Here is a 55,317-nt window from a genome sequence, read left to right as displayed (position 1 = left end):
ACGGGACTGACCTTGCCGATTTCGGGCAGAGCCGCGCCGAGCGCGACCTCGTCGACGGCGATCCTGTCGTCACCGGGCGCATCGGCAGGCCCGAACCGCAGCCCGGCGCCGGTGACGCGGTCGGCGCGCTCCAGCGCTTCGACATTGCCGACAATCACGAAATCGCGGCGTTCTTCTCTTGGAAGGGCTGCCAAGGCCTTGACGATCACCTCGGGGCCGACGCCGGCCGGATCGCCGAGCGTCACGGCAACTTTCGCATTCCTGTCCATCGATCGAGTCCCTTCTAAAAAACCTTACCGCTTAAAAGGCAGCCGCGTAAATCGCGCGAATGTCGGCGCGAGAGAGATCTCGCGGATTGTTATCGAGCAGACGGCGAATGGCAAAGGCATCGTCGGCCATGGCGTCGAGATCGGTTTCCGGCACGCCGAGGCCGGAAAGCTTCATCTCGATGCCGAGTTCGGCGCAGAAAGCGTAAGCCGCATCGAAGACGGAGGTGATGTTCCCGGAGGTTTCACGCCCAAGCGCTTCCATCACCGCCTTGGTTTTCTCAGGCGCGGACGGTGTATTGAAGGCGAGAACATGCGGAAAAATCAGCGCATTGGCCGCGCCATGGGCCACATGCCAGCGCGTGCCGAGGGGATAGGCAAGCGCATGGCCACCGGCGGTGTTGACCGGGCCGAGGCAGAAACCGCCGTAAAGCGAGGCGAGCGACAGGCCGGCGCGCGCCTCGGCGTCATTGCCGTCCTTGACGGCGCGGGCGAGATATTTGCCGACGAGGCGCGTTCCCTCGATCGCATAGATGTCGACCATCGGATGGGCCTTGCGGTTGGTGAAGGCCTCGACGCAATGGGCCATGGCATCGACGCCGGTGGCGGCCGTCGTGCGGGCAGGGACGCTGAAGGTCAGGGCCGGATCGATGACGGCGATATCGGCCAGCATATGCAGGCTTTCCACCGCAAGCTTTGCCATCGTGGCGGGATCGGTGACGAGCGCGCGAATGCCGGCCTCGCTGCCGGTGCCCGATGTCGTCGGTACCTGGGCAAGCGCCACCTTGCGCGGCCCGTGCACCTTGTTCGGACCGACGACCTCGTGCAGCGTCTGGGCGGAGCCGGCAAGTACGGCGGCAAGTTTTGCCAGATCCATGGCGCTGCCGCCGCCGAAGCCGACGATCAGCTCGGCATTGGCGGCGTTTGCCGCCTCCAGGACTTTTTCGAGATTGGCCGTATCCGGTTCGGGCGTCACTTCGGCAAAGACCGTAACCTCGCCCTTCAGCTCCAGCACATCGACGCGCGAAGCGTTGAAGGCATCGGAGATGACGAGCGTGCGCCGATAGCCCTTTTCATCAGCCCATTTGCCGAGCTTTCCCGCCGTGCCGACGCCGAATTCGATCAGATGCGGCCGAACTATCGTGATTGGCGAACCCAAGCTGGCCATGAACCAGTCCTCCCTGCAAGATCTTGCGGCAATATCCTCGCCCCCTTTAATGTAAAGTTGTAAGATCAAAGTCAAGTCAGCATTCCTAGGGGCGGAATTTTTTATCTCTCGATGTGCGATCGGCCGCGCTTCAAGCCAGCACTGACGCACACGCATCTATAACAATATCAATATGTTATTGGAATTGCGCTGATGAAAACGGCATTTCAGGCACAGCTGGCCATCATCTTTGCCACGGCGGCGAATAATCCGACCCTGTTGTCAATTTCTCCCGTCAGCAAACCCACAGCCGTTGTCATCCGGCATCTTTCCGCATGCGGTCGGACGCAGGTTAGGATATTCCGGCTACCGCTTTGCTCAGGGCAGGGATTGCGGGGCGAGGCTGATATATTTGATGGCGCGCCGGTAGTAGGTGTAGGCGATATGGAGCGTGCCGTCGCCGCCCTGGACGATCGACGGATAGGAGAATTCGCGGTTCAGCGAATCCTTCGAATTGTTGCTGAGGCAGAAGCCGTCGCCGGTATCGAGATCGATGCGATGCGGAAAGCTCTTGCCGCCATCCCTTGATATCGCCAGGCTCAGCGGCGCGCGCGGAACACCCCAGACGGCCTTGCGTGCGCTGTTATCGGCAACGACGGAGGTCTCTCCAGCGTCGCCACCCTCGATTTCGTCATAGAGAGACTGGCGCCGCGCATCCGACGTGCCGGCATTCGAATGGTTGTAAACCATTGCGATTGCACCATCATTCAGGATCGTGGCCTGGATCGAGGAGTTGTTGTTCGGCAGTCCGGTGGGTTCGGGCGCACTCCAGGTCGCGCCGCCATCGGATGATCGGCTGGAGAGGATGTTTTCGGCGAAACGGTTGCGATAGAAGGCGATCATCTCGTCGCCGCCAAGCGGCAGGATGTTCATGTGCACCGCGCCAATACTGTCTGGAATATCGTGCATTTGCCAGGTCGCGCCGCCATCACGCGACATCAGCACGGCCGCCGTATCGGCATCGCCGCTCCAGCGCTGGCCGTTCAGGCCGAAGCAGCGGAAGACCGGAAGCAGCCAGTCGCCCCGACCGTTCACGACGATCTGCTGGCGAACGAAGGTGCCAGGGCTGTCACAGAGGATTTGGACCGGGCCGAAGGTCTGGCCGCCATCGTCTGAAATCCGGCATTTGACAACTGAACCGTCCTGATTTCCGGACGTCTGCGAGGTATAGAGCAGCCATATTTTTCCGTCTGCAGCGTTGAAAATCAACGGGTTCTGTTCGGATTTCTCCGGGTCGTCGCTCATCTTTTCCGGCACGGACCAGCGCTCGGAGCCAAGTGTCAGCCGCGACATGTAAATCGAAATATCACCCATGCCCTCCATCGTGCCGCCGAACCAGACGCAGGTCAGGGTGCCGTCGGGCAGAAAGGCGAGATTTGCGGCATGGTTCTGGATGCAGGGGGAGGGCAGATAGGCATCGGCGCGACCCTCGACGATGGGGTGAGGGGCGATAGCCCCGGTCATCAGGGCCGGAACGGCTTCCGGAGGCAGGCCGGTAAAACTCATGACGGATCTCCTCAAGGCAGCTTGGCATAGCTTTCGGCGAGCGCGGCATAATCGGCATCGCCGAGCGGCATCAGCGGCGCGCGCGTGCGCTTCCAGGCAGGATTGCCGGTCTTCAGCCCCACCATCGCCTTGATGGTCGGGATCTGGACGTAGGAATTGGAAAGCGTGCGATAGGCGTTGATGCGAGCCTGCGCCGCCTCGACATCGGCGGCGCGGGCCTCGTCATGGACATGATCGTAGACGGTACGCAGCGAATTCGCGACGAGATTGGATGTTGCGGTGATGCAGCCGGCACCGCCGGCCTTCAGCAGCGGCAGCAGCAGCGGATCGGCGCCCGCCAGCACCGAAAAACCGGGATATGCGGCGATGACCGCCTGCATGTTGTTGAAATCGCCGGCAGATTCCTTGATGCCGACGACCGTTTCCGGGAAGGCGGCAATCAGTCTCCCGATCAGCGGAATGGATAGCGGAACGCCTGAGACCTGCGGAATATGATAGAGGATGACCTGCAGGCGGGTGTCGGCGACCTTTTCCAGCACCTGCGAATAGGCGGCGAAGAGACCTTCGTCGGAGACGCCCTTGTAGTAGAATGGTGGCAGCATCACCACCTTGGTGACGCCAAGCGACAGCGCGTGCCGGGTGAGTTCCACGGTCTCGGGAATGGCGACGACGCCGGTGCCCGGCAAAAGTCTGTCGGCAGGAATGCCGGCCTTCAGTGCAGCTTCCAGAATGGCGCGGCGCTCGGCGCCGGAGAAGGAATTGGCCTCGCCCGTCGTGCCGAGCAGCGCCACGCCATGGCATCCCTCGGCCAGCAACTGCCGGCAATGATCGGTGAAAAGGGCGAAATCCGGCGTATTCTCTGCTGTCAGCGGCGTTGCGGAGGCGCTGAAAACGCCTGTAATCCTGTGATGGCTCATTTCGCCCTCCTCGGCGCGTCCTGTCTGGGGATCCGTGTTCGAACCGCCCGGTTGCGCATTCCAGTTGTCATTCGTCTGTCGCGATGGAGTGCAAAGAACTTTTCCATTGCCGATCTTTTGTCAAGAAGACAAAATGCTGTAACGCCGCTCTGAAAAGTTATCTATCTGTTATAACTTATATATTTTCAGAAGAAAATTTTGTTCGAATTGAAATTGCGATTTTTTGTTGACATATTTACAATAACGAGAGAACGATACGGAACGGATTGTGCTGCGCCTGGCAGGTGCAGGGAGAGCGCTGCCGAATTCACTCTGGGAGGAATGCCATGTCTGATCAATCGGATAAAACCAATATATCACGTCGTAACGCGCTGAAGCTCGGCCTTGCAGCCGGCGTCGGCCTCACCGTATTCGGGATGAATGCCCGCATCGTCATGGCCGATGAAGGCCAGGTCCTGAAGGTCGCAAATCCGGCCTTCGACCAGGACTGGTCGCCGCTGCGCGGCGGCGGCAGAACGTTCCGCTGGAATTCCATCTGGTGGGCATCGCCGATGTATTTCGACAGCCAAGGCAATATCAAGCCCTACGTCTTCACCAGCTGGGAATCGGCCGACAACACCGTTTGGACCTTCAAGCTCGACCCGAAGGCTGTCTTCTCCGACGGCAGTAAGATCACCTCGGCCGATGTCAAGGGGTCGTGGGAAGTCTCCTCGATGCCGAACACCAAGAACCAGCGCGCCGACCAGGTGCTGAGCAGGGTCAAGGGTTACGCCGAAATCGCCGCCGGCTCCGGCACCGAACTGACCGGTGTCGCGACACCCGACGAAGGAACGGTCGTCGTAACGCTGGCTGCTGCAGACCCAATCTTCTTCATGCGCCTGGCAAACCACATCGCGCCGATTACCAAGGCGTCGCAGTCGCGCGGCAGCGACGGCGAGGAGATTATCGACTGGTACAAGCCTGACAGTAAGCCGGTCTTCTCGGGTCCGTTCAAACTCACGAGCATCGACATCGACGCCGGCAAACTCGCTTTCGAGCCGAATGAGAACTTCTTCGGACCAAAGCCAAAGCTTGCCCGTATTGATATCACCTCGATCGAGGACAATGTCACCGCGACGTCGCTGATCAAGTCGGGCGAGTTCAACGCCCATACCGAGCTGATCACCTCGACCATCATCCAGGATCTCGGCCCGGAATTTTCCGCCGGCCCGCTGATCCCGACCAGCCAGCACTTCTGGTTCAACATCTCTCGTGCGCCGATGGACGATCCGAAGGTTCGTCAGGCACTGATCATGGCGGTCGATCGCGACGGCCTGTTCAAGGCTTCCTATCCCGACGGGCCGCATAAGAAGGCCGATCAGATCCTCAACTCGGTCCCAGGTGCGGAGAATTCCGGCTTCGAGCCCTATCCCTACGATCCGGAGGCTGCCAAGAAGCTGCTTGCGGAATCGACCTACGGCGGTCCGGAGCGCCTGCCGAAGATCCTCTTCGTCGGCATCTCGGGGCCGGCCATTCAGGCTGCCGCCCAGTTCATTGCCGAGCAGTGGCGCCAGAATCTCGGCATCACTGCCGTCGACATGAAGCCGCAGCAGGATTCCTATGCGGGTCCGGATCAGAACTCGGTCCAGATCTTCCGCGACGACGTCGGCACCCGCGTGCCGGATGCCGTCTCCTATCTGGCAGGCAGCATCGCCTCGACCTCGTCCAACGCGCAGAACAAGCTCGGTGGCTACAAGAACGACAAGGTCGACAGTGCCCTTGCCGAAGCCACGACCAAGGCTGCAGATGATCCGCAGCGCATCGCTCTCGCCCAGGAAGCCCAGAAGGCGTTCCGCGAGGATTGGGCCTTCATTCCATGGTATTCTCAGGCGATGTCGCGCTGGGCCACCAAGGATGTCAAAGGCCTGGAAAAGAACCTTGACTGGCAGGTCGTCGAACCGTGGAACATTTCCATCGGTTGATCGGCGGAAACCGTCCCTGTCGGTGATAAACCGCGCGAAGGCCGCAAGGCCTTCGCGCAAGTTTCAAGAAGAAGAGATGCGATCGCAGCCAAAAGCGGGAACGCATCGAACAACAGGTGGGAGGTGGCCTTGCTGCGCTACGTGCTAACCCGATTTGCCATCTGGATTCCGTCCGTTCTGGTGGTGATGCTGGCCGTTTACGCGCTGGCCTTCTATGGCGCCGGCGATCCGATCAAGCTGATCTTCCTGCGCGCACCGGGCGACGTCGCCTATAATCCGCAGCGCATCGAAGCCATTCGCGAAAGTGCTGGCCTCAACAAGCCCTTCATCGTCCAGTTCGGCCTTTACATCTGGAACCTGCTGCACGGCCAATTTGGCAACTCGCTGACATCGGGGCGCTCCGTCTGGGCGATGGTCTCAGCCGCCGCACCCGTCTCCTTCCAGCTTGCCCTCTGTTCCATCATTCTGACCGCCGTCGTTGCGATCCCGCTTGGCATGATCGCCGCGCTCAACCAGAATTCGTGCATCGATTATGCCATTCTGGGCTCCGCACTCTTCCTCTGGGCGATCCCGGCCTATGTCGCCGGTCCGCTGCTGATGGTCGGCCTCATCGTGCTGCTGCCGGGTGCAAGCGTTCCCTACGGCTGGGGCGGCATCCTCGATGTCCGTATCCTGCTGCCGCTGCTCGTCCTTTCCTTCCAGCCTATCGCACTGATCGTGCGTCAGACGCGTGCCGCCGTCATCGAGGTCCTGTCGGAGGATTTCGTCCGGACCGCCCGCGCCAAGGGCGTGCCCGAGATCATCGTGGCGTTGCGCCACATCCTGCGGCCGGTGCTGACGCCCGTCGTCACGCAGCTCGGCCTGATCATGATCACCATCGTCAACGGCGCGATCTTCGTCGAACTCGTCTTCGGCCTGCCGGGCCTCGGCCGGTTGACGGTGCAGGCGCTGATCAATTCCGATTATCCCGTCATTCTGGCGATCACGCTGATCGGATCGTTCCTGGTGATGGTGTCGAACCTCCTGGTGGATGTGCTCTATCCGCTGCTCGATCCGCGCGCCAATGATTCAAGAAGGAGCCGCTGACCATGTCCGCCATCCCTCTTTCCACCATCGAAACCGTTGAAGAACCGGTCAGCCTGTGGCGCGACGCCTGGTATCGATTAAAGCGCAACCGGCTCGCCATCTTCGGCCTCGTCATCGTCGTGATCCTCGCCTTTACCGCGATCTTCGGGCCTTACCTCACTCCCTATGATTATCTGAGCCAGGATCTCAACGCCCGCAACGTCCTGCCGTCGATGAGCCACCTCTTCGGAACCGACGATCTCGGCCGCGACGTCTTCAGCCGTGTGGTCTTCGGCACGCGCACCGCTTTCCTCGTCGCCGTCATCGTCACCGTCTTCGCCGTGCTGATCGGTCTCGTGCTCGGTGCCGTCGCCGGTTTCTTCGGCAATCCGTTCGATCGCGCCATCATGTGGCTGACCGACGTGACGATGTCGGTTCCCAACCTGCTGCTCGTCGTCGTCATCAACGCCTCGCTGAAATCGCCGATCAGCAAATGGATGGAGGCGCGTTACCTCGCGACCCTCAATCCCTTCTACCGCGAAACCATGTGGGTGGATTTCATTCTCGTCTTCGGGTCGATGGCGCTGATCTCCTGGCCGCCTTACGCCCGTCTCGTCCGCGCCCAGGTGCTTTCGATCCGCAGCCGGCCCTATATCACCGCGGCCCAGGCGCTCGGCCTGTCGAACTGGATCATCATCAAGCGTTACGTCATTCCGAATGCGCTGGGGCCTTTGATCGTCTCGGTCAGCGCCGGTCTCGGCACGGCGATGGTGCTGGAAAGTGCTTTCAGCTTCCTTGGCGTCGGGGTCAATCCGCCGACGCCGAGCTGGGGCAACATGATCTCGGACGGCTTGCGTGTCTGGCAGCATTATCCCCACCTTCTCGCCGCTCCGGCGGCCGTGCTCGGCCTTGCCTCGGTTGCCTTCAGCTTCCTTGGCGACGGTCTCAACGACGCGCTCAATCCGCGGGGCAGCAAATGATGGACACGAAAAGCACCGACCGCCTGCTCGATGTCAGGGGCCTCACCGTCGAAATCGATGGCCGCAACGGCCCCGCCATCGTCGTCGACGGCATCGATCTCCATGTCGACAGGGGCGAGACCCTTGGCGTCGTCGGTGAATCCGGCTGCGGCAAGAGCCTGACCATGCTGAGCCTGATGCGGCTCCTGCCGAACAAGATCAAAGTCACCAAGGGATCGGCGACATTCGACGGCCGCGACCTGCAGACGATGTCGAATAGGGAGCTGCGCAAGGTGCGCGGCGGCGATATCGGCTTCGTTTTCCAGGATCCGATGACCTCGCTCAATCCGGTGATGCGCGTCGGCGACCAGATCTGCGAGCCGCTGATCTATCACCGCGGAATGAAAAAGGCGGAGGCCCGCAGACGTGCCGTCGAGCTTCTGCGCCTTGTCGGTATTCCTGGCCCGGAAGAGCGCCTGCAGGCCTATCCGCACGAACTTTCCGGCGGCATGCGCCAGCGCGTGATGATCGCAATCGGCCTTGCCTGCAATCCGAAGCTTTTGATTGCCGACGAGCCGACGACGGCGCTCGACGTCACCATTCAGGCCCAGATCGTCGATCTGGTGAAGGATCTCAGGGCCAAGCTCGGCATGTCGGTCGTCTGGATCACCCACGACCTGGCGCTGATCGCCGGCCTCGTCGATCGCGTCGCCGTGCTTTATGCCGGCACGGTGGTCGAAGATGCGCCGGTCGACGAGCTCTATGCCCGCCCGAGCCATCCCTATACGCGCGGCCTGCTGTCATCGATCCCGAAGCTCTCGGACCCGCCGGCAAGCCGGCTGAGCTCGATCGGTGGCACGCCGCCGGAGCCTGGCCGCCGGCCGAAGGGCTGTCCGTTTGCGCCGCGTTGTCCGCTTGCCGAAAACATCTGCCACGAAAAGGTGCCGCAGCTCGAACCTTTGAGCGGCAGCAGCAATCACCGCGCCGCCTGTTTCGTCGTCCAGAGAATGCAGGAGGCCGCATGATGGGTGCTCAACCGCTGCTCAAGGTCGAAAACCTGGTCAAGCATTTCCACGTCAAGCTCGGCGCCTTCGGTGAGCGTTCGGCGACCGTCTATGCGCTCGACAATGTCAATCTCGACATCATGGAAGGCGAGACGCTGAGTCTCGTCGGCGAATCCGGCTGCGGCAAATCGACGACCGGTTTCACCATCCTCAACCTCTACAAGACGACCAGCGGCAAGGTCGTCTACAAGGGCCAGGATCTCGCGACGCTCGATGAAAAACAGATGCGGCCCTTCCGCCGCGACCTGCAGATCGTCTTCCAGGATCCGTATTCGACACTCAATCCGCGCATGACGGTGGGCGAGGCGATCGGCGAGCCGATCCTCTTCCACAAGCTCTGCACCAAGGCGGAACTGAAGGAGAGGGTGGCGACGCTGCTCACCGATGTCGGCCTGTCCACGCGGTTTGCCCAGCGCTACCCGCACGAGCTTTCCGGCGGCCAGCGCCAGCGCGTCGTCATTGCCCGCGCGCTCGCCTGCCAGCCGAAATTCATCGTCTGCGACGAGGCGATTTCGGCGCTGGACGTGTCGATCCAGGCACAGATCATCAACTTGCTGCTCGATCTGCAGGAAAAATACGGGCTGACCTATCTCTTCATCGCCCATGATCTCGCCGTCGTGCGCCACATCAGCACTCGCGTCGGCGTCATGTATCTCGGGCGGCTCGCCGAACTTGCCACCCGCGAGGAACTCTTCGACAATCCGCTGCATCCCTATACCAGGGCGCTGCTGTCGGCCGTTCCGGAGACCGATCCCGAGCATGAGCGCACACGTCAGCGCCAGATCCTGCAAGGTGACGTGCCGAGCCCGCTGAACCCGCCGTCGGGCTGCCGGTTCCACACGCGCTGCCCAATCGCCATGGATGTCTGCAGCAAGGTCATTCCCGCGTGGAAGGAGACGAAGCCCGGCCATCTCGTCGCCTGTCACGCCGTCAACACCGGACAGACCGCATGACGCTGAAGGCCGTTATCGTCGCCGATGATCTGACGGGTGCGCTCGATACCGGAACGCCCTTCGTCGAAGCCGGCCTTTCGGTTGCGGTCGCTGTCGACGTCGGGGCCGCGGAGGATGCGATCGCCACCGGCTGTGATGTCGTCGTCGTCAACACAGCTTCGCGTGCGCTCGGCGAGAGCGAGGCTGCCGAAAGGGTGCGCCTCGCGACCGAGGCGCTTTGCGGCCTTCAGCCCGCAGTCGTGATGAAGAAGATCGACTCCCGGCTGAAGGGCAATGTCGCGGCGGAAAGCCTGGCGCTGGCCGATGCGCTCGGCCTGGAGGCTATCTTGGTTGCGCCTGCTATTCCCGATCAGGAGCGCGTAACCTATAGAGGCTGTGTTGTCGGCCGCGGCGTCGACAAGCCACTGCCGATCGCCGATCTGTTCGAAGGCCGTGCGGGCAATGTTGCTGTTGCCGATGCGAAGGACGATAGTGATCTCGACCAGATCGTTGCCGATCATGACTGGCGGCTGACGCTTGCGGTCGGCGCACGGGGTCTGGGTGCAGCACTTGCCCGTCAGCTCGGCGAGACGGGGCGGCAATCGGTGCCGGAGTTTGCGGCGACCCGGCGTACCCTGTTCGCCTTTGGCTCGCGCGACCCGATTACCGCTACCCAGATGGACCGGCTCGAAGCCTCGGGCGTTTTGCGCATGGTGATGGACGCGCCGATCGGAGAAATCGAAGGCGGGGAGGGCATGGCGTTGCCGGCGCTGCTGCGTTGCACCGGCGATATGGCCGTCGATACGGCATTGGTCGCCCGCCGTTTTGCGGCAGGCGTCAGATCGGTCATCGACGATACGAGGCCTGACATGCTGATGGTCGGCGGCGGCGATACGGCGCTTGCCGTTTTCCAGGCGCTGGGGGTCAGAGTGCTGGCGCCGAAGGGCGAAATCGAAGCTGGCGTGCCGTGGTTCGATGTCACGGCAGCCGACGGGCGGCATTTTCGGTGCGCCGTGAAGTCGGGGGGCTTCGGCAATCCCGATAGTTTGCTAAGACTGGTTCTTTGGAATCGGGCGGCATAGTAAGATACCGCCGGGGAGAATGACGTGGCTGAAGTGAATGGCGAGTCTTTGAACGCGGAAGCCGGCCCGCCGGGCAAGCCCGAACGCGGCAAGGCCGTCAAGCTGGTCGATCGCGTCTTCGACCAGTTGCTCGAGCGTATTCGCGGCGGAAACTATCCGCCGGATTCACGCCTTCCCGGCGAGCATGAGCTTGCCTCGATGCTGGGTGTGTCGCGGCCGATCGTCCGCGATGCGCTGGCGCGCCTGCGCGATCAGGGCATGGTCTATGCACGGCAGGGCGCCGGCACCTTCGTCAGTGCGCATGGATCGCCGACGACGCAGCTTGCCTATTCGCCGGTCAAGACGATCGCCGACATCCAGCGCTGCTACGAGTTCCGCCTGACGATCGAGCCGGCGGCGGCCTATTTCGCCGCCAAGCGCCGCAATGAGCAGGCCATTCAGAAGATCGCCAGCGCGCTTGCGGATCTGCGTGAGGCGACCAGCCATCAGCTTCACCGCACAGACGCCGATTTTCTCTTCCACCGCGCGGTGACGGAGGCTGCCAACAATCATTATTACACGGCCTCGATCGATGCGCTGAAGGCCCATATCGCCGTTGGCATGCATCTCCACGGCCTCTCTTTGCTCGGCCCTCGCCAAGGGTTGGAACAGGTCTATGAAGAGCATAACGCCATCTACAAGGCGATCGCCGATGGCCGACCTGACGATGCACAAAGACTGATGAAGGCGCATCTCGAAGGCTCCCGGGACCGTCTGTTCGAGGGCAGGGTGCTCGACCTATCCTTCTGACGCGTATTCCCGGCAGCAAGCTCAGAAACGTCAGAGAGTCTCATCACGATGTTTTCGCGCCAGCCTCGGCAATGCGGATAAGCGCGCTTTTGATCACGCTGCCCTGATCGTCGGGATGCCCGAGACGTCTACCTCCCGTTCGGCATGCCAGGCATCATACGCAGCCTGCATGCGCAGCCATATTGCGGGGCCATCACCGAACAGTTTTCCAAGCCGAGCAGCGACATTCGGCGACACGGGCTTCTTCTCGTTCAAGATATCGTAGAGTTGCTGGCGCGAGATACCAAGCAGGTTCGCGATTTCCACCTTGGTTTTTCCCGTTGCAGGGATGATTTCCTCAAGCAGTGCCCCAGGGTGGGAAGGGCAGCGCGTCGTCGGCCTCGTCGCTTCATATACGGGCATCAGGTCATTCCCCAGTCCGAGCCGCCTCAGTGATATCGCTCGAAATCGACGCGGGCGGCATCGTTGCCGTCGAACTCGAATGTGATGCACCAGGGGCCGTTAACATGAACAGTGAACCGGGTGGGGTTATGGCCCTTCAGGGCATGGAAGTCGAACCCTGGGAGGTTCATGTCATCAGGCTTTTCGGCCTGTTCCAGACGGTCGAGTCGGATCAGAATACGCTTTTGCAGCTTGGCATCGATCTTTGCAGTTTTGCCTGTCTCAAAAAGATCTGCCAGAGCTTTGTTTCTGAACGACTTGATCATCGCCGATTTGTAAGTTTTTAGCTGACATATGTCAATCTTTAACTTACAAGCCGAATGACAAGATCACATCGACCTTTTGGCGCCAGAGATCGATTGTCAGCCGGATTTCTGCTTCTTGATGATGCTGATGTTGCCGCTTACTTCGAGGATCGCAAATTTTATCTCCGCCACGCTCTCGATGCCTTCCTGGCCTCGAGCCGCTTGCATGACGTCTTCCTTCTGTAGTCGGGCGCCTTTGAGCGCGCCTTCATCATAGACGCCATCCGTCACCAGGATGGTTGGAACACCGTCGATGATATGAGCTGCGCGAGGCCACCACCTCTTCACGTAAGACAGGCCGATGTCGGTCGTAAACAGCGTGAGGATCAAAATGACGGCGTTGGTGATCGAGAAGTCATCTCCTAGCATCGCCTGCTGGGTGGTTTCGGAGATCACCAGCACGATCACCAGATCGAACGGTGTCATCTGGGCCAATGTCCGTCTTCCCGACAAGCGGATGATCACGAGCAGGGTGAAATAGATTGCCAGTCCGCGTAATACCGCATCCACCGTGCTGTCCTCATGGAAAGATGAAAGTGGATTGGGTGCGGGTCTCCCCGCCCATGCCAATGGTGGCGCGAAGAGGGCCGGGGAGTTGCGTTTGCAGACGGAAGACGATCTGCGTCGGCCCTGCCGGGTCGGCGGGGAACACGTAGCCTATCCTGCCCGCGCGCGCGAAGGTCGCTTTTTGGGGCGGGTCGACGCCCTGGATCGAAAAGGTTTGAAGAAAGGCGGGATCGATCGTGAAGACCCTGTCTTCGGATGACGGCGTGAAGGTCACCGTCATATCCTCGGGAGCATTCCATCGGGAGATGACGGGAAAATCCACGGATCCATCGGGCAATTGAAGTGTTTGCCGTGAAAACGGACCGCCTCTTCCAAGCAGACCCAGCAAGCAGGTCACCAGAAGAAGCGTGAACACGATCCAGGACATACGTTGAACAGCCCAGAACCGTTGCTGAAATTCGCTATGATCGAGCACACCTTCCGGCAGCGCGGGCAATTTGTCTATCTTCCCCCCGCACCCTCCCTGTGCGTCTTGCGGAGAGCTTCGCTCCGAGGCAACCGTTTTCGGCAATGAGGGGGCCGTGGCCGTATACATCGGATGGGTAGCAGTCCAGGCGTCTTCGCCGATCAAGGGAACGAAGAGCACCCCGCCGAGATCTTCTTCCTCGAATGCGATGGCGCCGGTGCGCGTGAGGCGTTTCAGGCGCTGCCCATCACCGCGGCCGACCGGAATGATGAGCCGCCCTCCGAGCCCCAGCTGTTCTTTCAAGGCGGTTGGCACCTCTGGTGCGCTCGCAGAAACAATAATTGCATCGAAGGGGGCGGCTTCCGCCCAGCCTTTGCTGCCATCGCCCACGCGAACGTCTATGTTGCTGTATCCCAGTTTCTCGAACCGTTCCTTGGCCTCAAGCGCCAGCCTCTCGTGGCGCTCGATGGAGTAGACATGCCTGGCTATCCGGCTCACGAGGGCTGAAGCGTAGCCGGAACCTGTTCCGACCTCGAGCACTGTGTCGCCGGCATCCAGATTGGCCTTTTCGAGCATCAGTGCCACGATGAACGGCTGCGAGATTGTCTGGCCTTCGCCGATCGACAGCGGCGCATCCTCATAGGCGAATTCCTCGGAGCCCGGAGGAACGAATTTTTCGCGTGGCACCGTGCGCATGGCTTCGGTCACGCTTGGATCGCGAATGCCGCGACGCGTAACGTGGTGCTCCACCATGCGATCTCGGATGCGCGTCATATCCATGGATCAGTTCCACTGTCGCCGACTGCACCTTGGCAAACTTCTGGGTGGTGCAGAATGTAAAACAAATGGGCGACCGGGGAGTTCCTGCGAGGCGCAGGTTTTCGGCAACGGCGTCCGCCACGGGTCCATTACCTTCAATGCCGGAATAAGCGGTGCTTTATTGGACTTCTCCCGGCATCAAGAATAACATTAGCGGAAACAAATATTGAAGCGATGTCACCGTAGATGGCTGAATTGCCCGTCCAACGCCGACTTGCCGCCATCGCTGTCGCCGATGTGGTCGGATACTCGCGGCTGATGGGTGCCGACGAGAATGGAACGCTGGCGGCGCTGAGGCAGCTTCGGACTGAGATTCTCAACCCCACGGTACGCGAACATGGCGGGCGCATCGTCAAGGTGATGGGCGACGGGGTGCTCGTGGAGTTCGCCAGTGCGGTGAACGCCGTCACCGCGGCGATCGAACTGCAGAACAAGATGGCGCAGGCCAACGAGCCGATGCCCGAGAACCGCCGCATCGTGCTGCGTATCGGCATCAATCTGGGCGACGTCATCGGGGACGGCAGCGATATCTATGGCGACGGCGTCAATATCGCCACGCGGCTGGAAGCACTGGCCGAGCCAGGCGGAGTTTGCATCTCGGGCAAGGTGTTCGACGATGTGCGGGACCGAGTGACCGTGCGGTTTCGCGACTTGGGAGAAAAAACACTCAAGAACATCGCTCGGCCGGTGCGCGCCTATGCTCTGAACACCGCGCCCGCGCCAGCGATCCCACCCGTCGCCCACGGGATGTTTCCGTCGCTCGCCGTCCTGCCGTTTGAAAACATGAGCGGTGATCCCGAACAGGAATACTTCGTCGACGGTATAGTCGAGGACATCATCACGGCCCTCAGCCGTTTCAAGTCGTTCGCGGTGATCGCCCGCAATTCGAGCTTCGTATACAAAGGCCATGCCGTCGACGTGCGACAGATAGCCAAGGAACTGGGCGTTCGCTACGTACTTGAAGGAAGCGGCCGGCGAGCCGGCAACCGTCTGCGCATCAGCGCACAATTGGTGGATGGAATTTCAGGAGCGCACATATGGGCGGACAAGTTCGACGGGGCCTTCGAGGACGTGTTCGACGTACAGGATCGGATCACGGAAAGCGTAGTCGCGGTGGTCGAACCAAAAATCCAGCGAGCCGAAATCGATCGCTCACGCCGTGAGCGGCCCGAGAGCCTTGATGCATACGATCTCTATCTACAGGCATTACCGGATGTGTTTGTCTCGCGGCCCGACGCCAATGCGCGTGCGATCGTGCTGCTGGAGCGGTCGATTGCCCTCGATCCGGGATTCGCACCCGCCCTGGCGATGACCGGTCAAGCCTATCTGTTGCGGGTAGCCATGCAGTTTCCCGGAGCGTCGAACGCCGATGCGGAACGTGCGCTAGCCGTGGCGCGAGCGGCACTGGCGATTGCCCGCGACGACGCGATGGTGCTGAGCTATGGTGCCTTCGTGCTGATCCACATGGGGGGCGACTATCACACTGGGATTGCCTTGCTGCGGCGGGCGATCTCGGAAAATCCCAACAACGCCATGGTCCTACAACAAGCGGGCGTCGGAGCGCTGTTGGGTGGCGATCTCGGCGAGGCCGCCGACTATCTGCAACGGGCGCTGCGGCTCAACCCGAATGAACTCGGGACGCATTGGCAATTGACCGGCATGGCGCATATCCGTATGGCCGAGGGGCGCTACGAGGAGGCACTGGATTGGGCGATGCGCTCGCAAGCGGTCAATTCGGGGTATGACGCCAATCATTGGATGTTGATCGCCGCCAATGCTTACCTCGGACACATGGGTGAAGCGCGCAAGCACCTTGCTGCGCTCGAGAGCATTTCGCCCGGCGTCAACCTCGCACGCATTCGTCGTGGCCAACATGCCATCGACCCGCACAGAATCGAGGTGCTCATCGAGGGCATGCGCATGGCCGGGATGCGCAAGTCTGGCGATTGAAGTGAGATCTCAGAAAAGTTGAACGCGAGAGGGGAAGTATTGCTTCGGGTTGAAAATGGAATCTGCTCCGGCGACGCAGAAAAATGGCGCAATGCATGTTATGGAACAAGATATATCTATGTTACTACAATGACTTAAGTTCCACTCTATCTTTTGTAGCCGCAACTTTATGGCCGCAAGGTCGAAGTTCCTGTTTCTGCAAAGTTGGAATGTCGCACCCCGCGTTGAATGTCACGGCCGGCGATCGAACAGCGGGACCGACGGCTCGATAGCCCCGGGTCTTCAAATCATGCCTGGAACTAGGTTAGATCAGCCTCTGTAAACGTCCGAACCGTGATCGCCATGATACGCTTTCGTGAAGGTCAGGATATCAGCAAGAGTTGCACCGACCTGGAAGTTCTGAAACCTGCCCATGAACCACACCGACATCAAGTTTCCCTCCCCTATCCTTTTATCCAAACATCAGAAAACATGCTCATGACTAATCCTACCAGCGTCTATTCGATGCCCGGAACGTGCTTTTTCGATCTGGGTCCTGCCGCGGGCGGCGAGCCCTATCGCATATTCCTTTCCATTCCGGCAGAGAGACCGCCGGCGAAAGGATGGCCGCTTCTCGTTATGACCGACGGCAACGCCACTTTCCCCTTCGCGGTCGCCAGCTTGGTCACGCAGGCACCTTATCCCACAGGAACGAATGTCGGCTGGGGGGTGATCGCGGCGATCGGCTACCCGTGCGACGAGCCCTATGATCCGCTCCGCCGGTCTTGGGACCTGGGGCCTCCGCCGGTCAAATCCTATCCGCCCTTCGTTGAGGGCGGTCCGCCGGTTGTCATCGGAGGGACCGGTAAGATGCTCGATTTCATCGAGAACGAGCTTATACCGCGCATTGCAGAGATGGTGATCCTGGATCCGACGCGCCGATCGCTCTTCGGACATTCCTTCGGCGGCCTCTTTACTCTCTATGGCCTATTCGAGCGTCCAGGTCTGTTTGCCAATTGGATTGCGGCCAGCCCGACCATCTATTGGGAGAACAGTGAAATCCTCAAGAATGAGACGCAACGTCAAGTCATACCGGGAAATGCACCATTCCTGCATTTGTCCGCCGGAGAACACGAAGGCGATGAGCTGGCACCCTTCCAGTACCGTAACGAGGATGCGGCGGCACGTCTGGAGAAGAGGAAGATCGAGCGGACCGTCCTCCTGGCGCGGGAGATGGCTGAGCGACTAGACGGCGCCGCCGACGGATTGCGTACCGAATTCGAGCTTTACGCCGGTGAGACCCACATGTCCGTTCTTGCCCCGGCCATAAATCGCGCAGTTAGCATCGCGTTCGCCGTCGAGGGTTTGACTGACAGCGAAGCGAAAACGGAGAATTCGCGATCGGCTCGATTATGATCACGCTTCTGCCGGCAACGCGCCAGTCGAACGCAGGCACGTCATCTGTCGGATTCGACGAAAACGATGTGCCGGAGTCAGCGGATTAGCCTTCGCTCCAGAAAACTCTGCATGTCGCGTGTGGTATCAGGATCGGCTGTCCGCCAGACGTTTGCGGATGCGCGCGAAGGATTCCGCAGCGGGGCGCAGTTTGCCCTCCTCGACCTGCCGGTTGGTGAGAGCCAGCAACTTCAGAAGCGCCAGTGTCTCCTGTGTTTCTTCATATTGGCCGACATCCTGAAGAATGGCTTTCGCGTCTCCGTGAAGCGTAATGACGACCGGCTGTGGATTGTCCTTCAGCGTCCGAATGATCTCGGGCGCATGCCCCTTGAGATAGCTGATCGGCTTGACCTGTTCTGACAGCTTCATTCACTTGCTCCCTTTCGACCAGAATAGACCATTAAGTGGTCGATTCACACAAGCCTTACGCTGCCGGTGAGACACGGTCCCGGCAGGGGATTTTCCATATTAGGTGCGGCCGCTTTTTTTCACTCCGGGCGTTCGAAAGAGAATGCCATTTCTTATAATGCAGTTTGTCTACTGATTTTATAGACTAAACTTTGCAACCAAGGATCGGATCGTGGTGCCATGACCTACCTCCTTAGTCTTCTCGACAAAAGCCCGATCGAACACGGTCTGACGGCCGCGGATGCGCTGCGGGCGACGGTCAAGATTGCCGCCCGGGCCGAGGAACTCGGTTATCACCGTTTCTGGGTCGCCGAGCATCATAACATGTCCAATCTGGCGAGCTCCGCGCCGGAGGCGCTCATCGCCTATCTTCTCGCCAGGACATCGAGGATCCGCATCGGCTCCGGCGGCGTCATGCTGCAGCACTACAGCGCCTATAAGGTTGCCGAGACCTTCAATCTTCTGGCGTCGCTTGCGCCTGGCCGCGTCGATCTCGGTGTCGGCAAGGCGCCGGGCGGCTTTCCGCTCTCGACGCGCGCCCTGCAGCTTGCCGTCGATCCGGCCAGGAGGCCGGATTTCGCGCGCCAACTTTCCGATCTCAACATCTATCTCGCTGCCGACCCGAATTACGACGGGGCGCAGGCAACGCCTTTCCCGCCGACTGCGCCTGAGCGTTTCCTGCTCGGCGCCAGCGTCGAAAGCGCCGAACTCGCTGCCGAGAAGGGCTGGGAACTTGTTTTCGCCGGTCACCTGAACGGCGATCCTGACAATTTGCGCAGGACCTTCGAGGCCTATGAACGGGCATCCGGCGGCAAGCGCCCGATCCTGGCGCTCGCCGCCTTTGCCGCCGAAAGCGAGGACTATGCTCGCGAGCGCGTCGGCAAGCTGCGCATCGTCAAGGTGTTCCTGCCGAACGGCCAGACCGTCAATGTCGGCAGCGAGGAGCAGGCGGCCGAATTTGCCCGCCAGGCCGGCGTCACCGATTACCGCACCGAGGAAAAGGTGCCGAGCGTGCTGCACGGCACCGCAGAGCAGATCCGCAAGGAACTGGACGAACTTCACCTTCGCTACGGGGTCAAGGAGTTCGTGCTCGACACGCCGGCGCTTTCGGTCGCCGAGCGCCTGGCTTCCATCGAGCTGCTCGCCAAGGAGCGGCTTTCCCTCGTCGCCTGATCGTTTCCAAGGAGGATTGATCTCATGGCTCAGAAACACGTCACGTTCGGCATCATGCTGCAGGGTCCCGGCGGTCACATGAATGCCTGGAAGCATCCAAGCGGACCAGCCGATGCCAGCGTCAATTTCGATTTCTTTGTCAAGACGGCGCGCAAGGCGGAGGCGGCCGGCATCGCTTTCGCCTTCGTTGCCGACGGGCTCTACATCAACGAGCAGTCCATTCCGCATTTCCTCAATCGGTTCGAGCCGATCGCCATTCTCTCGGCGCTCGCCGCCTCAACCTCGAAAATCGGCCTCGTCGGCACGGTTTCGACCTCCTACAGCGACCCCTTCACCATCGCCCGCCAGTTCGCCTCCATCGATCTCATTAGCGGCGGCAGGGCAGGGTGGAATGCGGTAACCTCGCCTCTCGAGGGTTCCGGCCGCAATTACAGCCGCGAACATCCCGAACACGAACTGCGCTACGAGATCGCCGAGGATTATATCGATGCGATCAAGGGCCTGTGGGATTCCTGGGACGACGACGCCTTCGTCCGCAACCGTGAGACTGGCGTCTTTGTCGACAAGACGAAGATGCATCGCCTCAACCACAAGGGCCGCTTCTTCCGCGTCGAGGGGCCGCTCAACATCGGCCGTTCCAAGCAAGGCCAGCCCGTCGTTTTCCAGGCGGGGGCCTCGGATTCCGGCATCCGGCTCGCCGGCAAGCATGCCGACGCGGTCTTCACCAATGGCGGGCCGTTCGAGGAGGCGCAGGCCTTCTACCGACAGCTCAAGGACAGCGTGATTGCCCATGGCCGCAGTGCCGCGGAAGTCGGCATTTATCCTGGTATCGGACCGATCGTCGGAGCGACGCAGGAAGAGGCGGAAGCCAAGTATCAGGCGATCCGCAACCTCGTCACCATCGAGGAGGCACTGCTCTATCTCGGCCGCTTCTTCGATCATCATGATTTCAGTGTCTATCCGCTCGACGAGCCGTTCCCCGAACTCGGCGATATCGGCAGGAACAATTTCCGCGCCACTACCGACCGCATCAAGAAGACGGCGCGGGAGAAAGGCCTGACGCTCCGGCAAGTCGCGCTCGATTCGGCAACGCCGCGTACGGCCTTCATCGGCACGGCCTATCATATTGCCGACGAAATCATCCGGTGGGTGGACCATGGCGCTGCCGACGGCTTCATCCTCGGTTTCCCTGTCATCGCCGAGGGCTTCGACGATTTCTCGAGATATGTTCTGCCGATCCTCACGGAGCGCGGCTATTTCGATCCCGTCCTGAAGGGCGAGACGCTGCGCGACCATCTAGGCCTACCCTTCCGTGAAAGCCGCTATGCGGCGGGCGCAGATCAGGTCGAGCGCGGAAAGGCTGTCGGTGCCTGAGGCGCTGACGAACCGTCATGAACATCATCGCTCAGAACTCGCACAGCAACGATCCGGTCGAGAAGGGCATCGCCGCCTATCTCGATGAGATCATCGCGCTTCGCCACGATCTGCACCAATATCCGGAGCTTGCCTTCCAGGAGCTCAGGACCAGCAAGCTTGTGGCATCCCGCCTATCCTCCTGGGGCTATGAGGTGGCGACGGGCATTGCCGGAACCGGCATCGTCGCAACCCTCAGGCGCGGCGAGGGCAAAAAGCGGATCGGCATCCGCGCCGACATGGATGCCCTGCCGATCGAGGAGGCGACCGGTCTTGCCTATGCTAGCAGCAATCCCGGCGTCATGCATGCCTGCGGCCATGACGGGCATACGTCGATCCTGCTCGCCGCCGCGCGTTATCTCGCCGAAAGTGGCAATTTCAGCGGTACGTTGCGGCTGATCTTCCAGCCGGCCGAGGAAATCGGCGCTGGCGCCCGCAAGATGATCTCGGAAGGCCTGTTTGAACGATTTCCTGTCGATGCGGTCTTCGGGCTGCACAACTGGCCGGGTGTTCCCGCGGGACAATTCGGCTTCGTTAGCGGCCCCGCCATGGCCTCGGTCGATCAGGCGGTGATCAAGATCATCGGCAAGGGCGGCCATGGCGCCGAACCACACCGGGCCGTCGATCCGGTGCTCGCCTCGGCCTCCTTCATCACCGCCCTGCAGAGCGTCGTTTCGCGCAATGTCGACCCGCAGGACATGGCGGTCGCCACCGTCGGCTCGATCCATGCCGGCTCCGCCTCGAACGTCATCCCGGAAAGCGTCGAGATGAAGCTCACCATGCGAGCCTTCAGCGAAACGGTCCGCCAACTGTTGCGAGAGCGCATTCCCGCCCTTGCTCGCGCCCAGGCCGAAAGCTTCGGCGCCGAGGCGGATGTGAATTACCGCCTCGGCTTTCCGGCCCTAGTCAACCATGCTGGGGAAACTGAGTTTGCCAAGCGCGTCGCCTATGACGCACTCGGCCCCGCGGCAATCGAGAAGGATTTCCGGCCGAGAACTGCGAGCGAGGATTTCGCCTTCATGCTGCAGGCAAATCCCGGCAGCTATCTCTTCGTCGGGAATGGCGACAGCGCGCCTCTCCACAGTGCCCACTACAATTTCAACGACGCGATCATCGCGCCTGCCGCCCGCTACTGGGTCCGGCTCGCCGAAACCTTCCTCACTGATGACAACGGGTGAAGAACGATATGAGCGATACGTTTCTCTATACTAGCCCTCTCGACCCGCGCGCCAAGCCGCTGATCGATGAATTGATCTACGAATATGACAGCCGCTACGGCAACTATTTCAATGCCGAAGGGGCTGCGGCCGAGCTCAACCGTTATCCTCCTGAAGCTTTTGCGGCGCCTCAGGGCAATTTTCTCCTGTTGATCCGTGGTGGCGAAACCATCGGCGGCGGCGCCTTCAAGAACTATGACGAACGCACGGCCGAGTTCAAACGCATCTGGACGCGCTCCGATCTGCGCCGTCAGGGCCTTGCCCGCAAGGTGCTGGTAGAACTGGAGGCCCAGGCCGTCCGCCAGGGCTATTCACGCATCTACCTGACGACCGGCTTTCGTCAGCCCGAAGCCGTCGGCCTCTATCTGAACTACGGCTACACCGCTCTCTTCGACACCGCCGCCGATCCCGAGATCTACAAGAGCCTGCCCTTCGAGAAGGACATTACCCATCTCGCTGAACCCGCTCACGAAGATGCCGAACCGCGCCTGCGTGTGGCCGGTGCAAATTTCTGAAAACGGCAAAGACCGACAATCATAAAAGGGCAGCACAATGGCACTGACGACGGATTTCGTGGGCATCGACCCCGGCAGCAGGACGGCAGGATCGAAGGATTATTCCCGTTACCGCATCGTGCCGGCGCGCCATCCGGGCCGCCTGGCAGGCACGATCTTTGCCGCCGTCGTCATCATCGCCGTGCTCTATTCCATATTCACCAATCCGCGCTGGGGTTGGGGTGTCTTTGCCGAATGGTTCTTTGCCGAACCGGTGCTCGTCGGTCTCGGCAGGACGCTGCTTTTGACCGTGCTTGCCGCCATATCCGGCTCCATCCTCGGAACGGCTCTGGCGCTCGCCCGCGTTTCCAAGTCGCCGCTGCTCTCCGGTCTCTCCTGGGGCTATATCTGGCTGCTGCGCTCAATCCCGGTCATCGTGCTGCTGCTGATCTTGAACAATCTCGGTTACCTCTATGAGACGATCAAGATTGGCATTCCCTTCACCGATACAGTCTTCCTCGACTATCCCACCGTGCAGTTGCTGACGCCCTTTGCCGCCGCTTTTCTCGGCCTGACGCTCAACCAGTCGGCCTTCTTCGCCGAGATCGTACGCGGCGGCATTCTCGCTGTGGATCACGGTCAGCTGGAGGCGGCCGCCGCACTCGGCCTGCCGCGCCGCCGCCAGGCCTTCCGCATCGTGCTGCCGCAGGCCATGCGCTCGATCCTACCGACCGGCTTCAACGAACTCATCGGACTGGCGAAGAGCACCTCCATGGTCTACGTGCTGGCGCTGCCGGAACTCTTCTACACGGTCCAGGTGATCTACCGCCGTAATCTCGAAGTCATTCCGCTGCTGATGGTCGCGACCGTCTGGTATCTGATCATCATGACGGTGCTGTCGATCGCTCAGCGCTATATCGAGCGCTACTTCTCCAAGGGTGCCGTGCGCAACCCGACGCCGTTGCCCTTCCAGGCATTTTTCGAGCGTTTCCGCCGTCCGCTGCCTGTCCTCGATACGGCGTCCGACGCCGTGCGCAAGATCGGTTTCCAGGATGCGGCGACGCTGCGGGCCGCAGGCGGCGCGGTGCGCATCCACGGCATTTCCAAAAGCTTCGGCTCGCTGAAAGTGCTCGATGACGTCGAGCTCAGCCTTCCCGCCGGCAGCGTGACCGCCATCCTCGGTCCGTCCGGCTCGGGCAAGTCGACGCTTCTGCGCGCCATCAACCACCTGGAGCGTGTCGATGAGGGTTTCATCTCGGTTGACGGCGATTTCGTCGGCTATAGCAGGAAGGGCGATACGCTCTACGAGCTCAAGGAGAAGGATATCCTCAAACGCCGCGCCGATATCGGCATGGTCTTCCAGAGCTTCAATCTCTTCCCGCATCTGACCGTGCTCGAAAACCTCATCGAGGCACCGATCCAAGTTCGCGGCATCGGCCGTGAGGACGCCGTGCAGCTGGCGCAGGAGCTGCTGGCACGCATCGGCCTCAGCGACAAGATCAACGCCTATCCGCGCCAGCTTTCCGGCGGCCAGCAGCAGCGTGTGGCGATCGCCCGCGCACTGGCGCTCCGCCCGAAGGTGCTGCTCTTCGACGAGCCGACCTCGGCGCTCGATCCCGAGCTCGTCGGCGAAGTGCTGGACGTTATCAAGGAACTTGCCCGCACCGGCACGACGCTCGTGATCGTTACCCATGAGGTCGGCTTTGCCCGCGAAGTCGCCGACACGGTCGTCTTCATGGACAGCGGCCGCATCCTGGAGGCTGGCCCGCCGGCCCGCATTTTCGCTCAAGCGGAACATCCCCGTACGCGGGAATTCCTCGCCAAGGTTCTCTAGCGCCTGACAGCGCTGGCGAAACGCCGGGCCGCGACGGGCTGCTCCGGCCGAATTAAAAAAACACAACCTAAAGATGAAATGGAGAAGGGGCATGACATTTACAGATAGGACAAGGCTTCTGATAGCAGGAGCCGTCACCATTACTGCTATCGGTTTCGGTTCCGCTCAGGCGCAGCAGAAGTTCGATCTCAGCCCCGAGCAGCCGAACCGGCTGCGGGTGGAAAAGAACGAGAAGCGTATTGCCGAAGTCAAGGACTTTAAGTTCGTCGAAAACGGCGTTTTCACCGTCGGCATCAGCTCGAGCGGCAATCTGCCGCTGCATGATTATGCCTCCGATTCCAAGACGGTCATCGGTTACGACGTCGATCTGGCGCAGGCCATTGCCGACAGCCTGGGCCTGAAGCTCGAATTGGTTTCTGTTGCCTGGGCCGATTGGCCGTTGGGGCTGACCTCCGGAAAGTTCGACGCGGTGATCTCCAACGTGACCGTCACGGAAGAGCGCAAGGAGAAATTCGACTTCTCGACCTACCGCAAGGATGAGCTTGGCTTCTACGTCAAGGCCGATAGCCCGATCACCTCGATCAAGCAGCCGAAGGATATTGCCGGCCTGAAGGTCATCACTGATGCCGGCACCAACCAGGAGAAAATCCTGCTGGAATGGGATCGTGAGAACGTCGCCGCCGGCCTGAAGCCGATCGAGGTGCAATATTATGACGACGACGCGGTCAAGGATCTCGCCGTTCAGGCCGGCAGAGCCGACACCGTCTTCAGCGTGAACGCGACGCAGGCCTATTCGGCAGGGATAAACGGCAAGACCAAGCTCGTCGGCACCGTCAGCGGCGGTTGGCCGATCACGGCCGAAATTGCCGTCACCACACGCAAGGGCAGCGGCCTGGCAGCGCCCTTGACCGATGTCGTCAACGACCTGATCGCCAGTGGCGCCTATCGGAAGATCCTCGATACATGGAACCTCGGTCCGGAGGCGATCGACAAAGCCCAGACAAACCCGCCCGGCCTGCCGAAGAGCGGCTCCTGATCAGTTCCTATAGGGCCGGCGGCATTGCTGCCGGCCATTCCTGCCTGACAATTTGGAGATTAAAGACGATGATTGCCTTTCCGGCATTCCGGACCCTGCTGATCGCCGCCATGGCGTCGGCCCTTTCCTTCGGCGCAGCTCAAGCAGCGGAGGATTTCGACCTCAGCCCAGAGCAGCCGGGCCGGCTTCATGCCGCGAGGAACGATGCAGCGATTGCCGCAATCCCTGAGAATTTCAAGTTCGTCACACCGGGCAAGTTCACCATCGCCGTCAGTCCCGGCGGCCCTCCGCTTTCGACCTATGCCACGGATGCCAAGAGCGTCGTCGGGGCAGATCCCGATTATGCCTATGCCATCGCCGACAGCCTCGGGTTGACGCTGGAGATGGTGCCGGTCGCCTGGATCGACTGGCCGCTTGGCCTCGCCTCGGGCAAATATGATGCCGTCATCTCCAATGTCGGGGTCACCGAGCAGCGCAAGGAGAAGTTCGATTTCTCCACCTACCGCCAGGGTCTCCACGGTTTCTTCGTAAAATCCGACAGCCCTGTCACCTCGATCAAGGAGCCGAAGGATGCCGCCGGCCTCAGGATCATCGTCGGGGCTGGCACCAACCAGGAGCGCATCCTGGTGAAGTGGAGCAAGGAAGATGTTGCCGCGGGCCTGAAGCCGATCGAGCTGCAATATTACGACGACGAGGCGGCAAGCCTTCTCGCGCTGCGGTCCGGCCGGGCCGATGTTATCGTCCAGCCGCATGCACAGCTTGTCTTCATCGCCGCGCGCGACAAGAACATCAAGCGCGTCGGCACGCTGAGCGCCGGCTGGCCGGATCGCTCGGATGTGGCGATCACCACCCGCAAGGGAAGTGGGCTGGCCGATTCGCTGACTGTCGCCACCAACGGCCTGATCAAGGATGGCACCTACGCAAAAATCCTCGACCACTGGCATCTTTCCGAGGAAGCCTTGCCGGCATCCGAGACCAACCCGCCCGGTCTGCCGAAATACTGACCATCGGATGGCACGAGTGGGCAACATATCCATCAGCCATATCGGCTTCCTCACCCCCGGCAATTATCCCGACGAAGATCCGTTGTCGGGATTGGAGCAGACGCTTCAGCAACTGCAATATGGCGAGGATCTGGGCTTCGACAGTGCCTGGGTCCGCCAGCGGCACCTGGAGCCTGGAATCTCTTCGGCCAGCGCCTTCCTGGCGGCGGCGACGCAGCGAACCAGTCGGATCGAGCTTGGAACCGCGGTCATCCCGATCGGTTATGAGAGCCCCTATCGGCTGGCCGAAGACCTCGCCACCGTCGATGTTCTGTCGCGTGGGCGGCTGAATATCGGCGTCAGCGCCGGACGACCATTGCACGCCGAGCTGATCGCCCCGCTTGTCTTCGACGGCGACTGGACGGGTTACGATTTCTCGCATGATCGCGTGCGGCGCTTTGCCGACAATCTGCGCGGCAAATATCTCGGCGACGAGCAGACCTTGATCAAGACGCCCTTCGGCCCGCAGCGGCCGCGGCTGCATCCTTATGCCAAGGGCTTAATCGACCGGATCTGGTATGGCAGCGGGTCGCAGCGCTCGGCCGAATGGGCCGGCCGCAATGGCTTCAACCTGTTGACCGGCAATGTGATAACGGGCGAGGGGACCGATGATTTCTTCACCGCACAATCGCGATTGATCGAAACCTATCGCGCCGCCGGCACGCAGCGCCGGGTCGCGCTCGGCCGCGTCATCGTGCCTTTCGATAGCGCCGATGCGGCAACGCGCCGCCGATATCGAGACTATGCCGATGGCCGCCATGAGCGAACCCTTTCACCGCAGGGCGAGCGGCGCACCCTGTTCGCCCGTGATATCGTCGGCACATCGGACGAGATATTGGCGCAGCTGTTTGCCGATCCGATTCTGCCCGAGGTCAGCGAGTTGAGGCTGGAGCTCCCTTATGAGTTCGAGCACGAGGAATATCGCCAGATTCTCCGCGACTTCGTGACAACAATCGCACCGGAACTCGGATGGAAAGCGCAATCCGAAGTTAGATCCGCTTCCTGAAAATACCGTTGCCCATTCGACGCCAGAACAATCACCTCGCAGGGAACATGCATCAGTGACCAAATCAGTAGAGTACTTCTTTTCTATCGGCTCGCCCTGGTCCTTTATCGGCTTCGACGCCTTCGCCGAACTTGCGGCGAAGAACGACGTCGTCATCACGCCCTATCTGACAACGGTGGTCGAGGAAAATGGTGGTATCTTTTCGCGCAACCGCCCGGAGATCCGGCGCGCCTACTGGACGCGGGACCTCAAGCGCTGGGCGCGCGTGCGCGGCAAGGAACTGCGGCTCGAACATCGCCCCGATTTGAGTGATCCGACGCCAGCGTCCCTCTTCGTGATTGCGGCCTATCTCGACGGACAGGATTGGATCGGCGTTGCCCGCGCCCTGCAGCATGCCTTCTGGAGCGAGGCGAGGGATATCGGCAAGCCTGACGTGCGCGAAGCGATCGTGACATCAGTGGGTTTCGATGGCGCAGCACTCCTCAAGCGACAAGCCGACGACGATGTCCAGAACAAATGGTCGGCGGACCGCGTGCATGCTCGCGACAGCGGCGTCTTCGGCTTTCCCACCTATGTCTATGATGGCGAGATCTATTGGGGACAGGACAATTTGCCCTTCCTCGAACGTCATCTTCACGGCGACAAGCCTTAGGCTTGGATTAAGCAATCCAGCCCCCGTGGACGGATTTTTTCAGATAAGCCTATAAAATAGATAGGCTTTATTCTCTACTCCAGATGCCCTGCGATAGATTGGTGTGGTTGATGGGGAAATCACGCGCATGCTCGACAGGACTTCGCAAGCCGCCGGAACCATTGTTTCCAGGCGTTCGACGGAATGGCCGACCGTCATTCTCGCACTCGTCATCCATGGCGGATTTCTCGCGCTGGCATGGTGGTGGCAATCATTGCCGCTGATCGTGGCCGTGATCGCCGGAGGCTGGTTGATTGCCTGGCACGGATCCCTTCAGCACGAAGTCATTCACGGCCATCCGACGGGAAACCAAAGGATAAACGACGCGATCGGGTCGATACCGCTGTCACTGTGGCTGCCTTATCCGATCTATAAGGAAAGCCATCTGGAGCATCATCGCGACGAATATCTGACCGATCCGATCGAAGATCCGGAATCTTCCTATTTTACCAAGGCTACCTGGGAGCAACTTGGCGCCAGCGGCAGATTGCTGGCGCGGTGGAACACGACCCTGTTCGGCCGTTTGACTATCGGTCCTGCGGTGATGCTGTTGAGTTTCCTTGGACAGGAATGCCAGCAGATACGGGCGAACGAACCGGGACGACGGCGGATTTGGGCAATGCACGGCATCGCCGTTGCCCCCATCCTTTTCTGGGCGATGGTCGTCTGCGGCGTGCCGCTGTGGCTTTATCTCGGTTTCGTCTATACGGGCGCTGCGATGACGCGGCTCAGATCCTATGCCGAGCACAGATATGCCGAAAGCCATGAGGAACGCACCGCCATCGTCGAAAACAGCCATCTCTTCGGCTTGCTGTTTCTCTACAACAATCTGCACGTTCTCCATCACCGTCGGCCGGGCATCTCCTGGTATCGCCTTCCGGCGGTCTATCGTCACAACCGCGAAACGCTGGTTCGTTCGAATGGCGGGCTTGTCTATGATGGCTATTGGGACATCGCACGCCGGTTTTTTCTGAAGCCGCACGACGATCCGACGCATCCTCATCATTCATAACAGGTACGGCGCCATCCTATCCGGGGTCTAAGCCGCTAGTGCCTCGCCACGTCTCAGCTTTGCTGGGCGTGAGTCCAATCGCCTTTGCTGAGGTGCCTCGCGCGAAGCGGCAGGCGCTGGCCGGCGAAGCGCGCGTCATTCCGCTCGAGCGATGATAGCGGACGGAATTCCGTTATCTTGGCAAGATTGCACAATCCCATCGAAACCGTTCCATTCTATTGGAGGAAAAGATATGGGAAGATTTTTTTACATTGTTTGCTGCAATTGGTTCTTTTATCTCCCGGTTCATTGAAACGCGAAACGCCGCTGTATTGATTGGAGAGACAATGAACCCCGCCATGAACATGATGCCGATGATGAACAACATGATGCCTGCCATGATGAACCCGATGATGGGTGGAATGATGCCGATGGGCGGCATGCCGATGATGAACGGCGCGATGATGCCGATGATGGCCTCCATGCCGATGATGATGATGATGGGCTCCATGAAGTGCAGCATGACTGCCGAGGGCATGGTCTGCGAAATGAAGCCGATGGAAGGCATGGACAAGGACATGTTCATGGAATGCTGCAAGCGCATGATGTCGATGATGTCCGGCGGCATGCCCGTGATGATGAACTGCGGCGGCATGATGATGTGCTGCACGATGGCTGCCTGAGCCATCCGCCTCTCAAGGAAACGACCAGGAGCCTCCGGAGACGGGGGCTCTTTTTTGCGTCAGACGCGAACGTCTTCGAGATAGGTCGTTACCAGGTAGAGGATCGCTTCAGTTCCCGTCATGTTTCGGTAGATATGGGGCACGTCTGCATCGAAGATGATGGCGTCGCCTTCACCCAGAATATGGGGTGCCTGCTTGCCGGCAATGATTTCGACGGTTCCTTGGGCAACGACCAGATTTTCGACTGTTCCATGCTGATGGGGATCGGCACTTTCGGTATGGTGCGGAGCGATCCTGAGTTCGTAGAATTCCACCTTCCGCTCGCCTTCGAAGGGGAAAAGAGCCCGTGTCCGGAAGCGCCCTTCGGAAGAGGCGAGGATCTTCGATCTTGCCCGTGGTACCGCGATGATCGAGGTTTCGCCGCGTTCGGCGATCAGAGCGGCGCAGGGAATACCGAGAGCAAGTGCGATCTTCGAGAGAATGCTTAACGTCGGGCTGCTTTTGCCGGTCTCGATTTGCCCAAGCATGGCACGGCTGACACCGGCGATCTTTGCCAGCCGGTCCAGGGAGTAACCGCGGCGGGTGCGAATGCGCCGCAAATTCTGTCCTGTCTGAACGGTGATCTCCTCGGCGGTGTCTCTCGCTTCGCCGTCGGGAAGAAGCGCTTGATCAAACGCCATATCCGGCAATGCCCATTGCCATGACCGGGACGAAACCCCAATAGGGCACCCACATCAGAACGGGCTGCATCGCAAAGGATACGGCCGCAGTCGCCTTGAACGCATCGGACGAACCTTTGCTGCGCGATTGCCGGTAGGCCTGGAAATCGATGACATCAGCCGTCTGCACTGGCATGAAAAGCTCCCGCTAAAATCTATAAGGAGTGTAGATTTCCCGCAGAGGAAAAGGCAGGGCTGGTCATCCAATCGTTGCGCTGAACCGGAAATCTTATACCAATTATATTCGACCTTGCGGCAAAGCCATTTATGGCGGGCAGTTTGCAAGAGCTCTCGCCGGGCTCGCGCCATCATCATGGCACCCGCATTAGCGTCTCCAAAAGATGCCGAACAAGTTCCCTTCCTGCGGTCTTCCCGCACGCGAGGTCGAAGCGGTCGTTGGACCGACAATCCCTTTGACGATCGCCATGCAGCTTATGCGTGCTGGAGCGGCGGTGAACGTTTTTTTCAACCAGGCGAAGAAGGAGAGATGCACGTTCCTTTAATCTATCAATTTTGTAGACAATAGTTGAGGCAACGCAAAGAGAGGAAAAACCATGTCAGGTTTCAAACTCGTCGGCATCGCTGGCAGCTTCAACCGTCCATCGAAGACATTGGCACTCGTCCGGCACGTCTCCGAACGTGCGAGCATTCGCTACGGATTTACGAGCAAGACCTATGATCTGCATGATGTCGGTCCGTCGCTGGGCAGCGCCTTGTGGCGCAAGGATCTCGACGCGCAGGCCAGGCATGTCGTTGACGAGATCGTGCAGGCCGATGCCCTGATCATCGGCTCGCCAACCTACAAGGGCTCCTATCCCGGCCATTTCAAGCACCTCATCGACCTGATCGACCCCCACGAACTCCGGGGCAAGCCGATCATCATCACGGCGACCGGCGGCGGTGACCGGCATGCGTTGATGGTCGAGCATCAGCTTCGGCCGCTGTTTGGTTTTTTCATGGCCCATACCTTGCCGACCGCCGTTTATGCGTCCGACCGCGATTTCACAGACTATGCGGTTTCATCCGACGCGCTTTTGGCCCGCATCAACGAAGTGATCGGCGAATTGGCGGCCTTCTTTCCGGGCGCAAACCCGGCCCTGGCGGCAGCCGAGTAAGGATCGTCGCGATGGCTCGATCTCAGGAAGCGACGATCACGGATGCGGAAAGGCCGGGGCCAAGCGAGCAATTGTGGAGCGTCTTCGAATTCGCCCGACGATACCGTCTCGCCAAACGCGAGGAGAACCGCCTGCTGATGCTCTACGGACCAACGGCATCGCTTCACGTTCTTCTCGCCAATGCACAACGTCATTCGCTGATTTCCTAGCCGAAGAATAGCAGTCCCTGACAGGAGGTTCGCATGAAGCTTGATTTTCACTTCTGGCTGAAGCGCGCAATCGGCCGGCTCCTCGACCCGAAGGTGCCGGCGGCGCGGGAGCCTGTGAATGGATTGTTCGCGCGGGACGATGAGCGTGACCGGTCCGCGCGCGAATACGAACTCCATTATTGGGGCACCATGCCCGGCCTTTGGTATTGAGGAGAACGGTGTGATGGCGATTGTCGTTGAGACCGACCTGCGTCGGCACGGTGCGAGAAGAGCGGAAGGCAGCGTCATGTCGCAAGTCAGGCATGCGGCCGGAATCTGCACGATCGTCAGCTCCTTCTCATTCCTGTTTGCCCTTGTGATCGGGCTGGTCTGATGAGTGAGGTCAGATGTTTGCCCCGATCGGGAAAAAGACCGGCGCGCGGCTTCAGAGAGGATGCCGTCAGATGATCGACGTACTTATTCTTCCCGGGCTTTTCGGCTCGGGAGAAGGGCATTGGCAACAGCACTGGCTGCAGGATCAGCCGGGCAGTCGTTGCGTCGCCCAGGACGACTGGGATCATCCGGACCTTGACAACTGGCTGCTGCGATTGGAAGACGCGCTTGAAGAGGCCGGCGAGGCCTATCTGGTTGCCCATAGTCTCGGATGCCTGCTTGCCGCCCGCTTGGCCGGGCGAAGTGCAGCGCGGCGCGTCAAAGGGGCATTGCTCGTTGCACCATGCGATCTGCCGGCCACGGAAAACCTGCATCCGGGGCATATCTCGTTTGGCACCATGCCGACGGCGCCTTTGCCTTTTCCAAGCATCGTCGTCGGCAGCATGAACGATGCTTACATGACGGTCGATCGGTTGACCCTGTTCGGCCGCCTGTGGAACGCCGAGACCAGGAATATCGGCCTTGCCGGGCATATCAATGTTTCCAGTGGCTTTGGCCGCTGGCGCAACGGCTACCGATTGCTGGAGGGCTTGAAGACGCAAACGCGCAGTCGAAGGCATGTCGTTTCCATGCCGCCGGCTTTTGCGATGTGAGTGGAATCGCAATGTCCGACATTGTCGCCGACCTGCTGCGCCTTAGCGAAGATCCAAATGCCGACTCGAGAACGAGGCGCCGCCAAACCATGGAGCGGCTGGTGCAGACGCTGCTCGCCATGGCCGATGCCCAAATGGGATCGGAAGATCCGCAGCATCGCCATTCCATCATTCATTTGACGACGATCATCCGCGAGATGACGGGAAGGATCGCAGAGGCCGATGATGCGACATTTTCGGCAATCGTCAGGGAGGCCGCGATGCTGATACGCAGCCTGCAGCGGCGCCAGGCCGATGCGGCCAGATTTACGGTGCACTGACGCATGACGGATATCCGGGAGTATAAGCTGGTGACGGTCCGGGGAAGCAAACTTTTAATGACCGGATCAAGAATGGCTCTGACGGACGAACTCGTATCGCTGAGCCTTCGCCCCGCGATCGATGTCGGCCCCGATCCACATCGAAAACCGCTGACCGAAGCGGAGGTGGAGATGCTCGCCAACCGGCTTCTCCAGGAGTCTACCGGCGCCCCGCTTTGGATCTTCGCCTATGGATCATTGATATGGAAGCCGGACTTCGATGCCGTCGAATCGCAGCATGGCTCAACAAGAGGGTGGCATCGCTCCTTCTGCCTGCAGATGACCCGCTGGCGGGGAACGCGGTCCCAGCCGGGCCTGATGATGGCACTTGACCGAGGTGGGCGTTGCAACGGCATCGTCTTCAGGCTTGCCGATGATGATCGCCTTGGCCAGATTCGGCGGTTGATCCGCCGTGAGGTCGGCACGATCGAAGACGCTGCGACGGTTCGCTGGATCCCGGTCGCGACCGCGCATGGGCTGGTGCGCGCGCTGGTCTTTTGGGCTGGTCCGAAGGGCGAGCGTGTTTCCCGCAAATTGCCGCTGGAGACGGTGGCGCAGGTGCTTGCGAGAGCCTGCGGACACATGGGCTCCTGCGCCGAATATCTGTATCTGACGGTGAAACATCTGGAGGAACGCGGCATCCGGGACCGCAATTTATGGCGGCTTCAGAAGCTGGTTGCAGCCGAGCTTGTCGCCATACACGGGCTGAACACGGCGGCAGGAAGCCATTGAATATGGTTCCCCCTGCGCATCTGGTCAGAGCTTGCCCTTCCAGGGCACGAGGAACGCCTCCAGAAAACGAATGGCGGCCGAGAAGGTGAACGCGCAGATCGCGATGATGCCGATGCCGACGAAGACGACGTCGGTCGCCAGGAACTGCGACGCTGACATGATCATGAAACCGATCCCGCGCGTGGACGCGATCAATTCAGCCGCAACCAGCGTACCCCAGCCGACACCGAGCGCAATTCGAATGCCGGTGAGGATCTCGGGCAGGGCGGACGGCAGGACGATGTCCAGAAAGAGCTGCAGCCGGCTTGCGCCCAGCGAACGCGCGGCATTGACGCGCTCGATCGGCAACGAACGAACGCCGGCCTGGGCTGAAAGGCAGATCGGTGCGAACATCGCAAGCACCAGCAGCGTGATCTTCGACGTCTCGCCGATACCGAGCCAGATGATCATCAGCGGCAGGTAGGAGAGCGGCGGAAGCGGCCAGTAAAACTCGATCGGCGCGTCGAGCACTCCTTTTGCCCAGCGGTTCAGGCCCATGAGCAATCCGAGCGGAATGCCGGCCGAGACGGCGATGAGGGCGGCGACCACGATGCGGAACAGGCTCGCAAAAATATGCTCGGATAGCGACGCTCCGGCGTAACCGTCGCGATAAATGGCGCCGATCTGTGTCAGCACCTCGTCCGGCCGCGGCAGAAACAAGTGAGGGACGACACCGAGCGCCGAAACCAGCCACCACAGCAGCAGTATGGCCAGGGCCGTGGCAACGCTGATGGCCACCGTCGATTTCTCGCCGGCTCCGAAGCTTGCCATTTTTACCAGCTTGACCTGGCGGTCCTCTCTACCAGCCGCAATCGGCGGGGCCTGGACTATGTCGCTCATGCGGCGCTCCTGAGGTCTTCGGTGCTGTGGAGAATGGCGCGGATCTCCTCGCGCAGCTCGGCAAATTGCGGCGACGCCTTGATCGATCGGGCGTCGCCGGTCTCTGCGAAGCGGCGAACGAAATCCAGATCGAAGCGTGCCACGACGCGTCCCGGTCGAGGTGACATGACCAGGACCTGCGTGCCCAGGAACAAGGCCTCTTCGATCGAGTGCGTGATGAAGAAGACCTTTTTTGCCGTTTTATCCCAGATGGAAACCAGCAGTTCCTGCATCTGCTCGCGTGTCAGGCTGTCGAGTGCGCCGAATGGCTCGTCCATCAGCAGGATGTCCGGATTTGTTGCCAGAGCCCGTGCGATGCCGACACGCTGGCGCATGCCGCCCGACAGCTCGTAGGGAAAAGCGCCGGCGAATTCATCGAGGCCGACGATCCGGAGAAGCTCCAGGGCGCGCGCTTGGCGTTCCTTCCGCTTGACCCCGGCGAATTTCAAACCGAGCGCAACATTGTCGACAACCGATTTCCAGGGTAGCAGCGAGTCCTTCTGAAAGACGACGCCACGGTCTGCGCCGGGTTTTTCGACCGCGCGGCCATCGAGCGTGATCCGGCCATCCGAAAGCGGAAGGAAACCGGCAATCGCGTTGAGCAGGGTTGATTTGCCGCATCCTGACGCTCCGAGTGCGACGACGAAGCCCCGTTCGGGAATATCGAAGGAAACGCGATCGAGCGCGTGAACGGTCCGCCCGTCGCGGGCTGCGAAGAAAACGCTGGCGTGATCGACTTTAAGCATGTTGCCGCTCGCAGGTTCGACGCCGGCGCGGCAAGCCGCGCCGGCGCTGGGGAGGATCAGTTGCTGACGCCGGTGAGCGCGTCTGGGGTGACGAAGGCGCCGTAATTCGCCAGCACGTCGGAAACCTTGCCCTGTTCCTTCAGAAACGATGCCGTGTCCTTGAGGATCTTGCCGGCACCCGCCTTTTCGCCGCCCCCGAGCCATGCATCCGATGCCTGGAGCTCAGGTGTCAGCAGCGTGAGGTTCTTCAGGGCCGAGGCCTGCTGGTCAGCTGTTCCGCCGAGAAGCTTGGCAAGCGACTTGGCGTTGTCGCTGTCGGGACCCCAGGCGGATTTGTCCGAGGCGAAGGACGCGTAGTATTTGTTGATGACCGAAGCGAAGCCCTTCAGAAAGTCCGGGTTGTCGGCGGCAAACGTCGAGGTCGCGACCCATGCCGAGAATGTCGGCGCACCCTTGTCTGCCACCTCTTTGGAGGTCACCAGGACCTTCCCGTTCTTTTTCAGTTCGGTGAGCGCCGGATCCCAGACGAAGCCGCCATCGATATCGCCGCGGTTATAGCTCGCGACGATCTCGGGCTGAGGGATTGCGAAGACCTGAACGTCCTTTTCGGTCAGGCCCAGCGATTTGATGAGCGCCAGGAGCTGATAGTGGTCCGTGGACACTGGCGCGGCAGCAAGCTTCTTGCCCTTCAGATCATTCAGGCTTTCGATGCCGGAACCGTTGCGGACGACGAGAGCCTCGTCGATGCCCGAGATGGAGGCGAGGTAAAAGGCCTTGACCTCGAGCCCGCGTGATACTGCAGCCGCAAACGGGCTGGAGCCGACATAGCCGACCTGGACGTCACCGGAGGCAATCGCCGCAAAGATTTCGGCGCCGGAATTGAACCTGCGGAAGTCGATCTCGTATCCCGTCTCCTTGGCGAATTCGCCATTGGCGATCGCCACGGAAGACGGCAAGGCGTCGGTTTGATAGGCGACGACGACCTTCTTGTCCGCCGCGTCAGCGACAACAGCCGTTGCAAGAGTGCCGACGCCGACGGCGATTGCGGCAACCAAATTCCTGAAATTCATCTTGAGCCCCTTTGTTCAGGGCCGCATGGCCCTTGATCTCACCCTCAAAAGCGTAATGGTTGGGAAGGGGCTAGCGGGAGAAATAACAAACTATATTTATAGACTATAGAGATAATTGTTTTCGTGATTCTGCCGCTCGTGCGATCAGCAGAGACCGGTGAGCGACACGGGGCTTGAATGACGAAATGTCTTGATGACGTTCTGAGCTTCAGGGAGAATGCATTTGACATATGATGTTATCGTGGTCGGTTCCGGTTTTTCAGCGATCGCGGTTACCTGCAATCTCATCGAGCAGCTTCCTGCTTCGGCGAAGGTCGCCGTCGTCGGCGACGATCCTGGCTTCGGCCGCGGGACGGCGTACCGGACGGAGCTCTATCTCCATCGCCTCAATGTTCCCGCCGGCCGCATGAGCCTGCTGCCGCATCAACCCGACGACTTTGTCGACTGGCTGAAAAGCCATGGCCGCCGGTTGCAGGCAGGCGATTTTGCCTCGCGCAGCGATTACGGTCTTTATGTCCGCGATACGCTTGCACGGCTGCTTCGAAAGCGGGACGGCCGTTGCCGGGTCGATTTCATCAAGGCCAAGGCGGCGGGATGCGTGGAACGTTACAGCAGCACGCTGGCCTTTCATCTCGGCAATGGCGACGAGATTGCCGGGAAGAACGTGGTGCTCTGCCTCGGCGTCGGGAACGCGACCCTGCCGGTCGCTCCGGATGGAGTCGCGTCATCGCTGCGATCGCGGATCATCGAGAACCCGTGGCGGCTTTCGTGGCTGAGGCGCGTCGCACCATCCGATGCGGTGTGTATCCTCGGGTCCGGCCTGACGATGATCGATCAGGTTCTTGCGCTTCGCGCCCATGGCCATAGCGGCAAGATCGATGTGCTTTCGCGGCGCGGGCTTACACCGCTTGGACACGCGTGGAAGCCGCCGGCGCCTCTGCCGATCGACGTCGAGAGGCTTCCAGATACGATCAGCGACATATTGAAGACCCTGCGAGGAAAGAGCAGGACGGTTGCCGACTGGCGAGCCGTGATGGACGGTCTGAGGCCTGCAACGCAGGCTCTCTGGCAACGGCTTTCGACCAAGGAGCGGGCACGATTCCTCAGGCATGCGCTTCCCTGGTGGAACATTCATCGTCACCGGGTCGCGCCTGACGTGTTCGACAGGTTTGGGAAGCTGGTCTTAGACGGAACTGTTCGTTTCCACGCGGGCTTCCAGAAATCGCTGGGGGCCGAGGAGGGGCGGCTCGTTGCGAGCTACAGGGTCAGATCAACGCGCGAGATTGCCGAGATCAGGGCGGACTGGCTCGTCAACTGCACGGGAATGGAGCGAGCCGGGATCAGTCATTCGCCACTTTTGAAGGAGATGAGCCGCTTTGCCTTGATCGTCCCCGATCCTCTTGGCCTTGGGATCCAGGTGGATGCCGCTTCCGAGGTGATGGCCCCGTCCCGGATCGCGCCGGCCCGACTGTTTGCGGTCGGCGCCCTGACGGCAGGACAATTCTGGGAGATCACCGCCGTTCCGGATATCCGGGTGCAGGCCAAGGCCGTGGTTGAGGAGATCGTTTCAAGAGGCTAGCTCGCGACATGTAGGCAGCAGATCAAAGTGCTATAGCGTCCTTTGCGCGTCTGAAAAGTCGGGCGGCGCTACAGGTCGGCACGGCGCTTGTTGAATTGCCGGCCGCCGACAGCTACAGTATCTGGTACGCCATAATACGATTCTTGCATTCGGCTGCCGCGGCGGAAGTTGAGCGTGCAAAGTCCAACACTGAGGTACAGAATGAGCGGTGCTCTGAAGGACGCCATTAGAGTTGAGCGTCCTGCAAAGACCTTGCGGGAATTGGCGCTCGACAAGGTCCGCGAAGCCATCGTCAACGGATATTTCCGTCCCGGAGATCGCCTTGTCGAGCGTGACCTCTGCGCCCAGCTTGGTGTCAGCAGAACAGTTGTGCGCGAGGTTCTGAGACATTTGGAATCGGAAGGGCTTGTCGCCAATCTGCCGAACAAGGGGCCGATCGTCGCGCAGCTCGACATCGACGAAGCCAAGCAGATCTATGAGATCCGTGGCGCGCTGGAAGGCATGGCGGCGCGGCTATGCGCGGAGCGCCGCAGCCCGGAGATCGTCGCTGCGCTGGAGGAATCGCTGGCCGGAATCCGCAACAGTTACCGCGACAACGACATGGCGGCTGTGCTGACGAACACCTCTTCCTTCTATCAGACGCTGTTCACGATGGTTGACAGGAACGTTGCCTGGGGTGTCGTCAATCTTCTCACCGTGCGCATAAACCACCTGCGCTCGATGACGATCAAGACGGAGAGGCGCGGCATCGAAGGGCCGCTGCAGATGTCGAAGATCGTGGACGCCATCCGCCGCGGCGACGGCGAGGGGGCTTACCAGGCCGCGATGGATCATGTCGCCGCCGCGAGCGCGATTGCCGAAGCGGTGCTGTCGGCGAAGAAGCCTGCCGACTAGGCACGAAGGAGACCGCTGCGGTCTTCGTCAGTGGCGGATGGCAAAGCGCCGGCACCGAACATCTGTCGATGTCACTGCAGCCGGCGCAATCACATTCCTAGGAATTCAGCACACCCCGCACTCCAAGCTTGACACCCAACTTTGCTCAATGTGATGGTATGCCATAATAAATAATACATAAGGCGGTATCATATGAACTGGGACAATCGTGATTTCCGGACTTGTCGTGCGCCTTCGGCGCTGCCGTCGTGGGGTCTGCGGATGCTGACAATAAGCTGAAAGAAGAGGCGCTTTCGAAGCGTGAGAGCACACGCGCGCCAAATTGAAAATCTCCGCCTCTGCCTGAACTGCATCTAGCAGCAACGAGCTTGACACTCATATATTATGGTATACCATAATACCAAATTGAGAAATGAGGTGTTCAGTGGCCATTCAAATTCGCAAGACAGGACTGCAGATCGAGACGACACTGATCGAAGGTGGCAAGGCCGCGGCGGTTCCGCTGAAGCTGTTTACCGCCTTCGCGGTCGTGAAGAATCCCTGGGCGGGCCGCGGCTTCGTCGACGACCTCAAGCCCGAAATTCACGCAGGCGCTCCGGTGCTCGGCGAGCTGCTGACCAAGATCATCATCGATGCGGTCGGGTCCGGCGATGCTGTCGAAGGATATGGAAAGTCCGCTGTCGTCGGCCTGGACGGCGAGATCGAACACGGGTCCGCGCTCATTCATACGCTGCGTTTCGGCAATTTTTATCGCCAGGCCGTCGGCGCCAAGTCCTATCTCGCCTTTTGCAACACACGCGGTCCGGCCAATGCGCCGATCATGATCCCGCTGATGGACAAGAATGATGAAGGCCGCCGTTCGCACTATCTGACCATCCAGACGTCGATCCCCGACGCGCCTGCTGCCGACGAGATCGTCGTGGCTCTCGGCGCTTCGATAGGCGGGCGCCCGCATCACCGCATCGGCGACCGCTACCAGGATCTGAAAGACCTGGGGCAGGACGTTGCCAATCCTGCGGGCGTTTGAAGGAGCGCTCTGAGATGCTGACAGCCGGATCGACCACACGCACCGCTGCAGCAACAAACGCCGCCGGTGCCTTGCCCCGAAAGAAGACGGCAAGCGGAACGGCCTATCACGAGGCCGGCAGCGGTGAGCCGCTGGTTCTCATCCACGGCGTCGGCATGCGGCTTGAAGCCTGGGCTCCGCAGATCGCATTCCTGTCTGCAGGCCATCGCGTCATCGCTGTCGACATGCCGGGACATGGGGAGAGCGCAAAGCTGCCGGCGGGCAGTCGGCTCGAGGAGTTCGTCGCCTGGTTCGGACGCTTTCTCGACGAGATGGCAATCGGCACGGCAAATGTTGCCGGGCACTCGATGGGCGCACTGGTTTCGGGAGGGGCAGCCGCGACCTTTGGCGAGCGTATCAGCCGCGTCGCCTACCTCAACGGTGTCTACAGGCGTGACCCTGAAGCAAAGGCCGCCGTGCTTTCGCGCGCCGCGGCCATTCCGGTATCGGGCGTCGACAAGGAAGGCCCTCTGGCCCGTTGGTTCGGCGATGATGCGGACAGCGTCACTGCGCGTGAATTGACGCGAAAATGGCTGAACCTCGTTGATCCCCAGGGATATGCCGTCGCTTACGCCGCCTTCGCGGGAGGAGACGAGACCTACGCCGACGGCTGGAAAGACGTGGCTGGTCCGGCCCTGTTTCTGACGGGGTCCGATGATCCGAACTCGACGCCCTTGATGGCGACGCAAATGGCAGAGCTTGCGCCGCGGGGCTACGCTCGCATCGTCGAAGGCCATCGTCATATGGTGAACCTGACCGCGCCTGATATCGTAAATTCGCTGCTCGCTGAGTGGCTGTCGTTCGGGGAGGATGAACGATGACAATCCAGACTGTCGACCCAAGAGCACTGCGAGATGCATTCGGGGCCTTTCCGACCGGGGTGACTGTCGTCACCGCCTGTGACGGGGATGGAAATCCGATCGGCTTCACGGCGAACTCCTTCACCTCGGTCTCGCTCAATCCACCGCTTCTCCTCGTCTGCCTTGCCAAGACGTCGCGCAATTTCGCCACCATGACCGGAGCGCAGCATTTTGCGATCAACGTGCTTTCGGAAACGCAGAAAGACGTGTCGAACACCTTTGCGCGACCGGTCGAGGACAGATTTGCGGCGGTCGAGTGGGCGAGGGGATCGGCAGGCTGCCCGATATTCTCAAGCGTCGCGGCCTGGTTCGAATGTGCCATGGAAGAGGTCATCGAGGCCGGCGACCACGTCATCTTGATGGGGCGCATCGAAGCTTTCGACAATAGCGGCCGCAACGGTCTGGGTTATGCGCGTGGCGGTTATTTCACGCCGACGCTCGCAAGCAAGGCGGTGTCCGCAGCAAGCGAAGGCAATATGGAACTTGCGGCCGTTGTCGAGCGCCGCGGGGAAGTTCTGCTGCTCGGCGAGGATGTGCTCTCCCTGCCAAGCGTCGACGCCCATGACGGCAGCCCGACCGAGGCACTGCAAAAATACCTGGAGGCGCTCACCGGGCTGAAGGTCAGCATCGGCTTTCTCTATTCGGTTTATGAGGGCAAGAGCGACGGCAAGCAGCACATTGTCTATCACGCCGTTGCCGGAGAGGGCGAGCCTGCCGGCGGCAGGTTCCTGAAGCCTGACGCATTGGTTGCCGCAAAGTTCAAGACCAGTTCGACTGCCGATATCGTCAACCGTTTTGCGATGGAAAGCTCGATCGGCAATTTCGGGGTCTATTTCGGCGACGAGACCGGCGGCACTGTTCACCCAATTCCAGCCAAGGACGCAAAAGCATGAAGTTCTCCCTCTTCGTCCATATGGAAAGGCTCGACGCCAGCCAAAGCCACAAGAGCCTTTACGAGGAATTCGTCGCGCTCTGCGAGATCGCCGACAAGGGCGGCATGCACGCGATCTGGACGGGCGAGCACCATGGCATGGATTTCACCATTGCACCCAATCCGTTCGTGACCATTGCCGATCTGGCGCGCCGCACATCGCGGGCACGGCTTGGGACGGGAACGGTGATTGCCCCCTTCTGGCATCCGATCAAACTCGCCGGTGAGGCGGCCATGGCCGATATCATCTGCGATGGACGACTCGACATCGGCATCGCGCGCGGGGCCTATTCCTTCGAGTACGAGCGTCTGCTGCCCGGTCTCGATGCCTGGGGTGCTGGCCAGCGCATGCGCGAGCTCATCCCGGCGGTCAAGGGCATATGGGCCGGCGACTACGCGCATGACGGGGAATTCTTCAAGTTTCCGTCGACCACGTCGGCGCCGAAACCGCTGCAGCAGCCGAACCCGCCCATATGGGTTGCGGCGCGCGATCCGAACTCGCACGAATTTGCCGTCGCCAACGGCTGCAACGTTCAGGTGACGCCACTCTGGCAGGGCGACGACGAGGTTCAGTCGTTGATGGAGCGCTTCAACGACGCATGCGCCAAGCATCCCGATATCGAGCGGCCCAAGATCATGTTGCTGCGCCATACCTATGTCGGCTCGTCAGAGGACGATGTCGCGCAGGCCGCCCATGAACTGAGCGTCTACTACAATTATTTCTTCGCCTGGTTCAAGAATGAGAAGCCGGTTACCCAGGGTCTGATCGAACGGATCCCTGACGAACAGATCAGAGCAAACGCGATGCTGTCGGATCAGGTCATGCGCACCAATAATGTCGTTGGCGACGCTGAGACCGTCATCGACCGGCTCAAGGCGTATGAAGCGCTCGGCTACGACGAATATTCCTTCTGGATCGACACCGGCATGAGCTTCGAGCGCAAGAAGGCGTCGCTCGAGCGCTTCATCACCGAGGTCATGCCAGCATTTCAGGAGTAAGACCATGCGGCGTTTCCAGCACTACATCGATGGCGAATTCTCAGATGGCGAGGCCAGCTATCCGAGCATCGATCCAGCCTCCGGCACGGTCTGGGCTGATATGCCCGAAGCGCGCGAAGGGGATGTCGATCGAGCTGTCAACGCGGCCGACAGGGCGCTTTACGAAGGCGCCTGGCCGAAACTGACGGCCACGCAACGCGGCAAGCTGCTCTACAAGCTGGCCGACCTGGTTGCCGCCAACGCGCAGGTCCTCGCTGAACTGGAGACACGCGACACCGGCAAGATCATCCGCGAGACATCGGCGCAGATCGCTTATGTCGCCGAATACTATCGCTACTATGCCGGCATCGCCGACAAGATTGAAGGCGCCTACCTGCCGATCGACAAGCCCGACATGGATGTCTGGCTTCGCCGCGAGCCGATCGGTGTCGTTGCGATGGTCGTGCCGTGGAACAGCCAGCTCTTCCTGTCCGCGGTGAAGATCGGCCCGGCGCTGGCGGCCGGCTGCACGATGGTGGTCAAGGCCTCGGAAGACGGGCCGGCGCCGCTTCTCGAATTTGCACGCCTCGTGCACGAGGCAGGCTTTCCCGCCGGCGTCGTCAACATCATCACGGGTTTCGGCGCCTCCTGCGGCGCCGCCCTCGGCCGGCACCCGAAGGTCGCGCATGTCGCTTTTACCGGCGGCCCTGAAACCGCCCGGCACGTCGTTCGCAACTCGGCCGAAAACCTCGCCTCCACCTCGCTTGAACTTGGCGGCAAGTCGCCGTTCATTGTCTTTGCCGATGCAGATCTCGAGAGCGCGGCCAACGCCCAGGTCGCGGGAATTTTCGCCGCGACAGGGCAGAGCTGCGTTGCCGGGTCACGGCTGATCGTCGAACGCAGCGTCAAGGACAAATTCGTCGCCCTGCTGCGGGATAAGGCGGAGGCGATCCGGATCGGGGCTCCGCTCGATATGGCGACAGAAGTCGGCCCGCTTGCCACCAAGCGCCAGCAGGACAATATCGGCGCCCTCGTAGCCAAGTCGATTGAAAGCGGCGCCCGCCTCGTCACGGGAGGGCGCAAGATCGACGGCGAAGGCTATTATTTCCCGCCGACCATTCTCGACTGCGACGATGTCGCCTCGCCCTCGCTGATCGAGGAATTCTTCGGGCCGGTCTTGTCCGTCGTGTCATTCGAGACGGAGGCGGAGGCGCTGCGGCTCGCCAACGATACCCGTTATGGCCTGGCTTCCGGCGTCTTCACCCAGAACCTGACCCGGGCGCACCGGCTGATGAAGGGGCTCCGTGCCGGGATAGTCTGGGTCAACACCTACCGCGCCGTCTCGCCGATCGCGCCGTTCGGCGGTTTCGGCCTGTCGGGCCATGGCAGGGAAGGCGGCATGGCCGCGGCTCTCGACTATACCCGTACCAAGACGATCTGGCTCAGGACGTCGGACGATCCGATCCCCGATCCCTTCGTGATGAGGTAGCGCCGATGTTTTACGAGATCCGCACCTATCGGCTGAAGAACGGCACGATCCCGCAATATCTGAAGGTCGTCGAGGAGGAGGGGATCGAGATCCAGAAGAGCCATCTCGGCATGCTCGTCGGTTACTTCTTTTCGGAGATCGGAACGATCAACGAGATCGTCCACATCTGGGCCTTTGCGAGCCTGGACGATCGGGAGGCGAGGCGCCAGAGGCTTTTGGCCGATCCCCGGTGGCAGGCCTTCCTGCCCAAGATCCGCGATCTCATCGAGGTGGCGGAAAACAAGATTATGAAGCCAGCTAACTTTTCTCCCAGGAGCGAGGCGCACTGACGGCATAAGGCATACCCGTAGGACAAACCAGAACAAGGATAAGGGAACATGAAAACAACATTTGCTTTCGCGGCGGTTGCCGCATTCGTGGCTGTGTCCGGACCGGCGCACGCCGACAACATGGTCTTCTCGAGCTGGGGAGGAACGACCCAGGACGCGCAGAAGGCTGCATGGGCCAGCCCGTTCACCGAGAAGACCGGTATCACCGTCGTACAGGACGGGCCGACGGATTACGGCAAGCTCAAGGCGATGGTCGAGGCCGGTCAGGTCACCTGGGACGTCGTCGACGTCGAAGGCGACTATGCTGCCCAGGCCGGCAAGAGTGGCCAGCTCGAGAAACTCGATTTCTCCGTCATCGACAAATCCAAGCTCGATCCGCGCTTCGTGACCGACTATTCGGTCGGCAGTTTCTATTATTCCTTCGTGATCGGCTGCAATGCCGATGCCGTCAGCGCCTGCCCGAAGACCTGGGCGGATCTGTTCGACACGACTAAGTTTCCGGGAAAGCGCACATTCTACAAGTGGTCGGCTCCCGGCGTGATCGAAGCGGCGCTGCTTGCCGACGGCGTGGCCGCCGATAAGCTCTATCCGCTTGATCTCGACCGTGCCTTCAAGAAGCTTGATACGATCAAATCGGATATCGTCTGGTGGTCGGGCGGCGCACAGTCGCAGCAGCTTCTGGCATCCGCCGAGGCTCCCTTCGGCAGTGTCTGGAATGGCCGCATGACCGCCCTTGCGGCGAGCGGTATCAAGACCGAGACCTCATGGGAACAGAACATCACCGCTGCGGATTCACTCGTCGTGCCGAAGGGTTCGCCAAACGCGGAAGCCGCGATGAAATTCATTGCAATGGCGACTTCGGCCGAACCGCAGGCCGCCCTTGCAAAAGCCACCGGATATGCACCAATCAACGTTGACTCGGCCAAGCTGATGGATCCGGAGACGGCCAAGACCCTGCCGGATCAGCAGACGGCCAGCCAGGTGAATGCCGACATGAACTACTGGGCTGATAATCGCGATGCCATCGGCGAGAAGTGGTACGCCTGGCAGGCGAAATAGCCTGAAACTTGAGATGAACGGGCACGGCGAATGTTCGCCGTGCCTCCCGCAGCGTCGGTGCCCGTTTGTTGGACCTCGGCGCCTGCGGAAATTGACGGGTGGGAAGGACTGTCATGTCGACATATAGCGATGCCTCCGGCGCAATTGCGCCCCTGCCAAAGGCGCGAGGGGCAACAGGGTTCGGCGGGGTCCTTCCGGCTCTCGCCTTCGTGACGATCTTTTTCATCGCGCCGGTAGCGGTGCTCTTGTTGCGCAGCGTGCTGGAACCCGTTCCGGGCTTTGGAAACTATGCGCAGCTGATCGGGTCCGCGACCTATCTCAAGATCTTCGCCAATACCTTCATCGTCTCCGGTCTCGTCACGGTGATTTCGCTGCTGATCGGATTTCCCGTTGCCTGGGCGCTGGCAATCATGCCCGGGCGCCTCACGTCGGTGATTTTTGCCATCCTGCTCCTGTCGATGTGGACCAACCTGCTTGCCCGCACCTATGCCTGGATGGTGCTGTTGCAGCGGACGGGGCTGATCAACAAGATGCTGATCGGAATGGGGCTGATCGACAAACCCTTAGCGCTCGTCAACAACCTGACCGGGGTCACCATCGGCATGACCTATATCATGCTGCCCTTCATCATCCTGCCGCTCTACGGCGTGATCAAGAAGATCGACCCGTCGACCCTGCAGGCGGCAGCACTTTGCGGTGCCAACCGGTGGCAGTGCCTGACCCGTGTCCTGCTGCCCTTGGCCATGCCTGGCATGGCGGCTGGTGCCCTCATGGTCTTCGTCATGTCGCTTGGTTATTTCGTCACGCCGTCGCTTCTCGGCGGCACCGCCAACATGATGCTCGCAGAGCTTATCGCGCAATTCGTGCAGTCGCTGGTCAACTGGGGAATGGGAGGTGCTGCGGCGCTGGTTCTCCTCGTGGTGACCCTGTTGCTTTATGCCGTGCAGCTGCGCTTCGTCGGCAACCAGAACCCGGGAGGACGTTGACATGTTGCTCAATTTCGACCGCCTCGGCTGGTGGAAATACATCCTGCTGACGATAACGGTTCTGACTGCGGCCTTTCTGCTGCTGCCGATCGTCTTTATCGCCGCCCTGTCCTTCGGCTCCTCGCAGTGGCTGATCTTTCCACCGCCCGGCTGGACGTTTCAATGGTACAGCGAGCTCTTTGCCGATCCGCGCTGGCTGGAATCGGCCTGGACGAGCTTCAAGATCGCGGTCATCGTGACGATCCTGTCGGTGCTGCTCGGGCTCGTGACCTCCTTCGGGCTGGTGCGCGGCTCGTTCCTGTTCCGCGACGCGCTGAAAGCGCTGTTCCTGACGCCGATGATCCTCCCTGTCGTGGTTCTTGCGGTTGCCCTTTATGCCTTCTTCCTGAGGATCGGCCTTGGCGGCACGTTGGTAGGCTTCGTCATTTCGCACCTCGTTCTCGCGCTGCCCTTCTCGATCCTTTCCATCTCAAATGCGCTGGAGGGCTTCGACAAGTCGATCGAGGATGCGGCGGTTCTGTGCGGGGCCTCGCCTCTGGAAGCAAAGATCAGGGTCACCCTGCCTGCGATCAGCCATGGGCTGTTTTCGGCGGCCGTCTTCTCGTTCCTGACATCCTGGGATGAGGTGGTGGTGGCGATCTTCATGTCCAGCCCGACCCTGCAGACGCTGCCGGTAAAAGTATGGGCGACGCTGCGGCAAGATCTGACGCCGGTCGTCGCTGCGGCGTCGACCCTTCTCATCCTTTTGACGATCATCTTGATGGCGCTGGTTGCCGTCGTGCGTAAGGTACTGAAACAATGAAAGAACCATTCCTTCAGATCCGGGGAATACGCAAGGAATACGGCCCGGTCGTCGCCGTCCACGACGTCAATCTCGACGTCCGGCGCGGGGAGTTCCTGACCTTTCTCGGACCGTCCGGATCCGGGAAAAGCACGACCCTCTATATCCTGGCAGGTTTTGAAACTCCGACGAAGGGCGACATCACGCTGGAGGGCAAGACCCTGCTCGCCACGCCGTCGCACAAGCGCAACATCGGCATGGTGTTCCAGCGCTACACCCTGTTTCCGCACCTGACGGTGGGCGAAAACATCGCATTCCCGCTGAAGGTCCGGCGCAAGTCCAAAGCCGAGGTCGACAGCAAGGTGAAGGAGATGCTGCGTCTCGTCAGGCTCGAAGGCTTCGAGGATCGCAAGCCTGCGCAAATGTCCGGCGGCCAGCAGCAGCGCGTCGCCCTTGCCAGAGCCCTTGCCTATGATCCGCCGGTGCTTCTGATGGACGAGCCGCTGTCGGCGCTCGACAAGAAGCTGCGCGAGGAAATCCAGCATGAGATACGCCGGATCCATCAGCAGACCGAAGTGACGATCCTCTATGTCACGCACGACCAGGAGGAGGCGCTGCGGCTCTCCGACCGCATCGCCGTCTTTTCCAAGGGCGTCATCGACCAGATCGGGACGGGGCCGGAACTCTACGCCAATCCGCGGACCCGCTTCGTTGCCGAATTCATCGGCGACAGCGACTTCATTTCATGCGACCTGCTGTCATCCTCCGATGGACAGGCCACCATTTCGCTTGGCGGCGGGAGCGTCTTCAATCATATTCCGGTGCATGGAAAAGGAACCTCCGGGACGAGGGCAGCCCTGATGCTGAGGCCTGAGCGCATTCGATTGTCGCGCGCTCAAGCGTCGGGAGCGGGTCTTGCCGCAACTGTCAGCGACATTACCTTTCTCGGCAACAATATTCACGTCTCGACCGAGACAGCGACAGGCGAGGCGCTGGCGGTTCGCCTGCCGTTCGGTCATGAGGCTATCGCGGGGCTCAGCCGCGGAGATATAGTCCATCTGGATTTCGATCCCGGTGCCGCTCACGTGTTCTGTTGAAAGTTGTCATATGAAGCTCAATGATCCCTCGCTCTTCCGTCAGGCATGCCCCATCGCCGATCGCTGGATCGAAGCGGAAGGCCGCAAGGCGGCGACTATCCGCAATCCGGCCACAGGCGAGCCTCTGGGGGTGGTCCCTGACCTCGGTGCCGCGGAAACGGAAGATGCTATCCGCGCTGCCGTGATTGCCCAGAAGCTTTGGGCGAAGAAGACCGCCGGGGAGCGCGCCGCCGTTCTGAAGGCTTGGCATCGGCTGATGATCGAAAACCGCGACGATCTGGCGATGATCCTGACGCTGGAACAGGGAAAACCCCTGGCCGAGGCCAAGGGGGAGATCACCTATGGCGCGAGCTTCATCGAATGGTTCGCCGAAGAGGCGAGACGCATCAATGGCGAGACCATCCCGGGACATCAGGCCGACAAGAGGATCCTCGTCCTGCGCCAGCCGGCAGGCGTAGTGGCCGCCATCACGCCCTGGAATTTTCCGAACGCGATGATCACCCGCAAGATTGGGCCCGCGCTTGCCGCCGGCTGTGCGGTCGTTCTCAAGCCGGCGCTGCAGACGCCATTCTCCGCCATCGCCATCGCCGTTCTCGGTGAGCGTGCCGGCCTGCCGCAGGGGCTTCTCAACATCGTCACGGGTGACGCAGCGGCAATTGGCGGGGCGCTGACGGCAAGCCGTGACGTTCGGGTCCTGACATTCACCGGCTCCACTCGGACGGGCGAGCTGCTTTACCGGCAATGCGCGCCAACGATCAAAAAGCTCGGTCTCGAACTTGGCGGCAATGCACCCTTCATCGTGTTCGACGACGCTGATCTCGACGCTGCGGTTGAAGGCGCGCTCATCGCCAAGTTCCGCAACAACGGCCAGACCTGCGTTTGCGCCAATCGCCTTTATGTCCAGGACGGCGTCTACGAGGCGTTTGCCGCCAAGCTCGCTGCGGCGGTTTCGGGCCTGAAGGTCGGCAACGGTCTCGACCGTGACGTCGTGCTTGGCCCGCTGATCGACGAGAATGCCGTCGCCAAGGTCGAAAGCCATATCCGCGACGCCGTTGCAAAGGGTGCCGGGATCGTTTCAGGCGGCAAGCGCCACGCGCTTGGCGGCCATTTTTTCGAGCCGACAATCCTGCGCGATGTCGCTGCCGGCATGCAGGTCGCACGCGAGGAAACTTTCGGGCCGCTTGCGCCGCTTTTTCGCTTCCGCGACGAAGAGGACGTCATCGAACAGGCGAATGACACCGAGTTCGGGCTGGCTTCGTATTTTTACGCGCGCGATCTGTCGCGGGTATTTCGCGTCGCCGAAGCGCTCGAATATGGCATGGTCGGCGTCAATACCGGCCTTGTCTCGACGGCCGAGGCGCCGTTCGGCGGCGTGAAAATGTCGGGTCTCGGTCGCGAAGGGTCGAGGCACGGATTGGACGAATATACCGAGCTCAAATATGTATGCCTCGGCGGCATTGCCTGATCTGGTCGATGCTTGCGCCTCGTCGCAGGGAAAGGCCAGAATGCCTCTCGTCAGCATCGCCATGTATGTCACATCGGAGCCGCTCGCGGATGCGACGGCTGAGCTATGGTCGTTCCTCCGGCATTATCTCTTGAATGCCGGCCTCCAGGACTTGCCTGAAAAGCTCGATCAGACAGTTCCCTATGACGAAGCCTGGCTGAGGCCGGATCTTCTTCTCTCGCAGGCATGCGGCTATCCCTTTGCCAGGAGCCTGCGAGGCAGGGTCCGCCTGGTGGCGACGCCGGTCTATGACCATCCCGGCTGCGACGGCCCGCTGATGCGCAGCTTCATTGTCGTCCGCAAGGATTCTCCGCTTCGCTCGCTGGCGGATTTGCGGGGCACCACGGCTGCGATCAATAGCCCTGACAGCAATTCCGGCAGCAATTTCTTTCGCGCAGCGGTCGCTTCGCTTGCCGGCAGCGGCCGCTTCTTCGGCCGGATTATCGAAACCGGTAGCCATCGCGGCAGCATCGCCGCCGTTGCCGAGGGTAGGGCAGAGAGTGCCGCCATCGATTGCGTCACCTATGCGAATATTCGCCGCTTCGATCCCGGCCGTCTCCAAGCGGTCCGCATCATCGCTGAAACGCCCAAAGGCCCCGGTCTCCCATTCATCACCTCCGGCGATGCATCGGAGGAGACAGTCATTCTGCTGCGACATGCGCTTGACGCCGCCATCAGGGAGCCATCGCTGGCAGCCGCGCGTGCGACCCTTGGCCTCGTCGATTTTGCAGTACTTTCCGAAGATGATTACGCGACGCTTTTATCGCTGGCCGGCGACGCATTGCCACAAATGAGAGCTTGAGTTCACACGAATTCATATCCGGCCGGACGAAATGACGGCAGGCGCGAACCATTACTTCCCAGTCGCTGCGATGATGCCGATCTCCACGGAAAATTGCGGGCCGGCGAGCCTTGCTTCGACCGTCGCGCGCGCCGGCGCATGACCCGAAGGCACCCAGGCATCCCAGACGATATTCATCTCTTCGAACTCGGACATGTCAGCAAGCCAGATGGTTGCGCTGAGGATCCGTGTCGGATTGCTGCCCACGCTTTCCAACAGCCGGGTGATCCGCGCCAGGATGTTGGTCGTCTGCTCGCGGACGGACGCGCCGGGCGCATCGATGGCGACCTGGCCTGCGAGGAAGACAAAGCCGCCATAGGTCACGGCCTGGCTCATCCGCTTTCCGGTTTCGTAGCGTTCGATCTGCATGCTCAACCCCCTGAATTAATCCCTATGCGCAATCCTCTGGCGTTCGGCGCGTCGCTGCAGCCATTGGATCGTGGCGAGGAACAGCGTCGAAAACAGGATAAGAAGCGTGGCGACCGCGGCGATCGTCGGGCTCAGCGTTTCGCGCACGCCGCTCCACATCTGGCGCGGCAGCGTGCGTTCTTCGGAGCCGGCGATGAAGAGTGCAATCACCACTTCGTCGAACGACGTCACGAAGGCGAAGAGGGCGCCGGACGCCACCCCGGGCGCTATGACCGGCAGCATGATGCGCAACGTCGCTTCAACAGGGGCTGCGCCGAGGCTGGATGCCGCCCGCATCAGATTGTGATCGAAACTTGCGAGCGTCGCGGTCACGGTGATCACCACGAAAGGGGCGCCGATCGCAGTATGCGCCAGCACCAACCCGGTCAGGCTGTTGAGCAGCCCGACGGCCGCGAAGGCATAGTAGATGCCGACCGCCGAAACGATGACCGGCACGATCATCGGTGAAATCAGAATGGCGGTCAGCGTTGCACGCGCCGGGCAGGAGGGCCGGCTGAGGCCGATTGCGGCAAGCGTGCCGAGAAAGGTCGATAGAAGCGTGGCGAAGACGGCGACGATGATGCTGTTTTTCAGCGCTAGCTGCCAGACGTTGGAATCGAAGAATTCGCGATACCAGCGGAGCGACAGGCCGGGCATGGGATAGGTGAAGAACGGCTCGGCATTGAAGGAGAGCGGCACGATCGCCACGATCGGCGCGATCAGAAAGAGGATCACGAGGCCGCCAACCAGCCACAAGAGGATCGAAAACAGCCGCGGGAAAGAAAGGAAATTCGTCATCAGCCTATCCTCAGCCGGTCGATGCCGACGATGCGATTGTAGACGGCGTAGAGGATCAGCACCGCCACCAGCAGGATCGTGCTCAAAGCCGCCGCCATGCCCCAGTTCGTGACCTGATTGGAGTAATAGGCAATGAAATAGCTCACCATCTGGTCTCCCGGCCCGCCGACCAAAGCCGGTGTGATGTAATAGCCAAGCGCCAGGATGAAGACGAGCAGCCCGCCGGCGCTGACACCAGGCATGCTCATCGGCAGGTATATGCGGAAGAAGGCCGATACCGGCGGCGCGCCAAGTGACGAGGCGGCACGCAGATAGACCGGAGGTATGCTCTTCATGACGCTATAGATCGGCAGCACCATGAAGGGCAGCAGAATATGGGTCATGGCAATCAGCACGCCGATGCGATTGTAGATCAGGTCGAGGGGATGCGCGGGGTCGATCAGGCCGAGCCAGATGAGCGCCGAGTTGATCACGCCGCGTCCCTGCAGCAGGACGACCCAGGCGCTGGTGCGCACCAGAAGCGAGGTCCAGAACGGCAGGAGCACCAGGATCAGCAGCATATTGGCAACCGCCCCTTTCGACCGGGCAATCAGGGCGGCGAGGGGATAGCCGAGAAACAGGCAGATCACGGTGACCGAAGCGCTGACGATGAATGTGCGGATCAGGACATCGACATGCACCGCATTCTCCGCTGAGACCCTGCCGATGGCGCCTGACGCGTCGCGCTCCAGGTCGAGCGAGGCGAGCAGGTAATAGTCGGTGAAGGGCGGCGATGCATTCTTGATGAGCGTCCAGTAGTGCGGCGTCTCCCACTTGGGATCGATGGCGACAAAAGCGGCCTTGTAGGGCGGCTTCGCGTCGCGGATCGTGCGGGCGGTTTTCAAGAGCATCGAGCGCATGCCCGTCTCGTAATAGTTGAGACGCTTGGCCACCTCGGCGATCTGGTCGCGCGGCGATTGCTTCAGATCGGTGGCGAAGGCGGCAAACAATGCTTCGTCGGGCACGGATTGTTCATCCCAGCCGGAAAGGGCCGACATCGTGTAGGGCAGGGCGGCGGAAGCCGCCCTGTTGTCGACCGCGCGTGTCAACAACAGGGCAATGGGCAGGACGAAGACGAGCAGCAGGAAGATCAACAGCGGCGCGACCAGCAGCAGCGCTCTCAGTTGCGCCTTGCTTTTCGCACTGCCGAGGCTTTTCATCCGCGTGCGTGCGGCAATCACAGAGCCGTCGCCTTCATTCATTGTCGCGATCACCATCGCTCATGCCTTCCTGCGGTAGAGAAAGGGGCGGACGAAGCCAGGGGACACTCGTCCGCCCGACGAGGTTACTGTGCGAGCCACTTGTTGAAGCGTTCGGTCAACTCCTCATCATGATCGGCCCAGAACTCGGAGGAGACGACAAATGCGTTCTTCGTATTGTCCGGCGCAGTCGGGAGATCGACGAGAATATCCGGCGGAACCTTGGCGATGGCCGCTTTCAGGGTCGGGCCATAGGAAATATATTTGGACTGCTGCGCCATCACGTCGGGATTGACGGTGAAGGCGACGAATTTGTCCGCCAGTTCCTTGTTCTTCGAGCCTTTCGGCTCGGCCCAGAGATTGAAGTCCATTCCCTGGCCGTCCCAGACGATCTTGAAGTTCTTGCCGCTGTTCTTGACGGCATCGTAGATGCGGCCGTTCCATGCGGTGGTCATCACGACTTCGCCGTCGGCGAGAAGCTGCGGCGGCTGCGCGCCTGCCGTCCACCAGACCTTCACATCCTTCTTGATGGTGTCGAGTTTCTTGAAGGCGCGATCGACGCCCTCCGGCGTCCCGAGCACGTCGTAGACCTCGGCCGGTTTGACGCCGTCGGCAATCAGCGCAAATTCCAACGTGGTCTTCGGCGACTTGCGCAAGGCGCGCGGCCCGGGGAACTTGGTCGTGTCGAACAGATCGGCCATCGTCGTCGGCCCGCCATTCGGGAACTTGGCGGCATCATAGGCATAGATGGTGCCGAAGACGATCGTCGCGACCGCGCAATCCATCGCGGCGCCGTCGATGAAGGCGTCCTTGCCGCCGAGCTTCGAATAGTCGATCGTTTCGAGCCAGCCTTCGTCGCAGCCCTGAAGCGCATGGCTGGGTTCGACGTCGACGACATCCCAGGTGACCTGGCCGGTTTCGACCATGCCCTTCAGCTTGGCGGTCGAGCCGTCCCATTCATCCTGGAGGATCTTGGTGCCGGTTTCCTTGGCGAAGGGCTTGAAAAAGGCCTCCTCCTGGCTCTTCGTATAGGCGCCGCCCCAGGATGTGACGGTCAGCGTATCCTCGGCAAATGCGGCTCCTGCGATGGCAAGAGTCATGACGGAACTGAGAAGCATGCAGTTTAAACGCATCATGGTGGTTCCCCTTTTTGTAGCTGCGTTTGCGAAAGAAGGAATGTCCGGTCAGGAGAGCGCGAGGACGCGGCAATCCTCTGGCGTCCAGCCGATGACGGTATTCGCGCCTGTCGCATGAACCGGAATGTCCTGGGCGGCGGCCACTTTGATGAAGACGTCGTCGCAGCCACAGGCTGAGACGCGCAACCTGACATGATCGCCGTGATAGATGATTTCCTTGAGCGTCGCCGCAAACCGGTTCGGAACCTCGGCTGCGGGCGCCAGCTGAATCCGCTCGGGCCGCAACACCAGCGTTGCCCGCGCGCCTTCCTTCAATCCTTCTCCGGCATGGCCGGTAATGATCGAACCATCGGGCGCGCGAATTCGGCAGACCGCATTTTCGATCGCGACGACTTCGCCTGATATCGCATTGTTCTCGCCGATAAAGGTTGCGACGAAGGGGTTTGCCGGCGTCTCGTAGAGCGCGTGCGGCGGCGCGATCTGCTGCAGGATGCCGTCATTGAACACGCCGACCCGATCCGACATGGTCAGTGCCTCGCTCTGGTCGTGGGTGACGTACACGACGTTGATGCCGAGGCGGGCATGCAGGTGCTTGATCTCGAGCTGCATATGCTCGCGAAGCTGCTTGTCGAGCGCACCGAGCGGCTCGTCCATCAGCACCAGCTGCGGCTCGAAGACGAGGGCGCGGGCAAGCGCGATGCGCTGTTGCTGTCCGCCGGAAAGCTGGTTGGGCCGCCGCGTTTCGAAGCTCGCCATGCGCACCATGTCGAGCGCGCGGCGCACCCGCTCGG

The 55,317-nt window shown here is 60.7% G+C and carries 60 protein-coding genes (2 of these 60 running past the window's edge); 40 read left to right on the top strand and 20 right to left on the bottom strand.

Going from position 1 to position 55,317, the window contains the following annotated elements; all coding sequences use genetic code 11:
- From pdxA to ELH03_RS32535, 4 genes are all read right to left on the bottom strand, one after another.
- Positions 1-269 carry the beginning of a 4-hydroxythreonine-4-phosphate dehydrogenase PdxA gene (gene pdxA / locus ELH03_RS32550; RefSeq protein WP_128401774.1) on the bottom strand. Its footprint begins 718 nt before the window's first position, so the window shows 269 of its 987 coding nt (coding positions 1-269); its start codon is at positions 267-269; its stop codon lies beyond the left edge, outside the window.
- Positions 270-300: 31 nt separating this feature from the next.
- Positions 301-1,434, bottom strand: a complete 1,134-nt coding sequence (locus ELH03_RS32545) for an iron-containing alcohol dehydrogenase (RefSeq protein WP_128401773.1) — start codon at positions 1,432-1,434, stop codon at positions 301-303.
- Between the two features lie 357 nt (positions 1,435-1,791).
- Positions 1,792-2,979, bottom strand: a complete 1,188-nt coding sequence (locus tag ELH03_RS32540; protein ID WP_128401772.1) for a sialidase family protein — start codon at positions 2,977-2,979, stop codon at positions 1,792-1,794.
- An 11-nt stretch (positions 2,980-2,990) separates the two neighbouring features.
- Complete coding sequence (locus ELH03_RS32535; protein WP_130767379.1) at positions 2,991-3,896, bottom strand: dihydrodipicolinate synthase family protein; 906 nt, start codon at positions 3,894-3,896, stop codon at positions 2,991-2,993.
- A 326-nt stretch (positions 3,897-4,222) separates the two neighbouring features.
- Here ELH03_RS32535 and ELH03_RS32530 point away from each other — a divergent pair, with 326 nt between their 5' ends.
- From ELH03_RS32530 to ELH03_RS32500, 7 genes are all read left to right on the top strand, one after another.
- Complete coding sequence (locus ELH03_RS32530) at positions 4,223-5,857, top strand: ABC transporter substrate-binding protein (protein ID WP_130659892.1); 1,635 nt, start codon at positions 4,223-4,225, stop codon at positions 5,855-5,857.
- Positions 5,858-5,986: 129 nt separating this feature from the next.
- On the top strand, positions 5,987-6,943 hold the full coding sequence (locus ELH03_RS32525) for an ABC transporter permease (protein ID WP_130767378.1): 957 nt from the start codon (positions 5,987-5,989) through the stop codon (positions 6,941-6,943).
- Positions 6,944-6,945: 2 nt separating this feature from the next.
- Positions 6,946-7,902 (top strand): ABC transporter permease, encoded by a 957-nt coding sequence (locus ELH03_RS32520; RefSeq protein ID WP_047620414.1) that lies wholly within the window; start codon positions 6,946-6,948, stop codon positions 7,900-7,902.
- Entirely contained in the window at positions 7,899-8,906 is a 1,008-nt protein-coding gene (locus ELH03_RS32515) for an ABC transporter ATP-binding protein (RefSeq protein WP_128410668.1), read from the top strand. Before ELH03_RS32520 ends, ELH03_RS32515 begins: the two co-directional genes overlap by 4 nt.
- The gene (locus ELH03_RS32510; protein WP_130767418.1) at positions 8,906-9,898 is read left to right on the top strand and encodes an ABC transporter ATP-binding protein; all 993 of its coding nucleotides are present in this window, start codon (positions 8,906-8,908) and stop codon (positions 9,896-9,898) included. Before ELH03_RS32515 ends, ELH03_RS32510 begins: the two co-directional genes overlap by 1 nt.
- Entirely contained in the window at positions 9,895-10,959 is a 1,065-nt protein-coding gene (locus ELH03_RS32505; protein WP_130767377.1) for a four-carbon acid sugar kinase family protein, read from the top strand. Before ELH03_RS32510 ends, ELH03_RS32505 begins: the two co-directional genes overlap by 4 nt.
- Positions 10,960-10,983: 24 nt before the next feature.
- Complete coding sequence (locus ELH03_RS32500) at positions 10,984-11,748, top strand: FadR/GntR family transcriptional regulator (RefSeq protein ID WP_003549481.1); 765 nt, start codon at positions 10,984-10,986, stop codon at positions 11,746-11,748.
- Positions 11,749-11,841: 93 nt separating this feature from the next.
- Here the strand turns inward: ELH03_RS32500 and ELH03_RS32495 are convergent, their stop codons facing one another.
- The 4 genes from ELH03_RS32495 to ELH03_RS32480 form a co-directional block, all read right to left on the bottom strand.
- Positions 11,842-12,150: a HigA family addiction module antitoxin gene (locus ELH03_RS32495; protein ID WP_130767376.1), complete on the bottom strand. Its 309-nt coding sequence runs from the start codon at positions 12,148-12,150 to the stop codon at positions 11,842-11,844.
- 26 nt (positions 12,151-12,176) lie between these two features.
- Positions 12,177-12,455 carry a type II toxin-antitoxin system RelE/ParE family toxin gene (locus tag ELH03_RS32490; RefSeq protein ID WP_128401764.1) on the bottom strand — a complete coding sequence of 93 codons (279 nt, stop codon included), beginning with the start codon at positions 12,453-12,455 and terminating at the stop codon, positions 12,177-12,179.
- A 96-nt stretch (positions 12,456-12,551) separates the two neighbouring features.
- Entirely contained in the window at positions 12,552-13,004 is a 453-nt protein-coding gene (locus ELH03_RS32485; RefSeq protein ID WP_128401763.1) for a DUF421 domain-containing protein, read from the bottom strand.
- Between the two features lie 10 nt (positions 13,005-13,014).
- Positions 13,015-14,247 (bottom strand): protein-L-isoaspartate(D-aspartate) O-methyltransferase, encoded by a 1,233-nt coding sequence (locus ELH03_RS32480; protein WP_128410669.1) that lies wholly within the window; start codon positions 14,245-14,247, stop codon positions 13,015-13,017.
- A 225-nt stretch (positions 14,248-14,472) separates the two neighbouring features.
- Between ELH03_RS32480 and ELH03_RS32475 the strand changes: the two genes are divergently transcribed.
- The gene (locus ELH03_RS32475; RefSeq protein ID WP_130767375.1) at positions 14,473-16,236 is read left to right on the top strand and encodes an adenylate/guanylate cyclase domain-containing protein; all 1,764 of its coding nucleotides are present in this window, start codon (positions 14,473-14,475) and stop codon (positions 16,234-16,236) included.
- Positions 16,237-16,713: 477 nt separating this feature from the next.
- Positions 16,714-17,631, top strand: a complete 918-nt coding sequence (locus ELH03_RS32470; RefSeq protein WP_130660080.1) for an alpha/beta hydrolase — start codon at positions 16,714-16,716, stop codon at positions 17,629-17,631.
- Positions 17,632-17,757: 126 nt separating this feature from the next.
- On the opposite strand, the gene ELH03_RS32465 is transcribed toward ELH03_RS32470, so the two are convergent.
- Positions 17,758-18,039: a type II toxin-antitoxin system Phd/YefM family antitoxin gene (locus ELH03_RS32465; protein ID WP_128401760.1), complete on the bottom strand. Its 282-nt coding sequence runs from the start codon at positions 18,037-18,039 to the stop codon at positions 17,758-17,760.
- Between the two features lie 219 nt (positions 18,040-18,258).
- Here ELH03_RS32465 and ELH03_RS32460 point away from each other — a divergent pair, with 219 nt between their 5' ends.
- From ELH03_RS32460 to ELH03_RS32415, 10 genes are all read left to right on the top strand, one after another.
- Positions 18,259-19,251 carry an LLM class flavin-dependent oxidoreductase gene (locus tag ELH03_RS32460; RefSeq protein WP_130767374.1) on the top strand — a complete coding sequence of 331 codons (993 nt, stop codon included), beginning with the start codon at positions 18,259-18,261 and terminating at the stop codon, positions 19,249-19,251.
- A gap of 24 nt (positions 19,252-19,275) precedes the next feature.
- Positions 19,276-20,625, top strand: coding sequence for an LLM class flavin-dependent oxidoreductase (locus ELH03_RS32455; RefSeq protein ID WP_128401758.1), 1,350 nt, complete (start codon positions 19,276-19,278; stop codon positions 20,623-20,625).
- 17 nt (positions 20,626-20,642) lie between these two features.
- Entirely contained in the window at positions 20,643-21,842 is a 1,200-nt protein-coding gene (locus ELH03_RS32450) for a M20 aminoacylase family protein (protein ID WP_128401757.1), read from the top strand.
- Positions 21,839-22,396 carry a GNAT family N-acetyltransferase gene (locus tag ELH03_RS32445; RefSeq protein ID WP_128401756.1) on the top strand — a complete coding sequence of 186 codons (558 nt, stop codon included), beginning with the start codon at positions 21,839-21,841 and terminating at the stop codon, positions 22,394-22,396. Before ELH03_RS32450 ends, ELH03_RS32445 begins: the two co-directional genes overlap by 4 nt.
- 37 nt (positions 22,397-22,433) lie before the next feature.
- Entirely contained in the window at positions 22,434-24,209 is a 1,776-nt protein-coding gene (locus ELH03_RS38570; protein WP_128410676.1) for an amino acid ABC transporter permease/ATP-binding protein, read from the top strand.
- A gap of 91 nt (positions 24,210-24,300) precedes the next feature.
- The gene (locus ELH03_RS32435) at positions 24,301-25,245 is read left to right on the top strand and encodes an ABC transporter substrate-binding protein (RefSeq protein WP_130767373.1); all 945 of its coding nucleotides are present in this window, start codon (positions 24,301-24,303) and stop codon (positions 25,243-25,245) included.
- A gap of 68 nt (positions 25,246-25,313) precedes the next feature.
- A complete protein-coding gene (locus ELH03_RS32430; RefSeq protein WP_130767372.1) occupies positions 25,314-26,249 on the top strand; it encodes an ABC transporter substrate-binding protein in 936 nt (311 codons plus the stop codon).
- Positions 26,250-26,256: 7 nt separating this feature from the next.
- Positions 26,257-27,294, top strand: coding sequence for an LLM class flavin-dependent oxidoreductase (locus ELH03_RS32425; protein ID WP_130767371.1), 1,038 nt, complete (start codon positions 26,257-26,259; stop codon positions 27,292-27,294).
- A 55-nt stretch (positions 27,295-27,349) separates the two neighbouring features.
- On the top strand, positions 27,350-27,946 hold the full coding sequence (locus ELH03_RS32420; RefSeq protein WP_128401751.1) for a 2-hydroxychromene-2-carboxylate isomerase: 597 nt from the start codon (positions 27,350-27,352) through the stop codon (positions 27,944-27,946).
- 127 nt (positions 27,947-28,073) lie between these two features.
- Complete coding sequence (locus ELH03_RS32415; RefSeq protein ID WP_128401750.1) at positions 28,074-28,997, top strand: fatty acid desaturase; 924 nt, start codon at positions 28,074-28,076, stop codon at positions 28,995-28,997.
- Between the two features lie 172 nt (positions 28,998-29,169).
- On the opposite strand, the gene ELH03_RS32410 is transcribed toward ELH03_RS32415, so the two are convergent.
- The 3 genes from ELH03_RS32410 to ELH03_RS32400 are packed head-to-tail and all read right to left on the bottom strand — an operon-like array spanning position 29,170 to position 30,514.
- The gene (locus ELH03_RS32410) at positions 29,170-29,664 is read right to left on the bottom strand and encodes a hypothetical protein (protein ID WP_233944139.1); all 495 of its coding nucleotides are present in this window, start codon (positions 29,662-29,664) and stop codon (positions 29,170-29,172) included.
- Positions 29,665-29,718: 54 nt separating this feature from the next.
- On the bottom strand, positions 29,719-30,339 hold the full coding sequence (locus tag ELH03_RS32405; RefSeq protein ID WP_128401749.1) for a helix-turn-helix domain-containing protein: 621 nt from the start codon (positions 30,337-30,339) through the stop codon (positions 29,719-29,721).
- Positions 30,329-30,514 (bottom strand): hypothetical protein, encoded by a 186-nt coding sequence (locus tag ELH03_RS32400; RefSeq protein WP_128401748.1) that lies wholly within the window; start codon positions 30,512-30,514, stop codon positions 30,329-30,331. The genes ELH03_RS32405 and ELH03_RS32400 overlap by 11 nt, the downstream gene beginning before the upstream one ends.
- A gap of 418 nt (positions 30,515-30,932) precedes the next feature.
- Between ELH03_RS32400 and msuE the strand changes: the two genes are divergently transcribed.
- The 7 genes from msuE to ELH03_RS32375 all read left to right on the top strand — a co-directional run bounded on the left by msuE (position 30,933) and on the right by ELH03_RS32375 (position 33,818).
- Positions 30,933-31,493, top strand: coding sequence for an FMN reductase (gene msuE, locus ELH03_RS32395; protein WP_128401747.1), 561 nt, complete (start codon positions 30,933-30,935; stop codon positions 31,491-31,493).
- Between the two features lie 11 nt (positions 31,494-31,504).
- Complete coding sequence (locus ELH03_RS32390) at positions 31,505-31,702, top strand: hypothetical protein (protein ID WP_027667287.1); 198 nt, start codon at positions 31,505-31,507, stop codon at positions 31,700-31,702.
- Positions 31,703-31,735: 33 nt separating this feature from the next.
- A complete protein-coding gene (locus ELH03_RS37635) occupies positions 31,736-31,912 on the top strand; it encodes a hypothetical protein (protein WP_164902061.1) in 177 nt (58 codons plus the stop codon).
- A 13-nt stretch (positions 31,913-31,925) separates the two neighbouring features.
- Entirely contained in the window at positions 31,926-32,075 is a 150-nt protein-coding gene (locus ELH03_RS37630) for a hypothetical protein (protein WP_164902060.1), read from the top strand.
- A 70-nt stretch (positions 32,076-32,145) separates the two neighbouring features.
- Positions 32,146-32,727, top strand: a complete 582-nt coding sequence (locus ELH03_RS32385; RefSeq protein ID WP_128401745.1) for an RBBP9/YdeN family alpha/beta hydrolase — start codon at positions 32,146-32,148, stop codon at positions 32,725-32,727.
- A gap of 11 nt (positions 32,728-32,738) precedes the next feature.
- Positions 32,739-33,047: a hypothetical protein gene (locus ELH03_RS32380; protein ID WP_128401744.1), complete on the top strand. Its 309-nt coding sequence runs from the start codon at positions 32,739-32,741 to the stop codon at positions 33,045-33,047.
- A 3-nt stretch (positions 33,048-33,050) separates the two neighbouring features.
- Complete coding sequence (locus ELH03_RS32375; RefSeq protein ID WP_128401743.1) at positions 33,051-33,818, top strand: gamma-glutamylcyclotransferase; 768 nt, start codon at positions 33,051-33,053, stop codon at positions 33,816-33,818.
- Between the two features lie 24 nt (positions 33,819-33,842).
- Here ELH03_RS32375 and ELH03_RS32370 read toward each other — a convergent pair whose 3' ends face one another.
- From ELH03_RS32370 to tauA, 3 genes are read right to left on the bottom strand one after another with little or no spacing between them, the layout of a single operon-like run.
- The gene (locus ELH03_RS32370; protein WP_128401742.1) at positions 33,843-34,697 is read right to left on the bottom strand and encodes an ABC transporter permease subunit; all 855 of its coding nucleotides are present in this window, start codon (positions 34,695-34,697) and stop codon (positions 33,843-33,845) included.
- On the bottom strand, positions 34,694-35,482 hold the full coding sequence (locus tag ELH03_RS32365) for a taurine ABC transporter ATP-binding protein (RefSeq protein WP_128401741.1): 789 nt from the start codon (positions 35,480-35,482) through the stop codon (positions 34,694-34,696). Before ELH03_RS32365 ends, ELH03_RS32370 begins: the two co-directional genes overlap by 4 nt.
- Positions 35,483-35,538: 56 nt before the next feature.
- Entirely contained in the window at positions 35,539-36,552 is a 1,014-nt protein-coding gene (gene tauA, locus ELH03_RS32360; RefSeq protein WP_128411107.1) for a taurine ABC transporter substrate-binding protein, read from the bottom strand.
- 217 nt (positions 36,553-36,769) lie between these two features.
- On the opposite strand from tauA, the gene ELH03_RS32355 reads away from it, so the two are divergent.
- The 14 genes from ELH03_RS32355 (at position 36,770) to ELH03_RS32290 (ending at position 50,907) form a co-directional block, all read left to right on the top strand.
- Complete coding sequence (locus ELH03_RS32355) at positions 36,770-38,131, top strand: FAD/NAD(P)-binding protein (protein WP_128401739.1); 1,362 nt, start codon at positions 36,770-36,772, stop codon at positions 38,129-38,131.
- Between the two features lie 201 nt (positions 38,132-38,332).
- The gene (locus ELH03_RS32350; protein WP_128401738.1) at positions 38,333-39,025 is read left to right on the top strand and encodes a GntR family transcriptional regulator; all 693 of its coding nucleotides are present in this window, start codon (positions 38,333-38,335) and stop codon (positions 39,023-39,025) included.
- A 424-nt stretch (positions 39,026-39,449) separates the two neighbouring features.
- Positions 39,450-40,052: an amino acid synthesis family protein gene (locus ELH03_RS32345; protein WP_128401737.1), complete on the top strand. Its 603-nt coding sequence runs from the start codon at positions 39,450-39,452 to the stop codon at positions 40,050-40,052.
- Between the two features lie 14 nt (positions 40,053-40,066).
- Positions 40,067-40,912: an alpha/beta fold hydrolase gene (locus ELH03_RS32340; RefSeq protein ID WP_128401736.1), complete on the top strand. Its 846-nt coding sequence runs from the start codon at positions 40,067-40,069 to the stop codon at positions 40,910-40,912.
- On the top strand, positions 40,909-41,844 hold the full coding sequence (locus ELH03_RS32335; RefSeq protein ID WP_128401735.1) for a flavin reductase family protein: 936 nt from the start codon (positions 40,909-40,911) through the stop codon (positions 41,842-41,844). The genes ELH03_RS32340 and ELH03_RS32335 overlap by 4 nt, the downstream gene beginning before the upstream one ends.
- Positions 41,841-42,881 (top strand): LLM class flavin-dependent oxidoreductase, encoded by a 1,041-nt coding sequence (locus tag ELH03_RS32330; RefSeq protein ID WP_128401734.1) that lies wholly within the window; start codon positions 41,841-41,843, stop codon positions 42,879-42,881. The genes ELH03_RS32335 and ELH03_RS32330 overlap by 4 nt, the downstream gene beginning before the upstream one ends.
- 4 nt (positions 42,882-42,885) lie before the next feature.
- Positions 42,886-44,349: an aldehyde dehydrogenase gene (locus ELH03_RS32325; RefSeq protein ID WP_128401733.1), complete on the top strand. Its 1,464-nt coding sequence runs from the start codon at positions 42,886-42,888 to the stop codon at positions 44,347-44,349.
- A gap of 5 nt (positions 44,350-44,354) precedes the next feature.
- Positions 44,355-44,678 (top strand): NIPSNAP family protein, encoded by a 324-nt coding sequence (locus ELH03_RS32320; protein WP_105010325.1) that lies wholly within the window; start codon positions 44,355-44,357, stop codon positions 44,676-44,678.
- A 48-nt stretch (positions 44,679-44,726) separates the two neighbouring features.
- On the top strand, positions 44,727-45,737 hold the full coding sequence (locus tag ELH03_RS32315) for a polyamine ABC transporter substrate-binding protein (protein ID WP_128401732.1): 1,011 nt from the start codon (positions 44,727-44,729) through the stop codon (positions 45,735-45,737).
- Positions 45,738-45,850: 113 nt separating this feature from the next.
- Positions 45,851-46,723: an ABC transporter permease gene (locus ELH03_RS32310; RefSeq protein ID WP_128411106.1), complete on the top strand. Its 873-nt coding sequence runs from the start codon at positions 45,851-45,853 to the stop codon at positions 46,721-46,723.
- Between the two features lies 1 nt (position 46,724).
- A complete protein-coding gene (locus ELH03_RS32305; RefSeq protein ID WP_128401730.1) occupies positions 46,725-47,525 on the top strand; it encodes an ABC transporter permease in 801 nt (266 codons plus the stop codon).
- A complete protein-coding gene (locus ELH03_RS32300; RefSeq protein ID WP_128401729.1) occupies positions 47,522-48,601 on the top strand; it encodes an ABC transporter ATP-binding protein in 1,080 nt (359 codons plus the stop codon). Before ELH03_RS32305 ends, ELH03_RS32300 begins: the two co-directional genes overlap by 4 nt.
- Before the next feature lie 10 nt (positions 48,602-48,611).
- Positions 48,612-50,066, top strand: a complete 1,455-nt coding sequence (locus ELH03_RS32295) for an NAD-dependent succinate-semialdehyde dehydrogenase (protein ID WP_130806867.1) — start codon at positions 48,612-48,614, stop codon at positions 50,064-50,066.
- 40 nt (positions 50,067-50,106) lie between these two features.
- Positions 50,107-50,907, top strand: coding sequence for a phosphate/phosphite/phosphonate ABC transporter substrate-binding protein (locus ELH03_RS32290; protein ID WP_128411103.1), 801 nt, complete (start codon positions 50,107-50,109; stop codon positions 50,905-50,907).
- 51 nt (positions 50,908-50,958) lie between these two features.
- On the opposite strand, the gene ELH03_RS32285 is transcribed toward ELH03_RS32290, so the two are convergent.
- The 5 genes from ELH03_RS32285 to ELH03_RS32265 form a co-directional block, all read right to left on the bottom strand.
- The gene (locus ELH03_RS32285; protein WP_128401726.1) at positions 50,959-51,315 is read right to left on the bottom strand and encodes a RidA family protein; all 357 of its coding nucleotides are present in this window, start codon (positions 51,313-51,315) and stop codon (positions 50,959-50,961) included.
- A 15-nt stretch (positions 51,316-51,330) separates the two neighbouring features.
- On the bottom strand, positions 51,331-52,152 hold the full coding sequence (locus tag ELH03_RS32280) for an ABC transporter permease (RefSeq protein WP_128401725.1): 822 nt from the start codon (positions 52,150-52,152) through the stop codon (positions 51,331-51,333).
- Positions 52,152-53,408 carry an ABC transporter permease gene (locus ELH03_RS32275; protein WP_128401724.1) on the bottom strand — a complete coding sequence of 419 codons (1,257 nt, stop codon included), beginning with the start codon at positions 53,406-53,408 and terminating at the stop codon, positions 52,152-52,154. The genes ELH03_RS32280 and ELH03_RS32275 overlap by 1 nt, the downstream gene beginning before the upstream one ends.
- 68 nt (positions 53,409-53,476) lie before the next feature.
- Positions 53,477-54,526: an ABC transporter substrate-binding protein gene (locus ELH03_RS32270; RefSeq protein WP_128401723.1), complete on the bottom strand. Its 1,050-nt coding sequence runs from the start codon at positions 54,524-54,526 to the stop codon at positions 53,477-53,479.
- Positions 54,527-54,574: 48 nt separating this feature from the next.
- Positions 54,575-55,317, bottom strand: partial view of an ABC transporter ATP-binding protein gene (locus ELH03_RS32265; RefSeq protein WP_130767370.1) — the 3' portion only. It continues 340 nt past the right edge of the window; 743 of the gene's 1,083 nt are visible here — the last part of the coding sequence; its start codon lies off the right edge, out of view; it ends in the stop codon at positions 54,575-54,577.

It is taken from the genome of Rhizobium beringeri, assembly GCF_004306515.1.
Taxonomy (GTDB): domain Bacteria; phylum Pseudomonadota; class Alphaproteobacteria; order Rhizobiales; family Rhizobiaceae; genus Rhizobium; species Rhizobium beringeri.
The sequence above is the reverse complement of the archived record's forward strand: the minus strand, read 5'-3'. Positions and strand labels throughout refer to the sequence as shown.

Bases quoted from the DNA above. Each gene is read 5' to 3' on its own strand.
- ELH03_RS32545 (WP_128401773.1), bottom strand. From the start codon at position 1,434: ATGGCCAGCTTGGGTTCGCCAATCACGATAGTTCGGCCGCATCTGATC.
- ELH03_RS32540 (WP_128401772.1), bottom strand. From the start codon at position 2,979: ATGAGTTTTACCGGCCTGCCTCCGGAAGCCGTTCCGGCCCTGATGACC.
- ELH03_RS32535 (WP_130767379.1), bottom strand. From the start codon at position 3,896: ATGAGCCATCACAGGATTACAGGCGTTTTCAGCGCCTCCGCAACGCCG.
- ELH03_RS32530 (WP_130659892.1), top strand. From the start codon at position 4,223: ATGTCTGATCAATCGGATAAAACCAATATATCACGTCGTAACGCGCTG.
- ELH03_RS32520 (WP_047620414.1), top strand. From the start codon at position 6,946: ATGTCCGCCATCCCTCTTTCCACCATCGAAACCGTTGAAGAACCGGTC.
- ELH03_RS32515 (WP_128410668.1), top strand. From the start codon at position 7,899: ATGATGGACACGAAAAGCACCGACCGCCTGCTCGATGTCAGGGGCCTC.
- ELH03_RS32510 (WP_130767418.1), top strand. From the start codon at position 8,906: ATGGGTGCTCAACCGCTGCTCAAGGTCGAAAACCTGGTCAAGCATTTC.
- ELH03_RS32505 (WP_130767377.1), top strand. From the start codon at position 9,895: ATGACGCTGAAGGCCGTTATCGTCGCCGATGATCTGACGGGTGCGCTC.
- ELH03_RS32495 (WP_130767376.1), bottom strand. From the start codon at position 12,150: ATGCCCGTATATGAAGCGACGAGGCCGACGACGCGCTGCCCTTCCCAC.
- ELH03_RS32490 (WP_128401764.1), bottom strand. From the start codon at position 12,455: ATGATCAAGTCGTTCAGAAACAAAGCTCTGGCAGATCTTTTTGAGACA.
- ELH03_RS32480 (WP_128410669.1), bottom strand. From the start codon at position 14,247: ATGGATATGACGCGCATCCGAGATCGCATGGTGGAGCACCACGTTACG.
- ELH03_RS32475 (WP_130767375.1), top strand. From the start codon at position 14,473: ATGGCTGAATTGCCCGTCCAACGCCGACTTGCCGCCATCGCTGTCGCC.
- ELH03_RS32470 (WP_130660080.1), top strand. From the start codon at position 16,714: ATGACTAATCCTACCAGCGTCTATTCGATGCCCGGAACGTGCTTTTTC.
- ELH03_RS32465 (WP_128401760.1), bottom strand. From the start codon at position 18,039: ATGAAGCTGTCAGAACAGGTCAAGCCGATCAGCTATCTCAAGGGGCAT.
- ELH03_RS32460 (WP_130767374.1), top strand. From the start codon at position 18,259: ATGACCTACCTCCTTAGTCTTCTCGACAAAAGCCCGATCGAACACGGT.
- ELH03_RS32455 (WP_128401758.1), top strand. From the start codon at position 19,276: ATGGCTCAGAAACACGTCACGTTCGGCATCATGCTGCAGGGTCCCGGC.
- ELH03_RS32450 (WP_128401757.1), top strand. From the start codon at position 20,643: ATGAACATCATCGCTCAGAACTCGCACAGCAACGATCCGGTCGAGAAG.
- ELH03_RS38570 (WP_128410676.1), top strand. From the start codon at position 22,434: ATGGCACTGACGACGGATTTCGTGGGCATCGACCCCGGCAGCAGGACG.
- ELH03_RS32435 (WP_130767373.1), top strand. From the start codon at position 24,301: ATGACATTTACAGATAGGACAAGGCTTCTGATAGCAGGAGCCGTCACC.
- ELH03_RS32430 (WP_130767372.1), top strand. From the start codon at position 25,314: ATGATTGCCTTTCCGGCATTCCGGACCCTGCTGATCGCCGCCATGGCG.
- ELH03_RS32425 (WP_130767371.1), top strand. From the start codon at position 26,257: ATGGCACGAGTGGGCAACATATCCATCAGCCATATCGGCTTCCTCACC.
- ELH03_RS32415 (WP_128401750.1), top strand. From the start codon at position 28,074: ATGCTCGACAGGACTTCGCAAGCCGCCGGAACCATTGTTTCCAGGCGT.
- ELH03_RS32410 (WP_233944139.1), bottom strand. From the start codon at position 29,664: ATGGCTCAGGCAGCCATCGTGCAGCACATCATCATGCCGCCGCAGTTC.
- ELH03_RS32405 (WP_128401749.1), bottom strand. From the start codon at position 30,339: ATGGCGTTTGATCAAGCGCTTCTTCCCGACGGCGAAGCGAGAGACACC.
- ELH03_RS32400 (WP_128401748.1), bottom strand. From the start codon at position 30,514: ATGCCAGTGCAGACGGCTGATGTCATCGATTTCCAGGCCTACCGGCAA.
- msuE (WP_128401747.1), top strand. From the start codon at position 30,933: ATGTCAGGTTTCAAACTCGTCGGCATCGCTGGCAGCTTCAACCGTCCA.
- ELH03_RS32390 (WP_027667287.1), top strand. From the start codon at position 31,505: ATGGCTCGATCTCAGGAAGCGACGATCACGGATGCGGAAAGGCCGGGG.
- ELH03_RS37635 (WP_164902061.1), top strand. From the start codon at position 31,736: ATGAAGCTTGATTTTCACTTCTGGCTGAAGCGCGCAATCGGCCGGCTC.
- ELH03_RS37630 (WP_164902060.1), top strand. From the start codon at position 31,926: ATGGCGATTGTCGTTGAGACCGACCTGCGTCGGCACGGTGCGAGAAGA.
- ELH03_RS32385 (WP_128401745.1), top strand. From the start codon at position 32,146: ATGATCGACGTACTTATTCTTCCCGGGCTTTTCGGCTCGGGAGAAGGG.
- ELH03_RS32380 (WP_128401744.1), top strand. From the start codon at position 32,739: ATGTCCGACATTGTCGCCGACCTGCTGCGCCTTAGCGAAGATCCAAAT.
- ELH03_RS32375 (WP_128401743.1), top strand. From the start codon at position 33,051: ATGACGGATATCCGGGAGTATAAGCTGGTGACGGTCCGGGGAAGCAAA.
- ELH03_RS32370 (WP_128401742.1), bottom strand. From the start codon at position 34,697: ATGAGCGACATAGTCCAGGCCCCGCCGATTGCGGCTGGTAGAGAGGAC.
- ELH03_RS32365 (WP_128401741.1), bottom strand. From the start codon at position 35,482: ATGCTTAAAGTCGATCACGCCAGCGTTTTCTTCGCAGCCCGCGACGGG.
- tauA (WP_128411107.1), bottom strand. From the start codon at position 36,552: ATGAATTTCAGGAATTTGGTTGCCGCAATCGCCGTCGGCGTCGGCACT.
- ELH03_RS32355 (WP_128401739.1), top strand. From the start codon at position 36,770: ATGCATTTGACATATGATGTTATCGTGGTCGGTTCCGGTTTTTCAGCG.
- ELH03_RS32350 (WP_128401738.1), top strand. From the start codon at position 38,333: ATGAGCGGTGCTCTGAAGGACGCCATTAGAGTTGAGCGTCCTGCAAAG.
- ELH03_RS32340 (WP_128401736.1), top strand. From the start codon at position 40,067: ATGCTGACAGCCGGATCGACCACACGCACCGCTGCAGCAACAAACGCC.
- ELH03_RS32335 (WP_128401735.1), top strand. From the start codon at position 40,909: ATGACAATCCAGACTGTCGACCCAAGAGCACTGCGAGATGCATTCGGG.
- ELH03_RS32330 (WP_128401734.1), top strand. From the start codon at position 41,841: ATGAAGTTCTCCCTCTTCGTCCATATGGAAAGGCTCGACGCCAGCCAA.
- ELH03_RS32325 (WP_128401733.1), top strand. From the start codon at position 42,886: ATGCGGCGTTTCCAGCACTACATCGATGGCGAATTCTCAGATGGCGAG.
- ELH03_RS32320 (WP_105010325.1), top strand. From the start codon at position 44,355: ATGTTTTACGAGATCCGCACCTATCGGCTGAAGAACGGCACGATCCCG.
- ELH03_RS32315 (WP_128401732.1), top strand. From the start codon at position 44,727: ATGAAAACAACATTTGCTTTCGCGGCGGTTGCCGCATTCGTGGCTGTG.
- ELH03_RS32310 (WP_128411106.1), top strand. From the start codon at position 45,851: ATGTCGACATATAGCGATGCCTCCGGCGCAATTGCGCCCCTGCCAAAG.
- ELH03_RS32305 (WP_128401730.1), top strand. From the start codon at position 46,725: ATGTTGCTCAATTTCGACCGCCTCGGCTGGTGGAAATACATCCTGCTG.
- ELH03_RS32300 (WP_128401729.1), top strand. From the start codon at position 47,522: ATGAAAGAACCATTCCTTCAGATCCGGGGAATACGCAAGGAATACGGC.
- ELH03_RS32295 (WP_130806867.1), top strand. From the start codon at position 48,612: ATGAAGCTCAATGATCCCTCGCTCTTCCGTCAGGCATGCCCCATCGCC.
- ELH03_RS32290 (WP_128411103.1), top strand. From the start codon at position 50,107: ATGCCTCTCGTCAGCATCGCCATGTATGTCACATCGGAGCCGCTCGCG.
- ELH03_RS32285 (WP_128401726.1), bottom strand. From the start codon at position 51,315: ATGCAGATCGAACGCTACGAAACCGGAAAGCGGATGAGCCAGGCCGTG.
- ELH03_RS32280 (WP_128401725.1), bottom strand. From the start codon at position 52,152: ATGACGAATTTCCTTTCTTTCCCGCGGCTGTTTTCGATCCTCTTGTGG.
- ELH03_RS32275 (WP_128401724.1), bottom strand. From the start codon at position 53,408: ATGGTGATCGCGACAATGAATGAAGGCGACGGCTCTGTGATTGCCGCA.
- ELH03_RS32270 (WP_128401723.1), bottom strand. From the start codon at position 54,526: ATGATGCGTTTAAACTGCATGCTTCTCAGTTCCGTCATGACTCTTGCC.